We start from the raw sequence: 57,671 nt of genomic DNA on the forward strand, positions 1-57,671 counted from the left end.
AGCTGATCAAGAAAAAGAGGAGGAAGAGGAAGAAGAAGATTGTTATGATACTGCTGCTAAGATTATTTTAGGACTTTAATAAATGCGGCTTCGTTGCAGGGGAGGTAGCCGCAAACCTCAGAATTTTCGTGCGCCGTAGCAACATAATTGGGTTTTAATGATTATGTGTGAAGCTAGATTAGAGATGGTGGTGTGCCCACTGTATTCGGTCAGGAGCTGATTACAAAACACCCTCAAGCTGCTGTTGTAAAGAGCAACGGTGGTGAGCGTTGAGGGGAAAGTCCAAGGCAATCCTGGAGTATGACAAACTCCTTCTTAGCATTTATACCCTCAAGTATTTACAAGACAGAAAACTACAGCGCGATATCCATCGTTGAGAGAATCGTGTGGAATCGTATCATCAATTACGCGTAGCCATTGTAACAGCGTATGGGAAAAAACAATTATCTGGCAAAGGAGTGTATGAAATTGAGATCAGCAACCAGTGTGGCCGACTTATTGCCAATGCTATTATTCACTATAATTCTGCAATATTACCTAGCTCAAGCAGAAATATGAAGCTGAAGGCGATGAAAAGGCGGTGTCTATGTTAAAGAAAATATCCCCTATAGCTTGGCGGCACATTCATTTTCAAGGACACTCATATTTACGGATGATATAATCATCAATCTTGATGAGATAATCGGAAAGGTTCTTTGGCGGAGGTTAAGAAAAAGCAAGGTGACCAAAAAATGCCCGTAAAATTCTGGGGTTTGCGGCTAGAGCCCCTATTAGAAGATTGTTATTTTTTTAGGAACATTCCATACTTGAATTACTACGATCTTTAGCAGAGGTTTCCTCGTCAGCAGGACTAAGGTCAACATTTTGCTTATTCTCTTTGCTTCTCATTGCATCAAGCTGATCTTTCATTTTTGATTGCAACGCCTTTCGTGAAGTAAGCTCCCACCCCGAATTAAATGTCGCCCAACCTCGGGATGTTAGATCAGATTGTATGTCTATTTTTCCCCCAGACACCGCAGATAATACAGCTGAAATTGCATCCACGACTGTGCCAGCAAATACCTTCATTAACCCTCCCAAAACTTTGAGGTCTGGGTAGTTTATGGCAAGTTCTTTATTCAGTTTTTCGTATCGGTCCAGGTTTGGTGCCTGAGTATGAGGGCTAATGGCCATTGACGTAGTCATTACAGCGGTTTCCAATAATAGACGTTTACCACTAACGCCTAGGGCTCTTTGTTTTTCTATTTCTATTAAAACCTGATTTCCTTGCGTAAGTGCTGCTAATTTAGAAGCGCTCTCTACTTGTTCGGAATTGTTTATTAGGTCTTGGAGGTGTTTTTCAATTTCTTCCTTACCCTCTTTTATTCGTTGATCTAATAATTTTTCGACCCGTTGATGAGGACAATTAAAGTCTCTCCATTCGATGAGCCAGGCTTTTTGGGAATCATCTTTTAGTTGTTGATAGTTTGCATTAACATAAGCGTCAACAGAGTTCCAGATTAGCTTTATATGATGATTCATACCTCGACCTTTAACCATTGTGGGTGCGGCATGTAATGCTTCTTCGAACTCTTCTCGACTCATTGGGATTTTTATAACTCCATTTTCCTGCTCTTTTGGTGTTAATTCAAATGATTTAACGAGGTTATAATAAGCAGAGGCTACTCCACCTCGGTCAATTGCGTCTTTACAACTGAAGTTAATACTTTTGGGGTTTAATGAATCAATAATATGATTTGTCAGTTGATATTTTATAAAATGAAACCAGACTGCTTGTCGTTCCGCTTCGGTCAATTCATCTTTATTTGAATATCCCAATGCCTCGAAGCTCTCATCCAGTAGTCTTTTTAGAATTTTAGCCTCAGTTTCTGGTGAATACCTGGCTCCATCCTTAAATATTTTTCTACGAATTCGTTCACTAATGTGAAAGTCTTTTACTTCCATTAGCCCAGGAGGAGTGTGGTCTGGGCTTGCAAGCAAGCTCTTCGCCTGGGCATCGGTAAGATGTATTGGGTCGGTTTTTTGCTTGTTTATATCATTTAGATTCTTCTCAAATTGAGGAAAGTTATCAATTGGTACTTCGTCAGGTTCACCATTTGAATTAATATAGAAGAGCTTGGTGGGACTGTTGTCATCCTTGCAATATATATAGCTCCCTTTATATTGAGAAATATCATCAGGTAATTTATCTCTCAAATGGACATCATACCCTTTAGATTCCTGGGCGATCCGTAAAAAATCTTCTCTTACATTTTTAGCATTATATTTGGTTGTAGTATCTGCATACGCATGTTGACTCATCAATCCCTTGTCCGCAGGAAGCGTAATAACAGCAACATTTTTATGGCCTATTTGTTGAACTCCATCTTCTTTTGTGTGTAGTTCAAGTGCCTCTAATTGTTCGGTTAACGCTTTTTCCTTTGACCCTTCAAGACCTTTTCTATCACGACCCAAAAGATTAAAATAAATATGAGTTATTCTATCTTCGTCTATCTCTTCAACATCGTCATTGTCTCTTTGTTCTACAATGTTACCAAGTCCGATTTCTTCCTGAGTCTGCTTTTTGGCATTCAAGCGTTCCGCTCGTTGTTGTTTTGCTAGCTCTACTCTTTCTTGCTCTCTTTCGGCTTCAATTTTTAAAAACCGTTCGAATAAAGGACTTACACGAGCTTCACCTTGGTGACGTTGTCCCTGTGTACCAAACCGGTATTCAATAGGACCATTAACATTGGAGCGGTAATGTCTTATTGTGGACAAGCTAGTCCCATGTTGTGGTTTATAGTCCTTAGACATCATGGCAGTAAATCGACCTACTGCTGAGCCCTCATATGCTGGTGATGAGGATTTTTGATTGATTGGAGTTTCTTTATCGCTTACATGATGTGAAATGGATTTTTCAATGCCTGATGAACTTGGATTCTGTTGCAGAGTGATTTCTCTAATATTCTCAAAAGTATCCTTCAAAATATGATTATCATTAGCATAAAGGGAAAGAATGAATTCATCTAATGCACGAGTCTCTTCTTTAAGTCGTTCGGCTTTTTGATCCATCATCTCTTTTAAAGTGATTCTCTTAGCATTCTCGTTAGGATTCATTGCCCCAATATCTTTTATAGAGGGTAAAACCCCTAAAGTCGAAATGTATAGCCTCTGCACTTGAGGAGACATAAATGCGACGTTAGATTGTCTAATTGTTTGATGAAGCCCAATTATCTCGTAGTCTATAATCAACCTAATCTTGATGTTGTCGTAAATAGAGTCAATATTTTCTTCTAGATGAGCTAAGAACTGGGTGTATAAATCAGCATATGGAAAGGAAGGATCGTATGGAATGTGACCTCCATTTTCAGTTATTAACGTTTCAACTTGGGTGGTTGTAAGATTAAATTTATCCGATCCCTGTGTATTAATTTGTGTGAGATTTTGATCAAATTGATTAAAATCATCAATTTTTACTTCTTGAGTTGCCCCATTGGATTGAATGTAATACAGCTTTTTACTGTCGTTATTATTACAATATATATAACTTCCTTTATATTTTGACAGATCTTTAGGGAGTTGTGACATCAAACGGAATTCAGGTTCTTGTAAAGATGATATTCCCTTAACAATAGACTCTGGTAGTAAATTTAAATCAAGAACTGCTCGAGGTAACTTCACGTTCCTCAAATAGCTAAAGCAGTTCTTGTTATGTAGTTTATCACTGGTTATTGATTTAATTTTTTGTTTTGAACCAGACATAATATTCTCGAATGGTAAATATAAAACTTCATACTTATAGTCTAGCTCTAATTTATTAAATGAGTATTAACTTTTAAATATTTATGTTGTTATTTTTAAAAGGATAAAAAAATGTTGCTTCATGCTTGTTATAAAACATATTGGTGAGAAAAGAGTTAGGTATTTTTTGAAATTGTCTTATTGTAGCTAACTCAATTTTACCTTGTAGTTTTATAGTAAAAATCAGTTGCTTAGCATTTCCAGACTCTATCCATTTCATGATGAGTGCATAAGCTCGCTCAGGATAACAGGCGACATCAGACAAAACCCAATCATAACTATGTTCCAACTGCATTGGATCTATAGCGAAAGCACTTTGTTGTAAGTAGTTAATGCGCGGTAATTTGGCAATTTTAGGGTCTAATAACGCTTTATCAACAGCGGTTACGGAAGTACCGAGAGATTGCATGACATAAGTCCATCCTCCTGGAGAAGCGCCTAAGTCCAGAACTTCATCATCGGGTTTTGGGTATTTACCTAAAAGAGTAAGTGCCTCCCAAAGTTTTAAGTAAGCTCGATTGGGTGGATTTAGTTTATCTTCAATAAAATAGCATGCTCCATTGGGCCATTTTTTCTGTCGTTTTGTGCTATAAATCAAAGTATTTTTATCTAATAAGCAAAATGCACCTATTGATGGAATTTCATCTTCAATTGGAAACTGGCGCAGAAGTGGTGGAGTCTGACGTAATTGTTCTTCAATTAATCGAGAGCGCCTTACATGAGAAACAGGATGTAAGTGCCAAAATTTTCCCGCTTGACGAAGAATTTTCACAGCCTCTGATATGGATTGAAAAGTTACTGTTTGTGGTTCTAACCAAATATCCTTAGCAAAGCATACATCCATTTTTTTATGAGGAGAAAAAACCAAATCCTCTATAATATGGGTAACTTCACCTAATTCTTTAGAAAGCAAGGTAATAAATTCGGGTTTAGCAACATAAACAGCAGCAATTTTATCCATAATTTGAGTTTAAAATTAGGTTTAAAAGTACGTTATATTATCATCATGCCCCTATAAGAAACGAGTCTTGGCAGATAAAAAATACTTGCTCAACCACGACAATGATATTTACGCCTGATTTGTAATATACTGAATGAGGTTATAGAAATTTTATATGGACTAAAGGGAATTAAAATGGAAAAGCAAACCGTTCTTATTACAGGCGCTCTTAGCGGAATTGGTAAAGCAACCGCTTTTGCCTTTGCTCAGGAAGGTGCAAATATCGTAATTTCTGGGCGTAAGCAAGAAGTAGGGGATTCTTTGGCAAAAGACCTGCGTGCTCTTGGCGTGGATGTCCTATTCATTCGAGCCGATGTTCGTTATGATGATGAAGTGAAAGAGCTTGTAGATGGTACAGTAAAACGTTTTGGTCGTTTGGATGTTGCAGTCAACAATGCAGGGGTCGAAGGAATAGTAGCACCGTTTGCTGAGCAAACGATTGAAAATTATCATTCTATCTTTGATACAAATGTATTTGGTGTCTTTTTATGTATTAAGCATGAGCTCAAAATCATGATACCTCAAGGATCTGGATGTATCGTTAATCTTTCATCAATTGCTGGTCAAAAAGCGGTTCCAGGAGGGGCAGTTTATTGTGCCTCAAAACATGCCGTTGAAGGGTTTACAAAAGTCGCAGCACTTGAAGCCGCAGCTGCTAATGTTCGCGTCAATGCAATTGCTCCAGGCCCGATTAGTACGGATATGTTCGAGCGTTTCGTGGGCACCGAAGAAAACAAAACAGCTTTTCTGGAAAGTGTACCTCTAAAACGAGCCGGTCTTCCTGAAGAGATAGCGCAAACCATTGTTTTTCTAGCCTCAGATAAAGCTCCCTATATAACGGGTAAAGTGATTGGAGTAGATGGGGGTATCGCCTAAACATGTAATGGAGTCTTTCTGGCATCCGCTCATGTTGGTTAACGTGCTACTATAGGCATTTCCCTAATTCTCATTATTAATGAATGGGTTTTAAAAAAGGGCGATCTATTTTAGAGCGATTTGATGAAAAAGACATACTGTCTTTTTCATCAAATATTATTTTATTTCACATAAACAGTGCTTGCTGCTGGACCATCGTTACTTTTTGCTTCAACAAAACTAACCCTTTCTCCAACTTCTAACTTACTGAAATCATAATCGATTACACTTTTACTGGTAAAACGAAGCCTCCTACCATCTATAGTTTCAATAAAACCATAATCAGCTATTGGCGCGATTTCACGAACCAGCCCTACAGTGGGTAGTTCGTGGTGTTTTATTTCACCACGTTGCTTATGAACGTATTTTTTTAGTTGCCTTGTCATAGCAAGAAATTTATCTCTTATTGCAACATAGACATCTTCATGCGCGTGATTTTCTGCAAGATCTCTATTTACTACTAGTTCCGCATTTGGGACAACAAGATCAATACGCACATGAAAAATTTTTCCTTTATTGTGATGTCGATGCGTTTCCACGCTGACATTACAACTGATAATACCGTCAAAATACTTCCCTAATTTTTCAGCATGCTTGCGTACATTACTCTCAATGGATTTTGAGTGCTTTAGATTATTGAATATTATTTGTATAGGAAAATATGCTGAATTGTTCATCGTTTGCTCCTTATATCAATACATCAATATCGTTTTATTTAAAGCTAGTTTCTTTTGTTTTGCTTCTTTTTTTTGTTGAAGTTTGACTACATCAACCACCTTGACCATTGTCTCCGCGAGAATTTCAATAAAATCATCTAGAGTAATTATGCCTACAAGCATTTTGTTATTATTGACAACCGGTAAACGGCGGATTTTTTTTGAATGCATGATTTCAAGAGCATCAAAGAGGCTGTCATTTTCAAAGACGCAACTAAAAGGTTCTGTGACAATATCTCGGATTAACAATGAGTCAGGTTTAACACCTGCGGCCATAACCTCAACAACCAAATCACGATCAGTAACAATACCTATGGGCATCTTCTGATTTTCTTGTTCCTCAAGTAAAACTAAGTCTCCAACATGATGGGATCGCATCAGCTCTGCAGCGTTTTTTACTGATTCATAGCCATTGATTACAACTACATCCCGGTTACAGTATTCGCCAACTCTCATAAGGGGTCTCCCAAAATAATAGTTGTTTTAGTTTTTTGCTTGGTAAGCAAAGTACTATTCGAGATAGAAACGCTTCATATTCACTACGTCGAACAACGAACTGATCGCAGGGAAACGAAAGTCATATAATTTTATTAACTGTTTTTAGTATAGTATATAAAACTTGGGTTCGGGTTAACTCGACTGCGTTAACCCCTGATTTTATACTGAGATAGAAGAGGTATAGGATGTTTTTTTGAACAAATGACAACGAAATAAAGAAAGATTTATAAGTAAAAACAATATAGCTAAACCAAAAGATAAAAACAGACCCTTTTTTAATGAAATAAGAATAAATAAAACTAAAATGGACCGTATTATTTCAAAAAATAGTTTTTTTTGTTTGCCGTTGGCAATTGAACCAAGTGTATAAAGGGTGAATAAAATAAATGCTCCAATAAGCCACGAACTCAATGAGTTTAAAGTGAAGATAAATGAGAGGTGAGCATAGAGAGCTATTACAAGGCCTATGTTTATTAACATGTATAATTTGGGAGATTCGCTATTTTTCTGATTCACTATCCGTTTGGAGATATTTTGATTTTGCTGCTGCAAACGATGAATTACCCATTCTGGAGGCATAAAAAAAGCTTTAATAAGATCCAGCTTACTCTTCAGATTTTTTCCATAATATAATACATCTTTAATAACTTTAACATTGGCATAAAACGGATTCCAGGTTTCCAGGGGCTCAGTTATTCCATATTCTACCGAAGCCCTTTCTGGTTCAAAGGTTCCAAAAAACTTGTCCCATATAATTAAACTTCCCGCAAAATTTTTGTCTATATATTGGGGATTTATGCCATGATGCACTCTATGATGAGACGGTGTATTAAAAATCTTTTCAAGCCATCCCATCTGGTTAATGGATTGGGTGTGAATCCAAAATTGATAGATAGTATTACTTGAAGCAACCAAAACAAACATCCAAGTTGGGAAGCCAATTAGAGCGAGAGGCAAATAAAAAACCCAGGATGTTAGTGTTTGAAAATAGCCCTGTCTTAGTGCGACTGATAAATTATAATTTTCACTTTGATGATGAACCGAGTGTCCTATCCAAAGAAAATTACATCGATGACTTGCTCGATGGTACCAATAATAACAAAAATCAACACCAAACCAGAGCAAGAGCCAAGAAATAATAAGATGAGGATTTATATGAAACAAAGCAAAATGCTCATATAAATAATAATAACCAAAAATTATTAAACCTCTTACTGGTAGCGCAGCAATTTCCTCGAGTATGCCAGCACTCAAATTATTAATGGAATCATTGAATTGATATAGACCCGATTTTTTGTAATAAGAAATGCTCCACTCGATTCCAATTAAAATTAAGAATATAGGGGCAGCAAATACTGTTAAATTAATATCCATATCAATCCTTTTACTTGAGGGGAGTCAAGATAGAAATATTTTTATTTTCTTCTAATTGTACTCTGCTTGTAAATGCTGATATTAATATTTGCCTGGTTTTATGCAACAACATGATTTTAAATAATGGCTAAGACCAGAACAAAAACTGTGAATTTCAGATTAAGTATTGCTATATGGATAGAGGCGTAGGTTTCCCTTAGCCATATCAAAAGTGGTAATTAAATAAGTACTTCATTGGAAATGTGTGATTTTAAGAAATGCATATATTCGGCTTCATAGCCGATACTTGCTGGCAAATGAGCAACAGAGCTAATGGCATACTTAATAGGTGTTTCTGAAGAATCGTTATCGAATGTTCGATTATTAATAAAACAATAATCGATTCCAAAGTTTTTTGCGCCATAGCCATCACTAATAATCGAATCACCTACCATTAACATTGAGTCTTTCTCAATCACTTGTTTGCGCTTGCTCATAATCTCTTGAAGGGCAATATTAAAAATTTCTATGTTAGGTTTCGCTACACCAACTTCATCAGAAACTATATAGCAATCAAACCAATTACTTAACTGGAGTCGTTGCTTTTTTTCTCCTTGTACCTCGACAAACCCATTAGTAATAATACCTAGAATATGTCCTTTTTGATGTAGGAACTCGATAGCAGTTCTCACGTTGGGTAGCCAATGTGCATGAACATAAAGATTGATATCATAAGCATCTGCAATCACTTCTACAGGTGTAGAACAAGAGAGTTTTTGATTTAACTGTACAAATCGTAATAATCTTACATCGCTTGGCATGAGTGCATGTTCTTTGGTTCCAACTTGACTCCAAAGACACGCATTAATTTCTTTATAAAGACGCTCAAAAAGTGTGTACTCAACTGTTGAGTAGAATTGCTTATAGATATCTATCAATCCCATACGTTGGGAATAGGCAAAATCTATTAGTGTGTCATCTAAATCAAATAAAATAACTTGATAAGGCATCTATGAACCCTGATTATTCATCTACATCCAAAAATGTAAGTACCAATTCACTATACTTTGGCCCCAGAATAAAGAAATCAATCCACTTATACATAAAAAAGGACCAAATGGAATTGCTGTATCTTTGGATTTACCTTGTAAACGTAAATACATTAAACCAATAATTGTACCACTAATTGAAGATAGAAGGAGAATTAACGGTAAAAATACCCAACCAAACCAAGCTCCAAATGCTGCAAATAATTTAAAATCTCCATGCCCCATGCCTATCTTCCCCGTAAACAAATAAAATATTTTAATAAATATCCACAATCCCATATAAGCTCCCGCAGCACTGAGTACGGCTTGAGGTAAGGGTGTAAATAGATTTTCAGTATTTGCAATAAGACCTATCCATAATAAGCTTAAAGTTAGACTGTCGGGTAAAATTTGATGATCTAAATCGATAAAAATTAAACAAATTAATATCCAAATAGCAATCAATACAAAAATTAATTGTAAGGTAAAGCCGAAATGCCAACTTGCATATAACGAAAGGAGCAGGGTACCTAATTCAATTAAAGGATAGCGAATAGAGATGGGACTTTTACATTGATAACAACGTCCACGTAAAAATATGTAGCTTAAAATCGGGACATTTTGCCACGCTTTAACCATGGCTTTGCATGATGGGCAAAAAGATCTTGGAAAAAATAAATTAATCGATTGCTGCTCATCTTCCTTGCCCCCAACCAGTTCATTATATTGTTGTTTCCACTCTCGCTCCAACATTATAGGCAAACGGTAAATAATCACGTTCAGCAAACTACCCACCGCAAGGGAAAATAGAGCAATTACAACGTACATAAACCAAGTATGATTATTAATAAGGTCATATATCATTAACTGATCCTGCTGCTGGAATATCTAGGTGCAGCGAAGCTAAACCTAGATTTTAGGTCATAAATTACCCGGAATTTGCTTCGCTGCACCCGGGTTATTAAATGTTTTATATTGCAGATCCGAGTTTAAATATGGGTAGGTACATTGCAACAACAAGTCCTCCTACCAAGACACCTAAAACACACATAATAATAGGCTCTAATAAACTGCTCAGTGAGTCGACAGCATTATCAACATCTTCTTCATAAAAATCAGCCACCTTACTTAACATTTTTTCTAGAGCACCTGATTCCTCACCAATGGCTACCATTTGGATTACCATATTGGGAAATAATTGCGTATTTTCCATGGCTTTATTCATTTGTTGCCCAGTGGATACCTCTTCCCTAATATTATCAGTAGCTTTAGCAAAAATGATATTTCCTGTGGCTCCTGCTACAGATTTAAGGGCTTCAACTAAAGGCAACCCAGCTGCGAAAGTAATCGATAAAGTTCTTGCAAAACGAGCAATCGCCGCCTTTTCAATAATAGGACCAATAACCGGTATTTTGAGCAGCGTTCTATCTACATTTTGCGCGAATTGAGGTGAGTGTTTTTCCGCATAGATAAATGCATAAATCCCACCGCCTAAAACTCCAAAAATTAAATACCAATAGGATTGAAACACTTTGGACATACTTACTACAGCTTGTGTCATTGCGGGTAAGTCCGCACCAAATCCTTTAAATAATGCCTCAAATTGTGGTACCACGAAAATAAGTAGTCCCGCCGTAACAAGAAAAGCAACAACCAATACAGCGAGTGGATATGTTAATGCCTTTTTAATTTTCTTCTTTATGGTTTCTATTTTTTCTTTATAGGTTGCAACCTTATCGAGCATGATATCAAGCGATCCAGATTTCTCACCGGCCTCCACCAAATTGCAAAATAATTCGTTAAAATGTGCTGGAAATTTTTGAAGTGATTCGGAGAGCGTTAATCCTGTTTCAACATCTCGTTTTATCGTTTCAATTAATTCTTTAAATCGTTTATTGGATTGTCCTTTTGCCACAATATCAAAGGATTGAACTAGAGGGATTCCTGATTCTATCATTGTGGCTAATTGGCGACTAAATACGGTGATATCTCCAGATTTTATTTTTTTATTTTTTAAACTGAAAAAAGGCGGGCGTTTCTTGGCAATTTTATGAACAACAATTCCTTGTCTTCGTAATTCCACTTTGGCTAAAGCAACGCTTCGAGCCTCAATGTCACCGTTGATTTGTTGAGCGGCCTTATTAACTCCAGTGTAATGAAAAGTTAAAGTCGTATTGGCATTTTTTTTCATTTTTTGCCCAGTTAATCAACGGTTACCCGATTGACTTCCTCAATAGTTGTAATGCCTAGCTTTATCTTTTCAAGTCCCGATTGATAAACCGTAATCATTCCTTCTTCCTGTGCAATTTTTAATATTTCCAATGAGTTTCCTCCGGCCATGATGATCTGGCCAAGTTTTTTAGTCATAGGTAGCACCTCAAATAATCCTATTCTTCCACGATATCCGCTGGTACACCTAGCGCATCCTCCGGCTTTATATAACTTAATTCCCTCTAAATCAGATTCTTTAAAACCTAACTCTAACAAACTGGGTTTGTTGAAGTCATCTCTTAAGACTTTACAATGTTCGCATAATTTTCGAGCTAAACGTTGAGCAATAATAAGTGTTACGGAGCTGGCCACATTAAATGTTGCGATTCCCATATTAACTAATCGATTTAGTGTTTCTGCGGCACTATTCGTATGTAATGTAGAGAGTACCAAATGTCCTGTTTGAGCTGCTTTAACTGCAATTTCAGCCGTTTCCAAATCGCGTATCTCACCCACCATGATGATATCCGGGTCTTGACGTAAAAAAGAACGTAACGCATTAGAAAAAGTTAATCCCGCTTTGGGATTAATATTAACCTGATTTATTCCTGTTACTTTTATTTCCACAGGATCTTCAGCCGTGGAAATATTGACTTCTTTCGTGTTAAGAATATTTAATGCGGTATACAACGTTACGGTTTTACCACTACCTGTTGGCCCAGTTACAAGGATCATTCCTTGAGGTCGTTCAATGGAATGTTTAAAATATTCTTTTTGAATAGGACTAAAACCTAATGCCTCGATACCTAATTTTGCAGACCCAGGGTCTAAGATCCGCATAACAACTTTTTCACCTGAGGTAGTAGGGCAGGTGCTTACGCGAAAATCAATGGATCTGGTTTTAGATATCTTCATTTTAAAACCACCATCCTGAGGAATTCGTCGTTCTGAAATATCCAAACAAGACATGATTTTTATGCGCGCAGTAATTCGTGTAGCTAAGCTTCCAGGAGGGGTCGCAATTTCGTGTAAAATACCGTCTTGTCGATAGCGTATTCGATATTCCTTTTCATAGGGCTCAAAATGAATGTCAGAGGCACCTTGTTTGATGGCATCAAGGAGTATTTTGTTAACAAATTTAACTATAGGTGCATCCTCTGTTATCGAAGTAACAACCGCGGTATCATGATCTTCTTCTTCATTAATAATAATTCCATCGAATTCAGTCGTATCGCCAACAAATTCGGATAAGCCCTCAGTTTCCTTAACAGTGAGTAAATGATCAATTAATGTGCTGAGCTTGTCTGCTTCAACTATAATTGCGTGTGTGTTAAGTCCTGTATGAAACTGGATCTCCTTTAGAGAGGCTTGTTTGCTTGGATCCTCTGTTGCAAGATATAAGTTATTCCCTCGACAAAATAGAGGGACCATTGAATGTCGACGAATTAACTTTTCATTTACCAGATTCGTAGGAATGGAGTCGATGTCTATGCAGTCAAGATCCAGCATAGGAGCACCAAAATTATGTGCTGCTGTGAGTGCAATTTGTGTGGCTGATAAAATGTTATTTTTGACAAGGTATTGAACTAAAGATATTTTTTCTGCAGAAGCATTTTTACAGAACTCAATAGCTTGTGGTTTATCCAAAAGCTTTTCAAGGACAAACAATTGTCCTATTCCATGTAATTTGAATTCATCGCTTCCTAACATAAGTTCCGATCAGTTTATAATAATATTAAATATAGTTAATTCATTTAATAAAATCACGTGTTCCATTGATATTCGTGTTGTTCATATATTATCTATTAGATAAAAACGAATGGCGAAGAAAATCGCGAAATGTTTCTTTTGTCCATATTTAATGGGTTACGAGGCAATATTTAAACTCAAAAAATGGATTGTATGTATATGAAACTCGTTGTATTGTAGTTTAATTCAGGATTAACTATTTTAAAAGGCATTATTTTGTTGATCGAACGGCAACTTAAACAATATCGCGCCCTGAATAAATGGTTTAAATCGCCTCTGGGGCTTTTTGCTGCTCATGAATTTTTAGTAAATATTGAACATGAAAGTGACTACTCACATGGCGAGACATTACTACAATTGGGAAATTGTGGTGATAATATATGGCTTAAAAAATTTAATTATATCCATAAATGGATTGCATCACCTTTTTATTTAGCCAATAAAGTCCAAATTGAATGTGCTTTAAATCAACTTCCACTCGACCGCAATAGTGTTGACTGTATTATTGTTCCACTCACACTCGAACCCTTCGCTAATAGTTTTAGTTTAATTGATGAAATCGATCGTGTCCTTAAGCCAATGGGTTTTGTTATTTTATTAAGTATTAATCCTTGGAGTCTGTGGGGTGGGGCAATGAAAACTGGGTTTCTCCACTGTTACAGCGACCAAAAAGTAAAAATGCGTACTCCGTTTAATTTAAATCGAATTTTCTTACAAAGAGGTTATAGACAATACTCCCTGAGAAATTTTTGCTATATTCCTCCAGTGAATAACTCATCATTAATTAAAAAATTTACTTTTTTTGATGAAATAGGCAAGATGCTTTGGCCTTTTCCTTCCGGTTTTTACTGCTATATTGCGCAAAAGTATCAAGTTATAGAACCTGAATTACAAGTAAATCCAGCTGAATCGGCAATGAAAAATTACCAAGTTCCACTGCAGCCGGTTATTTTTTCTTCTCAGAACCATAATCTTTATCCTTCTGATAAAATACCAAATGATATCGATTACTAATCCTTAGGTTTAAATATCATATCAAATGGACTAGGTGCTTTCATTTCGGTTAATGAAGGCGATGCTGCTTCAATGGTAGCAGATGTTTGAACTCGTTGAGTAACTGCTTTATCAAATGTTGTTAATCCATCCATCAACGTATTTTGATTTGGACTGCCAAATTGCTCTTGAGTAATGTCTTCTTTTATTGTTTGCTCTATCGTTTTTGTACTTCCTTCATATAGTTGACCATTGCCTGCTGAAAATACATAGTCGTCCTTAGGTATAAAAGCAATATCATGTACGAATTCGGCGCTAATAGGGGACAACCCACCACAACAAAACTGTTGACACTTTACAGCTTCGTCTTCATAAAATTTTTTCCTCTGCTGTTCATTACGAAAAGAAAGAATGGGAGGAAACTCCATGAGTAACATCTCTCGTTGTTTTTTAATTGACTCATTGTTTTCCGTATCAAGACATTCAGATCTAAAGTCATTAATTAAAGGTGACTCTTGTTTGCCGGGTACCAGATTTTGAAAATAAATCATTTTATCTAATTGGAGGGGAGCTTGTGCCATAATAATCCTTCCTAACTAAATCTCACTTATTTATAACATTAACTGCTATTAATATAGCCACTCTTAATAGTTTAAAGATTAGCAGTTATGTAGAGAAATGCGAGTTATAGCAGATATACGTTAATTTAAATTGAATAGAGTACCTTTGTTTTTGTATAATTTGCTTTGCCATAAAAACAGGTTAATTTTATGAATAAAAAAACGATATTCAGAATCACTTTTGCTAATCAAGAAGCAATTTATGAGGTTTATGCGCGCTCTGTTAAAGAAAGTGAGATGTTTGGGTTTCTAGAGGTCGAAGAATTGGTGTTTGGTGAACAAACAGCATTAGTTGTTGACCCTTCGGAAGAGCGATTAAAACTTGAGTTCAATGGTGTAAAACGCACATTTATTCCAATGCATTCAATTTATCGTATCGATGAAGTTACAAAACAAGGGACAGCCAAAGTAAAAGATAATCCAGGCTATGGAAGTAAAGTTAGCCCATTTCCTGGAACAGGAAAAATAAAAGATTAAATAAATGTATCCCTATAACCTGCTCTGTCCCGAGGACTCAGAATGACTATTCCAGATAAAATAAAAGAAGTTTACGAAAAATCATCTTGCTTATTTACTACTAATGAAGTTGAAGCAGCACTTGATCGAATGGCAATTAATATACATAAGGAATTGCAAGATCAAAATCCAGTTCTTGTCTGTGTTATGGTTGGCGGATTAGTCCTTTTAGGTAATTTACTTCCACGATTGGATTTTCCATTAGAAGTAGATTATGTTCATGCAACCCGCTATCGAGGTGAGACCCGAGGTGGAGATATTGTTTGGAAAGTGAAACCGTCAACTAATTTGCAAGGCAGAACTGTTCTTGTTGTTGATGATATTCTTGATGGTGGTATTACTCTGGCAGCAATTATCGAAGAAATAAAATCCTTGGGAGCGGAACAAGTTTATAGCGCCGTTTTAGTGGATAAGTATCGAAAACGGGTTCCAAATGGATTGCAAAAAGCCGATTTTGTAGGCTTACAAGTAGAAGATCATTATATATTTGGCTATGGTATGGATTACAATGAGTACCTTAGAAATGCACCTGGTATTTTTGTAGTACATCCTGATCATGAATAACCAAAATCTTAGCTTTGATGAGTACTTACACTAAAAGGACTTCAGCAAGCAAGGAGGCTAAAATGCGTTCTGTGGTGGTTACAGGTGTTTCATCCGGAATTGGATATGGCATAGCTAAGAAACTGATTGCTCATGGCATAAGAGTTTTTGGAAGTGTGCGTAATGAAAAAGATGCGCAACGTGTATCAGCTGAACTTGGTGCGCTTTGCGTTCCTCTTATTTTTGACATAACGGATCAAAATGCGGTTCGAAATGCGGCCCAACAAGTACGTGAGCAATTACAAGACGAAATGCTCTGGGGATTGATCAATAATGCAGGAATTGCTGTTGTTGGGCCATTAATGGAAACACCTATCGAAGAGTTTCGTCGTCAATTTGAGGTAAACGTTATTGGACAAATTCAAGTAACCCAGGCTTTTATCTCTTTACTAGGTGCTGACAAAACGCTGAAAGGAAAGCCTGGAAAAATCATTAACATAGGTTCTGTATCGGGTAAAATATGTAAACCATTTTTCGGCCCTTATTCTATTTCAAAACATGGCGTAGAAGCATTTTCAGATACATTAAGAATTGAATTGATGATTTATGGTATCGATGTCGTGCTCATCGGACCAGGAATGATAAATACTGAGATTTGGCATAAGAATGAAGATCAAGTTAGTGATGATAAACTACGTCAATCAATTTATGCTAAACCTTTACTTAAATTTAAGAATTATATTTATCATAAGGTTGAACAATCCGCTTTACCCGCAAAAAAGGTTGGGGAGCTTGTATATCGAATTTTATCTAATCCTAATCCCAAACCGCGTTATACTTTAGTCCCACATCTCTTCTCCGACTGGATAATGCCAAGACTGTTATCTAAGCGTTTTTTAGATAAAAAAATAGCAACAGCACTAGGTTTTTTTAAAGAATAATCCAATAATAATTGGCATTATTTTATTGTGTTTAATAACTTTCTATCTATCACGTTAGGGGCTGGCATTTGAATGTGATTTAATGCGTGATTCTGAATTGAATTTGTTGGGTCGAATGACCCAACCTACTCAACCCCCTAAGACTAATTAACTGATATCCTTATCATTAAATTAATATTTAGATGAACCTTTTTAAAGAAGGATTGTCAATATCTACAGCCTCTAATGCATCTTTGGCTTGTTTTGCTGGATTTTTAGATACTTGAGCAACGCTACTGGCAGTTTTCATGCCAAGATTGCTTCCTATTTTTTCTGCTAATTCATAAGGGAGTTCAGTTTTGTGCGCAAACAATCCTCTAACAGATGCTCTAGCATAGGATTGTTGAACTGCTAACAAACTCTCTTTTATCTCGGGTAAAGACTGTTTTTGGAGACTTGCATTTGTCGGAAATAAATCACGTAAAGTGGCTAAGTTCTCTGTTGTTAGGATCAAGTCAATTCGGGATTTATCTGTAAGATAAGCAAATAATTTTTTTGTGTTTATGGAATTATCGCTGATTAAGTCCTTTAAAACACTTAAATCTGAAATATTTAAAGGAGTATCATATTTTTCTATGGATTTGATATTTTCTTTAATAAGACGGAAAGTGCTTTCAAATAATTCCTCTTTTTCAGAGGGAGCTACTTCTGAGGGTAGATTTATTTTGCATGTATAACCAATAGGAATAGGGCAGCTACTGAAATCATCTATAACATTTATTATATCCACTAGAAGAACCGCTGGTTCAAATTCAACCTTTGCACAAGACATGATATTTCCTCACTAACTAAGTTTATACAGCGCAAAATAATGCAAAATTAATACCGAATGTACATATTTTACACGGCATGATATGGTAAGGGAATACAGTCATTTAGAAACCGCACTTTTCCAAAAACGAAAGAAATCATCTGAGAGATTTAGGTTTCTATAAGTTCCTTTTCGCCTCAAGGTCACCCTTGAGACGCGTTTAATAACCTGTTTAGTTAATTACAAGAATATGTTTTTTCAACATCCTTGACAAGTGTTGTTGACTCCACCTTGGAAAAAGGTTCAAAAAACATTTGCTGGATAGGAAGGGGAGGATCAAGCTTCCTCTTATCTAAGCCCTTTTTTGACATGTTTTTCACATCAGCAGTTATAGCATGAGTGTTAATAAACTCTAATTGGTTTACCATCAATTTTTGCCTTTTTAGATCAAATTTATCCCAGCTATTAAATTTTTCTGTTAAATTGGCAGCTAAAGTTGGATTGATTTTCTCTACTTGCAAAATGGCATTAGCGACTAATTGATAGCCTTCTCCTGATAGAGTATGAAACCCGTACGGATTTTTAATAAAAGTTCCTAAAAGAGCAATGACCTTATTGGGATTAGATAAATCGAACGCAGGATGAAGCATTAATTGTTCTACTGATCGTACTACACTCCCAGAATGAGCTGCTGCTTGTATATTAAACCAATAATTAACCGCACTGGGATCATGTTGCCAGTACTCATAAAACGATTTCAATAGCCTATCTGATTCGCTGCTATTAGTATTCAATAATAAACTGAGAGCAGAAATGCAGTTTGTCATGTTTTTACCCAACGAATTATTGAATTGTTCAATTAATGATTGCTCTTCGTTTTCAGAGTGTATAGAGAGTAAATATGAATGACATACGTGCTTTAAGCGGTTGGAACCGGCAGAGGAGATATCAAATGATTTAAAAGGAGAGTTGGGAACTACACGGAACATTCCTATAGTTTTTTGCATTCGTAATATATCTTCCTCTAACTCTTTTGCAAGCTGACTTTGAATCAATTGACGTGCTTCAGCTATTTTTCCAAAATCCTGATTTTGCATGTTGGAAAATAAGTCTTCTTCTGAAGGGATAGATATTAGTTGAGCCAGTAACCAATAGTTCAAGGAACTATTATTCTCACGGAGTATATATCGATAGGCGCTGAAAAACTCCGGAGTAAATGTAAGGGGCTTTCCGGAGCAATAATCACTGACCATCTGAGTAAGGAGTTTATTTGCTGCTTCGCAACGATTATATATATTGGTATCATGTTGCATGAGGCGAAGCAATTGTTCTGAACTGTATGTGAAATCGAGAATTACAGGAGCAGAAAAACTACGCAATAAAGATGGAGTAGGGTGCGAGTCAATATTGTCAAAATGAAAGTCCATTTCAGGTTTATCAACCAGTATCATGGTGTCGCTTTGAATTTCCTGACCTGTATTATCCAGTAATCCAACAACAATTGGGATTGGTCGTTCTTTTCCATCTTTAGTTTTAAATTTTAAGGTGTATCGTTTTTTATCTGCATCATATTCTTCGGTAACGGCTACTTGGGGAATGCCTGATGCAGTAAACCAAGATAGGAAAGAAGAGATATCTTTCCCTGTTGATTTACTTAATGATCCCAATACATCTTCTAAGGTTACTGCTCCACCATCATTGTCTTTAAGGAATTGGGACATTGCTTTATAAAAAGCTTTTTCACCTAAGAACAGCATCATCATACGAAAAATATCGGCACTCTTTTCATAAGCTGCGGGTGTATAAAGGCTTCTAACATTCGTGTAAGTATCTTGTCGCGGAGCACGCTCATCAAAGTTTTTTCCGTCCAACATCCGAATTAAATCAGTACCAAACAAACGTTCACGAAACATCGCTGCTCTAAAAGTAGTTAATCCTTCTTTAAAGGGTAAATTAAACCACTCACGAATAGTCACCCGATCGCCTGACCAATAATGATAATATTCATGGGCGGCAACCTCTAATACCCGTAGAAAATCAGCATCAGTACGTGCTTCAGGTGTAGCAAATAAATTTGCCGTATTAAATAAATTTAACCCTGTTGGTTCTGATGCCCCAGATGCATACTTATCCACACCGGCCACCATATGCTGTGGTAATTCGCATTCTAAATCAAAGACTTCCTCTTCCCAGCGTATTGCTTCTTTTAAAACTTCTTTAGCAAAATCACACTTTGCCGTAGCTTCCGGAGGGACATAAAATTCGATTGGTAATTCACGACCAGAACGTGTTTTAAAATAAGTGACCGATTTCTGTAGTTTCCCTGCAACTAATGCAAAAAGATAACTAGGCTTAGGAACTTTGTCCAACCAGGTTACAGAGTGTAGTCCTTCATCTAGATCCTTTTGCTCTATGAGCGAACCATTAGAAAGCAGCACAGGATAGTCTTTTTTCTTAGCGATAATTGTTGTTTTGTATGTAGCTAAATTATCAGGCCGGTCATGACAATAAAGGACACGACGAAGTCCTTCAGTTTCTGCTTTTACAAGAATGGTTCCTTCTGTTTCATATAAACCAAATAGATCTGTATTTTCACCCAAACGAGTTGTCGTTTCGAGTGTAAAGGAGCGTCCTTGTGGAACACTTTTGATAATCAGAGAGTCTTTTGTTATTTCGTATTCTTCTTCAGATAGTTTTTTACCATCGAGCAAGATGGAGTCCAAAATCATATTTTGACCGTCCAACTCTAAATCTACGGCATAAGATGTAGAGTTTGGGTTTGGCTCAATGGTCAATAGGGCTGTTGATTGTACCGGTTTTTTAGAAAGATCCAGCGTCAAATCTACGTGTTTTACTAGATAGTCAAGAATCTTATACTCACTTAACCTAAATATTCCAGAATGATTCTTCATGAAAACTCCCTAATTCATGTCAGATTAAGAAGCAACAATATAAGATCAAAATGTTTATTTCAACTGAAATGATGGCTAGAATGTCATTTCATAATGATGTTCTTTTTTAAATTCTGAGTTTTCTTTATTGTCTAATATGGAACTTAGCTCATGATGCAATGGTGTCGTTGCATGATTAAAGGGATTATCTTCAGCATTCCAAATAGGAAAAGCAGTCATATCATTAAAATAGCAAAGCTTGGGTTCAGCAATGTTCATGGGGAATTTCGTTTTTTCGATAATTACATTAAGTTTGTCTGTAATTTCCTCATGTAGCTCCTCAGAGCCTTCTTTAGATATTGTTTTATTCGGTCGTGAGTATGCGAGCGTAATATGAAAAACTCTTGGTATCGTTTTTTCGATATTCAAAGCCTCTGCTATTTCCTTAATTTGCTCTTCATGTTCTTTGGATAATGTTAAAGTAAGCGAAATACAACGATCGATATTTACCACCATCTTTTCAATTGAAGGATGAAAAGGGGTGTCCTCTAAAGTTTGTTTTATTTTTTTATAATGAGGCAATTTATTAATAATGAATCGATTCCATGCATCGCCTATTTGTTGTTCTGTTTCTAAACTCATTGTAGTCATGTGATAGCTAGAAGCAGGAAGTGGATTAAAATAATGCATAATCAGTGGATTATTATTTAAAACTTTAAAAATGGCCTCACAAAATTCCCGATGTTCAGGATAGCAGGAAGAAACGACTGTAACGCCAGGAAATGGAGCATATTCACCATATTCATTAACTTTACTTAACTGCTTCTGCAACTCATTTTTATTTTTTAATGTGAACATTTTTATAAACTTAGAATATAAATTGCTCAAAGGATATCATGAATTAAGATTGATGCAAAAAGAGGGGATAATATTTAATCTATAATGACTATATGTGAAGGATAATTAGAGCTATTTGCCGTGATCAATAGGGATACCAGGCACAGAGAGTTAATATGAAATCAAACAAAGTAGAAGAGCCCCAAGAATTAGAACAAAAAAGACTTGATGCACTCCAATCATTGAACATTTTGGATACACTTCCAGAGGAAAGTTATGAACGACTAGTCCGTCTGGCGATTGATTTATTCAACATCCCAATTTGTTATATCGCATTTCTAGATGAAGAAAGACAATGGTTTAAAGCGCGATATGGTTTAAATGAATCAGAAACACCCAGATGCATTTCGTTTTGTAATGTGACCATTAAAAAAAGTGAACCACTAATTATTAACGATGCGCTTCTTGATGAGCGATTTGTCAATAGCCCTTTGGTACAACAAGCGCCCTATATTCGTTTTTATGCTGGTGTTCCTTTGACCGATCCTCTGGGATATAATGTAGGGACTTTTTGTTTAGCTGATACTTCTCCAAAAGAGTTTAACTCAAAACAACGAGAGCTTTTATTAAATTTAGCGAATATCGCTAAAGATGAGTTAACGCTACGTAAAACGAATTTTTTATTACAAAAAATAAAGAATCAACTCGAAGTGCGTAATAAATTAATTCGTAAAGTATTTAGTTTTTATATGTCCGATGAAGTAGTTAATACAATACTCAAATCGCCTCATCAAAAACTAGGTGGATATGAAAATAAAATAACCATCATGTTTAGTGATTTGAGAAATTTTACACCACTATCTGAATCCATTCCTGCTGAAATGCTAGTTTCTCTTTTAAATACCTATTTCAGCAAAATGGTACCGGTTATAGAAAAACATCAAGGGATCGTTGATGCATTTATTGGTGATGCAATTATGGTAATTTTTGGAGCACCATATTCTTCAGGCAATGATTCTCATCGTGCAATAGCTTGCGCTTTAGAAATGCAAAAAATGTTAACAAAACTAAATCACGCCAATAGTAAGATTAATTTACCCCAACTAGAGATGGGGATAGGGATCAATACTGGTGTTGCCATAGTAGGAAATGTAGGTTCTAAAAAACGGATGCAATACAGTGCAATAGGGTCAGCAGTTAACTTGTCATCGCGAATTCAAGATCTAAGTCTTGGTGGACAAATATTGATTTCTGAATCCACGTACAACGAAGTTGCACAGGATATTGAGGTAAATGGACATCTTCGAGTAAAAGTGAAGGGAATTCACTCGCCAATAACTATTTATGATGTATCTGGTTTAAAATTGCAGAATCAAAAAACTAAAAAGCAAAAGAAATAATCATCGTTAAAGTGGTTTTCAGGTAAAATACTGAAAACCGCGCATCATCTTTTGCTCAATTTTAAATTTTAGGGGTTTTACTACTTAGCTCATCTGACAAACCATTGGGAGTAATAACCCAAGGCTTTACTTTAGATTGTTTGATGGGTAATCCACCTTTATTCAAGATTTCGCTCACAAGTGAAGTGCAATTATGTACTTCATGATTGTTGGTTTGTTTTTCAGTCACCCTTCGACGCATTTCTATATCAATTGGATCTTGTGTGATAAACGCCGAAGTGTTCAAACTTAAGTTTGTAGCCTGAATTCCAGACAAAGAGTTCCCGAGTTACGGCTTACGCCTTCGCCCAGGATAACTCGGGAGTAAATGATTCTTACTAATAAATTTAGCGCCAGGATTTAGACACTTTCATTAATGTGTTTTACTCTGAACGAGCATTTTATTAGTTAATGCAATCGCCAAGGCTGAAACAAGTAAGGTTAAATGAATAATTACTTGCCACATTACTGAGTAATTACTGAGCTTATTCGGATCAATAAACGTTCTTAACAAGTGGATTGATGAGATGCCGATTAATGAAAGAGCAAGCTTTATTTTCATTGCTCCCGCATCAAGATGATCCAGCCACTCTGGTTGATCTGGATGTGAGTCGAGAGTGAGATGAGAAACAAAGGTTTCATATCCGCCCATAACAACCATAATTAGAAGATTTGCAATCATTACTACGTCGATTAAATCTAATACACCCAGCATAATGAGGGTATCATCATAGCTATTAAGATGAATTACTAATTCAAATAGCTCATGAACAAAACGATAAACATAAGCTGCCAGTATTAATATAAGTCCTAAATAAAGAGGAAGTTGCAACCATCTTCCCATAAAAATAAACTTGCTAATACTTTTCTTTAAATTATTCATAAAAATTACACCATTTACATATTAAAATTTTTTTTATTACTCGGTGAACAATAGCGCTGAATCTAAAACAGATCCACTAAAAAATGCCTAATCTGCTAGATTTTTGTATTTATTATTTTGACTGTATGTCTTCTATTTTACAAAACGACCTTATGACGAGAGGTAAGACAGCCAATAAATGTCCATATATAATAAATGAACCCCGGGTTTCGCTTCGCGACACCCGGGCTACAATTTTCGTAATGTATATTTCAAGAATTTATGGTTTCTCTGTAATTGTAATCACCGAAGATATACCTTGGGCTTTCGTATTTGGATTATACATTGCTTCAGCATAGGCAGGTGGAACAATATATTTACCTATATTTACAGCTTTGATTTTATAAACAATTTCTTTAGCAGCAGATTCAACTCCACCAAAGAAATTTACTCTGTCTTCACGGACATCAGCATAATCCATGGCATTATTATTTCTTACAGAGTCATTTACCACTTCAAATCCGCCAGGTAAAAGGTCTTCAATTGCGATATTGGATAAATAATCATTATCAAGTGCACGAATTTGAATATGTACTTCAATTTCGCTTCCAAGAGTTGTTGAGTTAATCACATTTCCTTTCGCATCTTTATATTCTCGGAAAATTTCTAAACCTTGTTTTAATGGTGTCTTTGGAATGACTTTGTTAAAACCTGATTGCATGAGCTGATAGAAAAATGTTTTCTTATCAGGATTGTTAAAGCGAATTTTTTGGACATCGGATTCAATATCAATTTTTTGATAGTTCGAATTAGCAGCTGGTACATTAACCTCTTTATTATTTGCCATGATTTTTGTCATGGATAAAGCAGAGGACTGCTCATTTGATAAAGCGGGATGATATGCACCTAAAGCCAAGCTCGTAAATCCAGATAAAACCGTATTGATTTCATCATTATTGATCGCTTGAATTAAACGCTTTAGCAATTCATCGCCAACTTGTGGTAACAAGTTGGGGAAATGTTTTGCTACAAGATATAAATACTGGGCATCAGCAATTGCACTGCTGTAAAAATCAGTTATATAAGCTTGATTATTTTGTGGCTTGTACAAACCAATCAATTGATTTGCTTCATCATGGCTTTGGAGCAATTGATATGAAGCAGCAATATAGGCTGACGTAATATCTGTTTGCCACACTTTTGTCTGATCTTTTTCCAGATATAATTGCAAGTTAGCAAGATAGTTGGTTGTTACTATTTCATTACGCGTTAAAATGTATATAGCATAAGCCTGAATTCTTGCTGCATCCATATCGGTTACATTTTGACTTACCAAGGTCTTAAGATAGTTAATGCCATTGTAGAACAGGTCACTAGGGATATTAAATCCTTGGGCTTTTGCTTCAGTTAGGAAGTGCATTGCATAAACTGATGCAAAATCATTACCTTGATTGTCACCCAGACCTGGCCAATAACTAAATCCGCCACTAGACATTTGCCGTTGGCTTAGCATTTGAATTGCAGCGTTTACTTTTTCATCAACTTCTTTTAATTCAAAACCAAAGCCAGCTTGATTATTCATCGCTAATAAGGGTATGGCTTTGCTTGTTAATTGCTCTGTACAACCATAAGGATAATTATCCAAGTAACGTTGCAAACCAAATACTAAAATCATGGGACTAGTAGAAGCAGTTGCGTTTGCTTTGCGATATTCCGGATACAATGTCTGCATCACATCCAAAGTTCTTTGTGCGTCTGTTGATTTACCACTATTAATGAATGTACTAAGGGGTGTAGCTGGTCTAACACTGAGGGTCGCACTCATTGTACTGGATTTATCACCCATGCTTGCTTTAAAGCTCAACTTAGCGGCACCTAAAAGTGATTTGGCCTTTAATTTAAAATGAACAGTTTCCTCATGGCCCTCAGCAATTTCTAGTGTTTGTGTTGATGAGCCAATCACTTCAATTTCAGGCGAAGCAATCAAATCTACATTAATAAGGGCGTGTTCTCCAGAACCCTTAACATTATTTGCAATTGAGGAAGAGATTTCAAACTCATCACCTGGTGCAACAAAGGTTGGGGCGTTTGGATTAATAATAAAATCTCCGCGAATTTCGGCAGAGGTTTCTTGAGCACCGACTGAATCAGATGACACAGCTACAGCCATAACCCGTAATGTTCCATTAAAGTAGTCGGGAACTTGATACACTACTTGATGAGTACTTGAATCAGTATCAATAATCCCAGACCAATAAGCTACAGGGAGATCAGTTTTTCGTTTGAAAGGATTTAGGCGGCTTGCCATGCCTTCTTCACCATTGTCACCACCCACAGCGGAAAGCTCTCGGTCCTGAATGAATTTAGGCATGATTTGATCCACTGTTTGTTGGGTCAAAACTTCAAGAGCATGCTTTTGGAAGAAAAATGATAAAGGATCCGGAGTCTCATAGTGTGCTACTTGCAAAATGCCTTCATCAACAGCAAACACAATAATTTTTCCTGGCTTATCGGTATGATAATTAATAGTAAATGGTTCACCAGGACGTGCGACTTTGGCGGTTTGTAAATCAATTTTTACTTCATGAGCCTCATGATTGACTGTGAAAGGGACAACACTATAGCTTAACGGACTAATGAAGATTTCAGGCGAGCTCCAATCACGTATAAAAGCAACATTGATGTATCCATCACCTTGGAAATCAGCAGGGATGTGAATAGTTTGCACCGAGTTGGTAGTATCTGTTTTAAACCATTGAGCCGCAAAAACCTTGTCACGCTCTATAGTAATCAAACCGGAACCAGTATAGGGAGCGGTGATTTGTATCTCAATATCCTCATTGGCTTGATACTCAGTTTTATTGAGTTTAATTGATAATTCGGCATTTTTAGCTAAAGGCTGTTGACTGGCACCTACAACACTGAATTTTAACTGATTAAGTATCGTATTATCTTTTCCAAGGACACTTAAAGAGAAATCGCCAATTTGTTGTGTAGGTAAAGCGTAATCAGTTCCTTGAGCAGCGATATTAAATGGGGTAGTACTCACTACTGTCGATTGAATAACTGACTGATATTGGTAAGTACCATCAGCCTTTTTAACTAAAGTTGTAACGGGGTGTAACGAAACCAGTTGTATCTTTAAATCTTTAATTTCTTCTTTATTCAACTCAGGATTGATTGCAATATAATTAACACTTCTGGTGCTATTTTGCTTAATAAAAGATAAATCACCATCCGGTTTATATCCAACAAAGTAGGGCAGAGGACTGATCAAGGTTTTAGTCTGGCTTGTAACGCTACGACCACCTTCCGCCTCAAAACCTTCAGCAAAAAATGTTAATTGATAGGTCGCTTTTTCAAAGCGGTCAAGATTTAAATCAAATTCAGCTTCACCTTTGTTGTTTGTTATCACATCGTTTAATGTTTCAGTGAACACCTTTGGTGGTTTTTTGGGATCCAGCAAAGGGTCAATAAAGATGAAATCGGGATATTTATCAAATTCAACTTTTTGAGGTACTAATAAAATTTTACCGCTGATTTTTCGGTCAGTAGCGGGGGCACCATATAAATTCCAAAGATTTACCTCTCCTTTTAGTCCAGTTGGAGAACTCCATCCTGAAGATGGTTTTGGCGAAAGACTGGTAGTAATGCGCATTCTGTCCGGTAAAAATTCAGAAACACGAATACTTGTTGAACCAAGTAGGTTTTGTGGGTATCCATCTTTAACCAGATACAAATTAACCATGTACTGGCCTGTGGGTGAACTGGCATTTGTTGTAAAATCAAGATCCATGTACCCTAGGTCATTAAGGGTAATTTTTTCATCTTTAATCGTTGTTCCTCTGGCATCTACTACAGTTGCTTGTAGTGGTAACCCTCCAGGTTGAGGCTGAGCGTAAGCTTGCTTGACTATCATACCAATATGAACTGTATCTCCTGGTCTATAGATCCCTCTATCGGAGAAAAGATAAGCGCTTAGGCTATGTAACTCTTGGTTGTTCGTATATAGACCACCAATATCAAATTTAGAGAAATTTAATTGTCTATTGGCATTGTTGAATGGAATAAATGACACATCATTATTCAATTGAGCCAAATACACAGTAGGCTCTCTATCATCGACAAAGTCTTTTAAAAGTGGGAAATTCACTCGACCTTGTACATCACTGACGCGTGATAAAATAGGCAAGCCATTTTTTCCTAAAACCGTTACCGTTGCATTAGCAACTGGCGTTCCTTGCGTTATGGAATTAACAAAAACGTCATGGCTACCATCTTGGTTGTCCTTTACCAACAATGCCATATCAGTAATCAAAATCATGCGACTTGCTTTTACGTCTAAGGCACTTTTATTTGTAGTATCCCACCCGGTGGCTTGTAATAAAAATAATCCCTGTGGACCCAGGGTATTCGTATCCATTGTTAAATACTTGCTGAAATCAAGAGCGGTATACTGTTGCTTCGCTAAATCTGAAATATCAAACTCTTGAATTTCTGAGGAGATTTGACTGATGTTTTGTTGATTAAATGTAGGATTAATAAAATATGGATTGTTAAAATCACCCTGGGTTTGAGTGACTAATTGGTTAATATTTTCAGGCAATACCCGTGCAAAATCAAACTTCACCGCAGGAACACCACGAATCAATACAGAAAGTTTTTTCTCACCACTTAAAGCAAGCAGTGACCCCTTATGCAAGAAACTGATTTCTTTAGGTATTGCAGGAACAGGGATGATCGCTGCGTACTCAGTTCCTAAGGTAAAATTACCAAAACTACGCATTCCTTTATCTACTTGGATATATATATATCGAGGCGTATCTGCTTTAAACTTAAAACTATGCAAAGTGGAATAGTTTTGTTCTGTAGGAATCTCTTCCTTTGCTAAAGGCGTGGCTAGAGAAAGAACCGCTTTGGTCACTTCTCCTGGATTTTGCCATTGATAATTCTCTTTAGCAGCTTCAGCAACTGTTGCTGGCCGATCTTTAGGTAATAAATAGACATGTACTGATTTATTAAACTCATTCTCATTGACACCTAGGGAGGTTTCAACATTCAGTACTTGCTCAGGTCTATCTTTATCGTTACGAATAATAGATGCCGAAGCAGAAAGAACTTTAAGAAAATCTTGGGCACTAGGGATCAGGAGGTTTTGCGATAAATCATTTTTCAAATGAGCAGAATCAGTTGATGAAGTAACATTTTTGTCTAAAGTTAAGCGTAAAAAGCGAGCTACATTGTTTATTTGTATCGTATCTGAATGGAGATATGCTATCCGTTTATTTTTATCATAAGTAAAGGTGATCTGAAGTTTTTCGCCCGTAGAACCTGATTTGGTTTGATACACTAGTGAAGTGTTTTTCTCCAAATTTTTAGGATTAACTGGAAAATTAAATTCTACAGTAGCTACGGCATTTCTTATTTCAGCATGTACTGGATCTTGATACAGTTTAAATTCAGTGATTTTTCCATCAAAAGGATGAGTAGAAAATGAATATTCATGGCGTTCCATATTGGCATTGGAAGCAAAAAAGTTTGGGGCAAAACGGATTGTAAATTTTTGTCCTGCAGGCCAATCTTGGGAAGGTGTAAAAACTAATTGACTGTCGCTATTCCACGTCCATGTCCCAGGCATTTGGGGCGTCATTTCAATGCCTTCAATTACCGTTTTCCCAACCTGGCTAAGCGGTGCGACCGATTGATTAATAAATCCGTTATTTTTTATGCCAAAATCAATAATCAAGTTATTAGCGATTAATTGGTCTTCCGTATTGGGTGTGATGTCTGGAACTGTAATTTGCGCAGTGGTATAAATAGGTTTTGGCAAATTTTTATACCAATGTATTGAATAGCCCGCAATGATTAAAACGAGCACGACTAAAATGCTACTTCCCCAAAACATTTTTGGAGATGATTTAGATTTATAGCACAGGTACTTCATCCACGGTGGGCTACGCCAATTTAATTTGCCAAACACAGATGAGAATGCATTTAGTAATATAGATAGCGGATTTTTATTCATCATTTATTCCAAGTGGTGAATTGTGCTGAAAAATTTTTGCATATATTTTATTCTATTTAGGGCATAATAGCGACTATGAACAAAATATTTAAAAAACTTAGCATAATATTTGTTATGCTATTTGTCAGCGTCTATTTGGTATTATTTTTCTTGCCAAAACCTTCTTTGCTAGAAGACGTGAGTTTTTCTAAGGCAGTATATGATGACCATCATAATTTATTGAGACTGACGTTAAGTAAAGATGAGAAATATCGCTTATTCACGCCATTATCACAAATATCCAACCAATTGATTGAAGCAACCTTATTACAAGAAGATCAATATTTTTATTGGCATTATGGCGTTAATCCCTGGGCTACATTGAAAGCAGTATGGCAGACGTATGGTGCACAATCACGCAGAATTGGAGCTTCAACCATTACCATGCAAGTAGCTCGGATGCGTTATGGTATGAATTCAAAAAAAATATCAGGAAAATTACTGCAGATCATTCGTGCAATTCAAATTGAAATGCATTACAGCAAAAAGGAAATTTTAGAAGCTTATTTAAATTTGGCGCCTTATGGTGGCAATGTTGAAGGAGTAGGGGCAGCAAGTTTGGTCTATTTTGGAACTTCTGTAAATCAAGTTACTTTGCCACAATCATTAACTTTAAGCATTATCCCGCAGAATCCAGGTAAAAGAACACCTAATAACAAAGAATTAAAAAAAATTAGAGAACATTTATTAGGTCGATGGTTAAATAAACACCCAGAAGACCTTAATAAAAAAGGCATGTTTGCTTTACCATTGGTAATGCAAAATACACACATGCTTCCTTTTACCGCCCCACATTTTGTAAATGAAATTTTATACGATTCATCAATCAAACGCCAAGGCATTGATACTACTTTAGATTATCGTGCCCAAATAATTATCGAGCGTATTACACATAATTATCTCGCCAGAAAAAGAGGCATTGGTGTAAATAATGCAGCGGTTTTACTCATAGACACCCGCGATATGGGTATTAAAGGTATGTTGGGTTCAGCTGATTTTTTTAATCTGGGTATTAGCGGACAAATTAATGGTACGGAAACGAAACGCTCGCCTGGATCCACGCTAAAGCCGTTTATCTATGGGTTGGCTTTAGATCAAGGCTTAATTCACCCTGATACTGTTTTAAAAGATGTTCCGCATAGTTTTAATGGTTACAACCCAGAAAACTTTGATTATGATTTTATGGGCCCGATTAAAGCAAAGGATGCTTTAGTTTTGAGTCGTAATATCCCCGCAATTTATCTTGCCAACCAATTAACCAATCCAACATTGCATCAACTATTGGAAAAAGCTCAAATCAGTCAATTACGTTCGGAATCTTATTATGGTCTGTCACTGAGTTTGGGTGGAGTCGAATTAACGATGAAAGAACTCGTGAGTCTATATGCCATGTTAGCAAACGATGGACTTTGGTATCCAATTCGCACATTTAAAAACGAAGTGAAACCCAAAGGGGTTCGTTTGCTTAGCCCGGAAGCAAGCTATCTAGTATTAGATATGCTTACAAATACTCCTCGTTTGGATGATGTTTCCACAAGTTGGTCGCGTTTGCCGATTTCTTGGAAAACTGGAACTTCCTCAGGTTATCGCGATGCATGGACGGTAGGAGTATTTGGTCCTTATGTATTAGCAGTATGGGTGGGAAATTTTGACAATAAGGCAAACCCAGCATTTATTGGTAAAGACATAGCTGCTCCCTTATTTTTCGAATTAGTTGATGCATTAAAACACGAACGGGGCCCTATATATGCCCTAGAAAAACATCCAGAACAAATGAATCTGAAAAAAGTAGAAGTTTGCAAAGCCTCCGGGATGCTTCCAACTCGTTATTGTACAGATACGGAATGGGGCTGGTTTATCCCCGGAAAATCCCCAATTAAAACAGATACCATTTATCGAGAAGTTGCTATTAATAGCAAAACAGGTTTGCGAACTTGTCATATTGATGAAAATACGCGCTTTGAAATTTTTGAATTTTGGCCCTCTGACTTATTGAGTATTTTTAAACGAGCTGGAATACAAAGACATATTCCGCCGTTTTTTGAGCCTGATTGTAACTTATCTGGGAACTCTGGTATTAATCCACACATTACATCCCCACAAAACGGTATCAGCTATATTATTCGCGCAGATTCCCAGCAAAACAATACTATTCCTCTTACTGCAGTGACTGATGCCGGTATCGCTAATGTATATTGGTTTATTAATGAAACATTTATTGCAAAAACAAAAGCAGGTGAGTCTTATTTATGGAAGGCAAAACCAGGAAAATTTGTTGTCAGAATAGTAGATGATCATGGTCTATCTGATGCACGTGATATTAATGTGCAATTGGATAGTTAAATTAAATTATACATGATGTAGCGCGAGTGCCGCCCACTGCGCCCCGGCTGATTGAGAACTACCGGTGCTAAGGAAAACATTCGTGAATAAAATAAACACTCGTCATTGGTTACCTTTTTACAGCCCTGGTCTTATGGAGCGGGCAGAAGCATTTTCTTTTTTTATTGCGATGATGATATGGCCTCATGCTTTTAATTTTCTTGTTTGTCTATTTACTTTTCTGGTGACCATAACTGCGATAATTCGTCTCGTTCAATTTTATAATCAACACCAAACAACAATAGAAAAATAATTGATAAGAAATCAAATGAATTAAAAGGTCAGGGCGCTTATGCGACCTAACCTTTAATAGATTACCAAACCTCCGCAAAAGGGCGGACTTCTACCTCAAATGACCAAGTAGATGGAGCTTGTTGCGTTAACCAAAGTACCGTCCCGGCTACATCCTGTGGTTTCACAAAGAATCCATCAGGTTTACCTGGCATATATTCTCTAGTTTTTGGTAAATCCACGATCCCATCAATAATAACTAGGGCGACGTGAATGCCCATGGGACCTAAGTATTTAGCCATTGATTCTGCAAGACTTCGTTGGGCTGCTTTTGCTGGAGCAAATACCGCACTTTTAATACCTCCTCGCTTTGAGGCTGTCGCACCAATGATAATTAGTTTTCCCTTACCATTTTGCTTCATCCCAGGAATTACACATTGACTTACAAGCATTAATCCTAATGCATTAACACGCCAACTTGCTTCAAAATCTTTAGGTCCAACTTCTTCTATATTACCCCAAACACCAGAGCCAGCATTATAGATAACAACATCTATTGAGCCCAAATCCTGTTGAATTTGTGTAAACGTTCTTTGTATCGAATCATTCTGACTAACATCACACTCATAGGCATGTGCATTACCTAGTTCCTTTACAAGTTCATTAGAAAAGGTTTTTGAACGAGCGAGCAATGCCAAATAATATCCTTCTTTAGAGAAACGAGAGGCAAACGCAGCACCATTTCCAGGCCCAACTCCAACAATTACGCATACTTTTTTTCCCATATGTGCCTCCGTGTGAAAATATTAGCTTCCTAGTTTGTTCCTATTTGTCTTGAAATATCAAATGAATTAATTAGAAACCTACAATAAAAATCTATTTTTAGTTAAGATTGCATTTCTTTAATCAAAGAATATCAATAATGGGACAGATATGTCGTTTTTTACACCACAAGATCTCCTTCCTTTAGCGGAAAGTAATTTAGGTTTAAGACTCACTGAAAATACAAGTGAGGTTAAATTCGGGGGTAATGGGGATGCAATACCGTTGTCTCATCTTGGTGGGGCTAAAAACATTATAGAATTTATAACCTTGGCCTTTCTCCCTGAACCACCGAAAGCTCGAATGGAGGCCATCTATAACCGATACAAAGAGATTAATATTCGCCCCAGTGACTGCATGCCGCGATTGATACTACATTATGCCGCGAAGCATAACATTAGTGATGCTAGGGAACGGTTATCTTATAAAACATATGATGCGATCTCAGCTTTTTATTTCAAATTCGAGCTCATGTCAATCGAATCTGAAGCAAGAAAGCTCCTTTCTTTTTATACTACTACATCGATGCCCACTCTGGAGTTTGTTCTAAACGAATGTCCTTACTTAGCCAAAGAATTAGCTCATAATTTTAATGAGAAATTTCTGCTCCGCTTAAAGATAAATTGGGGCGCATATGCAACGAGCGATGACATGGACTATCTGTTTTTATCAAACAATTCCCGCATCCGAAATTATGAAAATGGTTATGATTTTAATAAATATCCATTGGGAAAAGTAGGGCGTCATCATTTTGATTCATCAGATGTTGTAAAGCAGGTGATGTTTTTAGGTGGTAATAATCGTACTCCTGAAGCTGAGAAGAAGTTAGAGCAAACTATTTTTAACTCTATAAAAGGAATTATGAAAAATAATTTATATGCATCATTAGAGCAGCTAAATCAAAATATCGAAACTAAACTATTACAACACACTGATTATCCTAGCAATTTTAAAAAGGCGTGCAATGAAATGGTTGGTCTCGTGATGAAATTGCAAGATAATGAACAACTTTCATTTCAAGAGTCAATTGACTTAATGAATAGGACGGAACAGTTAATTGATAATCCAGCAGAATATAAGACTTTTCTTACTGCAGCGAAAAACTATCGTATGGTTGCTGGAGGAGAATTATCAGCATATATGATGTTGATTGCAGGCTGGGCCGCTAAAATTATGACAATGAACAATATTGGTGATGCTTATATTAGGCTTGCAACAGAAAAACTCGAGTTAATTTCAACTTCGCAAGAACTCGCTCGAGCGAGCCAATTCAATTCAACTAATTTATAAGATTGGAGGTTTGTTATTTCGTTTGGATCGAGATTAATGACGAGTAGAGCCTCCTCTGATTTAACGAGTAAAATGTTAGCCAGGAAGCTTGATTAAAATAGAAAATTAAATTTTGAAAAAGCATTTACACATGAAAATAAATTGCACATAATTGCTTCTTTTTTTTCAATTACAACATGAAACGATTTTTTAAAAAACCTAAAAAACAAATTTCTTTTGAAGAATATATGCGAGATACTTTGCTTATAGCAAAGCGAATTGTGTCGGATAATGGTAAACAACGATATAGCAGTGCTCAATTTGAAATTGCACTTGTCTCTTTTGCTGATCTGGTAACATTAAAACAAGAAATGGATGATGACATTGAGGTAAAATTTCCTAAACTAGAATGTGATTGGACTCCTGGCTTTGACTGGCTTGATCTCGCGGTACATTATGGTGATCCTGATGCCATCGCATATTTTAAGGATAATATGCAAAGAAAGGACTTTTCTGCCGCCTATCAATACTTTAAAACCTACGTTCGTCCAGATTGCGATTTAGAATTATATGAAGATAAAGGTAAGTCATATGAATGGTAGAATGAATTATCTACAATTTTCGATACGTCCCATTGTTAAAAACTAGATAAGCATCACCACGATAAGAGAGCACTTCATCATAAGGAAAGAGCTCTCTTATCGCTGCATCATTAAGATTGGTTCCAAGCCATTCAATTGAATGTACTTCTGCTGAATCAAATCCAGAGTGAATATTTTTTAAGTTCAATGTAAACCCCTGATTAAAAGAGGTAGAGAGTTTATGAATTAAAGGTATTATCTCAGTTATAGTAAATTTATTGTAATTAAAAACCAACTTAATATGGGAAATTGCATGCGTATGAGTCGGAATAAAAACGGCAACACTTTCCTGATTCAGTTGGTTTGCTAAAATGGACGCGATAAGAAAAGTTTCTTTTCGAGACAATTTCTGTAAGGGCGATACATAAAAAATCTCTGCGTTTTCAGCTGTAAACTGTTGTGTTTGTTTCATCGTATAAGTACCAAGGGCATTTTTAAATTCGCCTAATTCCATATGCTGTTTTTGTAATATTCGAATGGCACTTCTTTTAAGTTGATGTTGCTCTTTGCCTACTAAACGCTGATATGCTTTTTCAAGATCCAGTATTTGATTGTTGTTTGAATAGAAAAATTGAATGCTATTAGTGGCGCTAAAACCTGTGAGATTATAAGTAAAAATACAGATTGCAATGAATAGACTCAATAATTTATTCGACATCGAAAATCTCCTTAGTGTTCCTATAATGAGAAAATATTAGCCTATATTTGAAAATTGATAGCGCTATTAAAGATCTGAAGTGAAAGATGACCAAGGTCGTACCTTTAGGGCCAATGCAGAACGAGCGACTCTCAGCAATGAATTTCATGGAACTTTGCGTTACAATTCGTGGCGTTTACTGATTTTAGCGGAAAATCAAGGATCGGGTTGAGCAAAATGACGTAAATAAAACATTAGATAATGAACTGGCATTAATTACTCATTACTATTATGAAGAAGAGAGTACTGACCTCTCTTTAGGAAATTCAAAATTGTCTTTATTTGTAACAGGGCGAATGCCTATAGAGCTTCTGGTCGGCCCTGTCTATGAGTATCAATCAAAATCATTTAATCAAACCAGTTAATTACTTTAATTGCACTGTATTTTGAGCATCATGGATTCCAAGGTTAATCCCGGACCAAATGCACAACTAAAAATATGTTTTGCCACATCCTGGGTATTTAATTTATCCCAAATATTCTTTAAAACGAATAAAACTGTTGCTGAAGACATATTCCCATAATTTCTTAATATGTCATATGAGTATTGATTGTCTTGAGTGGAAATTTTTAATGCTTTTTCACATGCTTGCAGAATTTTAATTCCGCCTGGATGAATTGCGTAATAATCGATATCAGCGAAAGAAAAATTAGATTGTTTTAATAGTTTTTCAGTAAACAGAAAAATTCCTGATTTAATTGCTTCCGGTACATACGAACTGAGTATAATATCAAATCCATAATCAGTGATAGTCCATGCCATGTCCTGGTTTGTTTGCGGAACTAAATCACAATAAAATGACTCAATACTCAAAGATTTGTTTGAATCAGCTTTCCCCTGAATCAAGACTGCTGCGGCTCCATCAGCAAAAATTGCATTTGAAACAATATTCTCTATATTAAAGGTATTTTGAAAGTGTATTGTACAAAGTTCAACACAAACTAAGAGTACATTGGCATTAGGTTCAGTTTGACAAAATGCATTTGCTACTTTTAAACCATTAAATGCTCCATAACAACCCATAAAGTTAATCGCAGTACGTTTTACAGATGAAGATAAATCTAGTTTTTGTATAATTTCAATGTCAATTCCAGGAGCATACATGCCAGTACAGCTGACTGTAATTAAATGAGTAATTTCTTTTCTATCAAACTCAATGCTATTTAAACAATTCTCAATTGAAACTATAGCTAGCTTAAGCGCATTATCCTTATACAGATTCATTCGCTGTAAGGTTGATGGGAAACTCTCTTTCGGAGTATTAGGAAAAAATTCAAACTGACCTGGCTGCTTACAATAATCGGTTAACACACTATATCTGGTCTCAATTCCTGAGGATTTATAAATTTTTTTTAGCACTTTTTTTTGTACTTCATCAAGGTGAAATCCTACTGAAATAAGATCCGCAATCTCATCTTGTGTGCGTTTAAATGGTGGATTTGCTACTCCAATTGCAGTAATTTTTGATGACATTTTTTCCCTTTTTTAAAAACAATTCCCTCAATAAAAGCGAGTAACTTCCATCTTATAGGTTTATTTATAGCACTTATTGCAATATTTAAATATAAGATGCAGAATTAAAATTTACTTCTTTTAAAATGAAATGGCCCATTTAAAGGTACGCTCAAAGGAAAAGGAAATCATTGATCTCGGTCAGGATTTTTATACCCCTCAAGAATACGTCCAATCGTTAAAAAAATTATTTAAAATCAATAAATTGATGGGGATGTTTAAAAATACGGTCAGGTTATTGCAACAATTTCCTTCAAATTCTATATTGACCGATGTGGGATGTGGAGGGGGCTTATTTTTACTTAATCTTGCGAAATATTTCCCTAAAATGCGTCTGATAGGATTAGACATCTCTCAAGATGCTATTAAACTTGCAGAGGAAGAATTACAGGAGTGGCAACAAAAAAGTGGAGCTACTCAAATTGAGTTTCAAATCCAAACAAAACCAGAACTCGAAATCAATACACACGTAGATATCATTTTACTTAATTTGGTATGCCATCATCTAAATGACGAAGAATTAGTCTCTCTCTTGATAAAAGCAAATGATACAGCCTGTAAAGCGGTGATAATTAATGATCTACATCGTAATTTTATTGCTTATTCTCTTTATAAATTCATCAGTCCTGTATTATTTCGAAACCGACTTATCACCCATGATGGTCTATTATCGATTCAAAAAAGTTTTACTCGAACAGAGTTGGATTTTTTTTTGCAACAAGCAGGTATTAAAAATTATCAAATCAAATGGCACTTCCCATTTTGGTGGAGTATTCTTATTCTGAAATAATTAATGGATTAAAATTTATGACTCTGGATGTGCTTATCATTGGAGGAGGGCCTTCTGGTGCAACTACTGCATTATTACTTGCCCAAGCAGGATGGTCTGTAGGGCTGATCGAAAAGAAACAATTTCCTCGAAGAAAGGTTTGTGGTGAGTTTATATCGGTTACAAGCTTACCTCTCCTCCAAAAACTTGGTTTGGAGGAGTTCTATTTGACACATTGCGGTCCAGAAATAGAAAAGATTGGTTTATTTACTGATGATGTTATATTGACTGCAAATATGCCTTCTGGAGAAGCATCAAAAAATCTATGGGGACGAGCACTAGAGCGAGAATATCTAGATACAGAGCTCATAAATAAAGCTAAACTTGAAGGAGTGCGTGTTTGGCAACCTTGTGAAGCGCTCTCTGTACAACGGTCCAAAGATGGATCGTTTATTTGCTCCATAAGAGAAAATGATCAAACAACAGAGATAATGGCTTCTCTAGTGGTTATAGCTAATGGATCATGGGAAAAAAGAATTGATGAACAAGAGAATAAAATACATCAGCCTTCTGATCTGCTGGCATTTAAAGCACATTTTAGAAACTCCAGCTTGCCGGTAAATTTAATGCCACTTCTTGCTTTTCCAGGTGGATACGGAGGAATTGTTCATAGTAGTATGCAAAAAGTCACACTTTCTTGTTGCATTCGACGAAATGTTTTGCATGATTTGCGTTTGCAAAATCCAGGTGCGCAAGCAGGAGAAACAGTTTATCAATATATATTAAATCAATGTCGCGGGGCTAGGGAAGTTCTTAGCGAGGCACAGCGTGATGGAAAATGGCTGGCAGCAGGCCCGATTAAACCTGGTATTCGGAGGTGCTATCAGAATGGTCTTTTTTTTGCGGGCAATATTGCGGGGGAAGCTCATCCCATTGTTGCAGAGGGTATTAGCATGGCCATGCAATCCGCATGGTTACTTGCACACTGTTTCATTCACTTTAAACTCAACATTCGAAAGGAGCAGCATTTGGATGATGCCGGGGCATTTTATACGAAGCAATGGCACAAATACTTTAGTCATCGCATCCATGCCGCCTCGTTTTTCGCACAATTAGCGATGATGAAACCTTGGGCCAGATCGTTATTGCTGCCCATCATCAAACAATTCCCTTCAGTTTTAACCTTGGGGGCAAGATTCAGTGGAAAAATACAGCAGATTGTACCAATCAATGAAAACTAAAAGAGTGCCCACAGTACAAACACTTTAAGCAAGCTTTTACTAAGTTATTCTTTTCTTCACTAGTTTAGGTAACAATTGCCAAACAAATAAATTTGTCCACAAAATAACCATTCTTATAAATTTATGATAAACTTCCCATCCCTTTGATTTAAATAGAGTTCTTATGTTTGAAATATATAAAAATAATCAGTTCGTAATGTACTATGAAAACCAAAACAACAGCTCTGGGCCTACACATTTACTCAATGTAAAAAACTTAGCAACGAACAAGATCACGGCGATGTGGGTGGATCCAACTTACACAAGCACGGATGCAAAACTTCTGGAAAAAATTATACGTCTACAAGCATTAAAAGAAACGCTTACCCAAGATAAATATGAACATGAAGTGGCTTGTTTTATAGAAAAACTCATAGAAAATGGAGGTTATACTTGTCTTGAGATTTCTAGTTTAATGAATGAGGCATTAAAACATCATAAAAACCCTCAGCAGTTGTTTGAAACAATTAATAACATAGATGTTTCCTACGTTCGTCATGAAGATCTTCACATGTTCCATAATGTCGAAGAAATGAGAACGGCAGTTGCAGGATTTATTAAAACGCTTACCGAATTCATTTGTAATCTTTTGTCTATACCGTCTGAAAAAACCCTCACGTCAACATTGTTAAAATTTAATATTTATCAAAATCCTATTGAGGAAAACTTAACAAAAAAACAAGATGAGAATCTAAAAGAAGAACAAGACGAACAGCTAGCCGAAGAGCGAGATGAAACAACTATAAAACCTTAAGTCATATCATCCAGGAAGAGGTGAGAATAATTAAAGCCTGATTATCACATTAGGTCTGATTATTTTGATAATCAGACCTAATGTATAAAGTGTAGGGGCGGATTCAACTCGCTAATGCAACAACGTTAATCACTGTTCTTAATTCGATAAAATTTACATTCTATACCATGCCCAATTCCATCTTTATAGTAATGCATTCCACATTTTTCCATCACACGGTGGGAGGCTTTGTGTTCTATGGGAGCAAAAGCAATAATAAAATCGGTTTTAATATTTTTTTTACTCCAATTCAGAAGGCCTTTTAAAGCTTCTGAAGCATAATTCATTCCCCAAAATTTTCTTGCAATGAGATATCCAACTTCAATTTCTCCAGTCTCTATAGGACCAAAACCACAGCGTCCAATAAACTCCTTAGATTCTTTATCAAAAATCACAAAACAAGGAAGTCCAAATTCCTTATAAAAGCCTATAAATTGCTTCATTCTTTGTTTTGTTTGTTCTTTAGTTTGAATGCCATCAGGAAAATATTTTCTAACGTCTGGATCTAAATTTAATTCAGCCAAAAGGTCTAAATCATCTTCATTAATCAATCGCAATATTGTGCGTTGAGTCTCAATTTCTAGCATCATATTATTATATTGCCTCTCATTAATAACTCTTGTAGTAAAGCAGTAAGGATTTTACCCATTTTAACTGATTTATTTATATACAAAAGTTATATTAAGGAGTTGAATTCGCCTCAACTGACTTATTTTTCTACATGAACAACTATCTCTTTAATTATTTCATCGAAGTAATGGGGATTTAATGCATGTCCCATGTCATTTAATAAAACCAGTTTGCTTTTTTTAATATTCTTAGTAAGAGCTTCAGCATGATCTACAGGAAATATAGGATCTTCTTTGCCGTGAATTATTAAACACGGTACGGAAATATCTTTAGTAACGCTTAAATTGGGTTCATTACTAGCCATTTGCGCTTTTGTATGGTTTCCTAAATTTGCAAATTTCAGGTCTTTTGCCTCAGGATTTTTTGACTCGCGCTCCATTGATCTTTCTACTAGCTTAAACCAGTAAATTTCATCAAACGGTGCTTTAGTACCGTTTGCTAGTCGCCAATTTTCTACAATTTGTTTTATCTTATCTACATTGGTTTGGGCTGGAGTTTTATTAATTTCGATGACCTTATTAATAAATTCCGTAGATGGCGGAGATAAAACGGAATGAGAAGTTGAAATTCCTTTGAAGGCATTATTTTTGACTGATAAGTCCGGTGACGTCATCATTAAAGTTATGGTTAACACTCGAGCTCGATGATACATCGCGAGCAACTGCGCAATAGCACCTCCCATCGATAATCCCACAAAATGTGATTTTTTTATTCCTAGTTCATCCATTAAACCCAGTAAATCATTAGTTAGATCAGTTAAATTGTAGGGCCTTTGGATGTAATCTATGCAACTCGATAATCCCGTATCACGATAATCAAAACGGATAATAAAATGTTTGCTGTCTGCTAATTTATGACAGAACGTATCATCCCACATGATTCCTTGAGCACTATTTCCCATTAAAAGGATAATAGCAGGATCAGTTTTATTGCCGAATGTTTGGTAACAAATTTTGATATCATTTATAGTTGTAAATTGGTTATTCATGAGCACCTACGCATTATTATCGCCCCTAGAGCTGTATAACCTAAAGTTTTTCTTGGCCTATTATTGAGCTTATCCGTAATTATAACAAGATCATCATCACTGATATTAATAAAATCAGAGCCTTTTTTTAGTTATTGACGAACTAACCATTATTATTCTCATTAAGACCTCGCTGCCAAGAAGCCTATGGGTACGCAAATCAAAAATCAGCAGTAACTTTTTTAAGAACTGCTTTCTTAGAAAATCTATCAACGATAGTGACAATTGCGCGCTTATGCTTCTACTAACCGTCTGATTTATAGATACAAGAATTATGGTTGAATTTGTTAATTGATTTAAAGTTTAATGGCTGCTTTGATTGCGTCCAAACATTCTTCATTCAATTGATCAGTTGATAACTCATTACTGCCAGGAACTTTGTTTTTTACTGCAAATGCAGTTAAATATTTCAAACTTTGAGGAGTATAAGTAATCTGTTGCTTAATTTGATGAGGAAGTTTGCTTACAGCATCATCGTCTAAGTGCCTTGATTTTATCAATGTGGCAGTTATATCCGCTAAACTTGATAATCTTGGTTTGGCAAAAGTAGTTCGACGTCTTAATTCCCATTCAGGATGACCTGCGTGTTCTAACAAATAATTCAATTGTTTAATTCGTTCATTGGCTTCATTAACTGAGTTCGCTTCTTTAATTTTGATAACAAAAAGATCATATTTTTTCTTTAGTAACAAAAGAGTCTTGTTACCAAAAGGAACTTTGGCTTCAAATAAAAGGTATTGTAAAATAGCTGCAGACGGTCTTCGGCTATCAAGCGCCACATCCAAGACAGAATTATTCTCACCGTCCTCTCTTAATAAATCGTTCGAGTTACCAAATTGCAGCAAACATTTTAAAGCTTCTAAGTGCCCGCAATAAGCAGCTAAATGAAAAGCTGTTGCTTGCTTGTTAGGTTCTCTTCGATATAAATCTTCAGGATTCTCTCTCAAATGCTTTCTGATAGCTTCAGAATTACCGCGTAATGCAAGTTGGATAATTCTTGGTAGCTCAATAGTTTTTGGGGAACTTTCTTGCATGCCTAATCTCCTTAATAAGGCTGCAATTCTAACATAAAATTTCCGCAAAAGATCGATACTTGCTCAATAAGCTCTTTTTTATTACGGTATTTTTTGGGGTTTTACTGCTGATTCAGCTTTCTTATCAGATTCTACCGCCTCCTCTTTTTCTGGGGTCTTAAAGAGCCCTTTTTTCATGGAGCCTGCTAGGGAACTCGAGTTTTTTGTTTGATGCGCTTTTTCGTTTTCGGATAGAGCACTTGAATCTTTGTGTGCCTTAGGTTCCTCTGATTCTTCATTTTGAGTTATATCATAGGCGTCAGATTCTTGTGCTAAGAATTCATAATATTCTGTACTTTTAAGCTCATCAACTTTTTCACGTTCATCTCTACTTTGAACTGACTCTTCATCGTCCGACAGCTCAAGCTCTGTCACCCCTTCTTCAATTATTTTTAAATTATCATTAACCAGTTGTGTAACGTCTTCTTGACGGGTTTGATCAGCTTCTTCTTTACGTGACAGTTCATCAGTTTTTGGAAAATATTTATTATAATCTTTTTTACTCACAGCTTCTGGAAAATCTATTTCTATTAAATTGCTTCCATCAGAACCTATCACTAAATTTTCAGGCTTTCCTTCATATAAACGTACAAATCTAAAATTTCTTGCCGTGATTTCAGGTGTTCCTGCTAAAATACCGTAAGATTTTTGATTTGCCAGAAAATTGTCTAACTCCTCATCAAAAACTGGGAGTGTATTTTCAGTAATTTGACAAACTATTTGCGCGGGTGCCTTATAAAAAGAGGATTGGGTATACGCTTCCAAACTCGGATACATTTTTTGGAATTTTATTGCTTCAGTGTGACTATGAAACAAGACACCCCGAGTTATCTCTGCCCCTTTAACTTCCTCGTCATCTGTTACCAGCCATAATTTTACAAAAGGTGATGCCAAATCCGCAGCAGCATCTTTCTGAAACCTTTGAGTGGTGCGATCAATTGGTTCATAAAATTCGCATTCATTATATTTGCCACTATAGCCTATTCCGTTATGAACCTCTTTTAAAATATGTAAGCTCATATACGTTAAGCCAATAGAATTCTCCTGTAAACCTTTACTAAATCCAGCTCCCGCAATAGTAAGTATAGGAACTGCTTTCAGCACTTTTTTTGTGCTTTCAATAAAATCATTCTTTGTCAGATCTCTGAATCTTTGCCGTCTGGTATTTTCAGTCAGCCATTCATTTGTACGATAAATTTCCAAAATTTTCATAACAACCAGCCTGCAATAATAAATTGCTCTCTTTGACTTAGATGAAATTATAGCACAACAATTGAACAGTCTGACCAACTAACCCTGGTACACAGAGAACAATGAGTAGAAATTTAAAGCACAATTATTGAATTAAAATTGAAAAAATATTCATTATTGGATATATAATGAAAGCAGGAACCATCATATAAATAAGTTATTGCTGATTTAAGAGGCACAACTTCACTAACACCATTTTAGAAATAGATATCCTATGATTAAGCCCCCCTTTCAAGAACAACAAATCATTGAGATTCTGAATGTTTACTTTGGAATTTCTATTTATTCGGCACAACTCATCCAGGGGGGAGCTGATATGAATTCGTTTGGATATAAAGCGGATTCACCAACCCAATCTTATTTCGTAAAGCTGAAATGTGGGAAGTTCGATGAAATGAATTTGTCTATCATTTGTCTCTTGCAGGATTCCGGAGTAAAAGAAATTATAGTACCTCTCCCAACACTTGATGCAAAACTTTTTCAAAAAATAGACCATGTTAAAATAATTGTGTATCCATTTATTCAAGCACCGAATGGGTTCGCAAGAAACTTGACCAAAAAACATTGGTACCAGTTTGGAAAAGTATTAAGACAAATTCATGATACCTCGCTCCCTTCCTGGATTAAACAGCAATTAAGAAAAGAAATGTATTCATCTCAATGGCGCGATATCGTCAGATCCTTCTATAGTAAAATGAGCTTGGAGCCTTCCGATAATAAGATTACTACGGACTTTAAGTCTTTTTTTAATCAGCATATTTATCCAATTCAGCAATTAGTGGATTCTTCAGAAGTACTCTCTAAGAAAATTAACCCCGATATAGATGAGTACGTATTGTGCCATTCTGATATCCATGCAGGTAATGTATTGGTGGTTAATGAGGAAGCGATTTATATTATTGATTGGGATGAGCCAATTCTAGCCCCTAAAGAACGTGATTTGATGTTTATTGGAGGTGGCGTTGGTAATGTATGGAATGCGCCTCACGAAGTCCCTTTTTTTTATGAAGGTTATGGTTGCACAATCGTTGATAAAACAATCTTATCTTATTATAGGCAGGAACGAATTATCGAGGATATTGCAGTGTATGGGCAAGACCTGCTTTCACGTACTCAAAATGATCAGTCCAGACTTGAGAGTTTTAAATATTTTAAAGAGATGTTTAATCCCAATAACGTTGTTGAAATAGCTCTTACTACAGAGCAATATTGATAGCCTATCTTTTTTATTATTAAACGCAACAAGTGATTCTCTTTTTAAATTTAATATGACCTTTTCAAATCATTTGTGAGATCTTATTTAAAATCGCTGTAAATTAAATTCTATAACAATATGCTGTGATTTCTCAGTCTCTTAATATCAAACCCTCTATATTCATTTATTATTGTCCTTATTAAACAAGCTTTGAAATTTATCATTTAGACAATAAACAGTTCTTAGCTTGATAATGCAGTTTAATGAACTGTAAATTTTTCTACATAAAGATGGAACTGAGTACTTGAAAAACAAAGAGTTTAATATAAGATACAATATTACAGTTTTTTTAACTACTTGATTTTCAATCAGGTTTTTTGATTAATAAATAGTACAGGATGTAAATAAAGAAGGTATAAAAAGGTATGATTCAAGTAAATGTTTGGCTCTCTACCACCCAGATTTTAGGCAGACGGATTAAAAATCGCTTTTTTGGTCCTTTATTAGCTTCTGAGGATAAAGGTGAGAATATTGGACATGCTAATTTTGTCATGGAGCTTAATGAACGTTCTCCTGGATATGCAAAGTTAGACGACAACTCATCTCCATTATTCGCAAAGAAAAGTCTCTGTTATGTACCTGAAGCCACTAGAGGTGCATCAGGTATGTATTATAGACGTAAAGCCCTTCGAAGCATTCAAGTTACTCATAGTTTCTGGCCTGAAGAAAGACCCTCTTCAGGAGAGTTAGTTCGTGATTTTTTCAATCTCTTACACCTGGCTCCGAAAGCTAAAGGAATAAAACCAGAGATATCGGATCATGATTCTGATATGAAAAGAGAAGAAAGTAATAACCGAACTTTTTCTATCCGACACCCGGCCCTTAGCTCGGCGCAAAAAAAAATCGATGATGCAAAAAAAAACAATCTTGATGACACAATTAGGGTTTGGAATATCGATGGGGCTCTAGACAAGAAAAAAAGTGCCGTAGAAAAACTCAATCAATTAACCATTAAACAACAAACTTTGTTTGCTTCACACAATCAACTGCTTGAAAACTCTCAAGTGGAGCTAGGTCTATTAAAGAAAAAAAAGGATGAAATAAAAGCTGAAATATTAAAAAATACTAGAAAAACCCTTTTCCCTACCAAGATATTAAATTATTTAAATAAAATTTCTACACCGGATGCAAAGATATTTGCTGAAATATCGCGAATAACTCATGAGTTAAATGGTTTACAAAAGGAAAATGAAACACTCAATCAAGCATTTATTACTCTTGAAAAAAATATTGCTCAAACCGAAATTAATTACCAAGCACAATTAAATCAAAATCAAGAAGAGCTAGATAAGACAGCTAAGGAAATTATTGTTCTTGAGCGGAAAATTCAAGCGATCAATGAGCGAATAAATGGCATGGATGAAAATGCAGTAGAACTATTAAAAGTAAATGTTAGAGATCGAGCAGACTATCTTTCGCGAGAAGAGAATTTGGTGCTAAGTTCTAATAAAACAGAAGGCAAACATCCCGAATACTCCATCCAACTACCAACCAGTGATAGCGGTTTACGCTATCATATTAATGAGTTAGCAGTTATAAATGCAATGACAAAAGAGAGCAACGAAAGTTATTGTTTTATACAAAATAACTGTGCGAAAAGTGTCAAACGTTGTCTTTTGGCTGGCATACAACATTTAAAAGCAGACCTGAAAAAAAATGGAGTACCCGATAGTTTTTTCAAAGCACATGCTCTTGAAACAACAAATGGCGTTTATAAGTGGGCTCGCTCATTGGAGCGTGAGCTGAACAAGTTGAATTGCCGACCTAAAAAGGAAATTGAAGTAGAAACAACATCGCTTAGTATACGCTAAAAATAAGTTTTTCGGCTGTAACACACATAATGCATTTTAACTAATGCATTATGACACAGCCATTATTTTCAAGTTCAAATAACCAATTTGGGCATTCTAAATGTTTGTTACATCTCAAATCTAATTTTTCTAATTTATTCAGTTTGAGTAGACCGATAGGAAGTGCTTTTAAATTATTATTTCTTAAGTCTAAATAGAGAAGCTCAGACAAAGCCCCTATCTCATCTACAAGGACACTTAAATTATTATTCCGAAAATTTAAAATCTTTAACTTTGACAAAGCGCCTATACTTTCAGGAATGATTTCGATGAGATTATCAGAACAATCAAGAATTCTTAACTCTCTTAAATTACCAATTTCATGAGGAAGAGTTTTCACTCGGTTTTTCATTAAGTGAATCTCTCTAAGCTGTTCGCAATGGCCTATTGAATAAGGTATTTCATTAATTAAATTATTATAAACCCGCAACTCAATTAGATGATGTAACGCACCAATGTCCACCGGTAGTTGCTTTATTTCATTCCCGGAAAAATTTAAATATTGTAATTGATGTAATTTGGTAACCACTTCAGGAACAGATAAAAACTCATTATCGGCCATGTATAAATACTTAGTTAATGGAGTTTCATGCAGACTTTCTGGTAAAGCTGATAGTTTATTTCCATTCATGTCTAAAATATGCAGATTTTCCAATTGGCCAATTTCTTTGGATATGGACGTAATTTTATTTGCTGATGCATTTAAATGACGCAATGATTTTATTGACCATAACTCACTCGGTAATTCTTTGAGTTGATTATTATAAAAACTGATACTTTCTAAAAAGTTTAATTTACTCAAACCTTCAGGGAAATATTGCAAATTTTTATTATCCAAATTTAATTTTTTATTAAAAAGATTATCTCTAAGCATGCTTCAACCTAATTGTAATACAGTCTTTAAATCAATTTTTTTCTCAAGATGTAGCTGGTATAACCTATAAAATTATCTGGCAAAGTGGCAATTACTTGATACCCCAGTTTCTCATAGAAGCCTTTCGCTTGAAACTCTGCCGTATCGAGTTGGATCATAGTGCAATTATTTGTTTTTGCGAAAGTATCTAGCGTCGCAAATAGAGAGCGCCCTACTCCTTTACGGCGATATTGTTCATGGATCCAAACAGTAAACACCCTACATAAGCTACCAAAAACATCTCCTTTAATACCGCCAAGAATTTCAGACGAATCATTTTGCGCATAGATAATAAAAGGTTTTGCTTCATACTTGCCAATGATGGATTCATTAAATTTTTTTAGATTTTCATTGATGATTTTAGAAATCGCTTCATTTTCTTTAAATTCAGTAATAATGTTTATTAAATCATCCATTCTCGCTCCTACGTAATTAAGTCTGATTTTATAAAGATTTAATCATATAAACTAAATTTCAAGTATATCTTTCAGGATTAAGATTAGCTAATGAAGATTCCTAATGTCATTGCAAGCACCAATGATTAAGATATACGGTTAAAAAAGTGTTTTTGTGGCTCTAGTTTTTTGTATAAATCGTATCATTCTGAAGTATGACACTTCTGTGGTTGGCAATGTGAAATGTCAACAGGCCCTAGTACTTATTTGAATATTTGTATAAGGTTGGCTCTGAAAAGCCAGCCAAATCACAAATTTGCTTAATACTATGTTGTTTTCCTTGATAAAGTTGAATGACTATTTTTGTCTTATCAATTGATAGTTTTTTAGGCCTGCCGCCATTTCTACCTCTTGCTGCTTGCAAACCAGCATAAGTACGTTCTCGAATAAGGTTGCGCTCAAACTCTGCCAATGCACCAAAAATATGAAAAACCAATTTTCCGGACCTTGAGACTCATGCAGACTTTTTAGTCCAATTTTTTTCTCATCATGTTTAAGGTCTAAATTTTGATCATCTGCAGAAGCTCGTGCATATCCGATTATGAATAAAGCAGACGTATAATAACTTTTTCAGAATAATTCTCTAATTTAAGATCCTTAAAGAATACGACAATCGTTCTATTTCGTTTTTTTATTCGACTTAAGGATGAATGATGAGGTACAGGATCTTTCAAAGCTAGCCCAGAAAAACCATCGATAACAAATTCAGTAAGTTTTTAACAAAAGAAAAATCAATCTGCAGATTCACTTTTCATAAAAATGATGGGAAGGTATTAGTTCTTCAAATCCGATAGAGTTCTATTGGTTAGTATTCTTTGCATACAAATAACATAACTTATTGAAAGTATGTAATTAGATCATTGTTGACAGTTTGAGAAAATTTTTTCATCTTTGCAACAGACTGGACCGTTTTTTGAGACTCTATCTTTTCTGCATTGCACAGACAACTTTAATGAGGAGTTCTAAGGCGAAAATTAAGTTCTATCGTGGAATACAAAATTCAATCCTTGACCTCATTTAAAGCAACATTAATTTTACACAGCTATTCCTTTTTGGAAACAAGCTATTCCTAACATTCTTTGTATTGCGATTTACTATTGCATATAATGGTCAATATAAATACTAAAAACTAAGGCTGAGGTAATGAAATGAGTAAACAAAAACAAATTAGAGAAGGTGGGAAAATATTTGCTCTTGGCCTTTTAGCTTGCAGTTTTAGTACAAGCGCTATAACGAAGGTTATGAGTCGATTTCCAGAAGACCATGAGAGCGAAATTAATCATTATCCAACCGAAAAGATTGTAGGATTCATAGAAAAAGTTCAAGAATATGCTTTAAAACAAGAAGCTGAGGGATATACTGGGTTACTTGTTACCACCGATGATTGGGGATTTTCCAAAACCAGCCTAGTAGGCGATTGGGCTGACCACCCCTATGCTCTTCGATTTCCAGCCAGCGCAGCCTTTAACTATGTGTTTGAAACTGATAGGCTCTATGTGGGTTACGGCCATGAAAGCCCTTTACACTATAAAGCCTGTGAAGAAACCTTAGATCAGTTAGATGAGATAACCGGCCTATCATTGCCTAAAGCAGAAGATTATATCAATCAATTACCGCTGTCCCAAAAAGAGAAAGATAAATATATTGGAGAGTTACGCGAGGCATTAGGGGATGTTAAAACTAATTTTGAGATATACAAAGAACTGGCTTCAATAGAGTATGAGAATGGTACCAAGCTTTGGCAATATCAGTCTCCATGTAAACTGGCTGAAAAATGTATTTCGCGCGTAACCAAGAAGGCTAAGGCAGAGGCAGAGAAATTTCCTCTTTTAGATAAAGCCCTTAAAGATTTAGCCAGCGCAGCAGACAAAGAAAGCAACTCTCCTATAAAAAAATGGGCTGAAGAGGGGCAGAAAATGTTAGAGCGCTATCTTGGAGACCAAGAGTATAGCTTTGAGTCGTTCGAAAAAGACTTTGATGACCATTGCCGAAAACGAGAAATCAAGGATAATGTCCCTTCAACGCTAACTCGTTATGTTAGTAAAGCACTAAACGCTTTTGAGCTAATCCTTTCTCTTTTTGGTAAAAGTGGCTTAGCGCCTAGTTTCTTTAGAAATAAAGATCCATTGTCTCTTTTAGATACTTTTGACGCTAAAGATAGCCTAAAAGAACAACGCTTACCGACCCCTTCTTTTCATTCTAGCAAAACGAAAATAAAAATTCTTGCGATCCCCAGCGACGAGAGAAGTAATAATATACGGGCTGTTTATAATTTACTGGATAATCCCCTCATGAAGAATCAAGATGGCTCTGTTCCAAAAATTATTGAAGCAATAAAAGAACTGGTAGGAGACATTAATCCTGAATCCGAGGAAGAAATATACGATACTATTCTTAGAATCAGGGAAAAAATCAGCAAAAATGAAGATAATGAGTTAAACCCACATGCTTTAGCTGTTATAAATGCCTTTAATCAATCCAGTGCAAATACTTTTAGAGACATTCGTAAGTCATTGTCTGATGATCCCCTAAGATGTGCCATCCTGGATAGTCAATCGGAAAGTAGGTTGAATTTATAAACATTTTAGATAGCAAGTAATCGGCGTTAAGAGCTACTAACCGGTACAAGTACCTCTGATGAGGCCCGCCGTTACGATTCGAATAAATATTGTCTCCCTCCTTTTCATGATTGCTCTTATAGAAGAAGCAAAACTAAAGCCTGGTCAAGCACTCAATGAAATGCACCTTTTATCAGAACTTCGAATTGAAGCATTACTATTGAGTGCCAAACATGGCTTACGGCGTGCACATCTAGAAAATTGGTGCTCTTTAAATTCTTCTAGAGAACTTAGTGTAATTGATGCAGTCCAATTAGTTGAATTAATTGAAATTCAACATGTAGGCCAGAAAAAGCCGTTCATACCCTAACCTTAAAATAGCCTGATAAGTTTTGCATGGAATTCATTACCAAGTTTATGAAGTAAAGCGATTGGCACTAAATGGTGATGGATCGGCGACCAAATCCCCTTCCGTTATCATTTCTGCAAGCAAACGCCCCGTCACAGGGCCAAGGGTCAAACCGTGATGAGCATGTCCGAATGCAAACCAAAGCCCTTTATGCCGTGGGGCTTGACCGATAATTGGAAGCATATCGGGTGTACAGGGTCTGCATCCCATCCAGGGTGTTTCATCAAGTCGCGTTGTAATTGGGAAAAGAGTACGTGCTATGGGTTCTACCAAATCGAGTTGCACTGGAGTTTTTTGAGAATCACGTGACGCAAACTCCGCTCCTGTAGTGAGACGAATTCCCCGACTCATGGGTGCTAACAAATAGCCTTTTTCAGCATCAAGTATTGGATGATTAAGTTGTGCATCTTGCCTCATAGCATAATGCATATGATATCCGCGTTTTACTGCGAGGGGTAAATGATATCCGAGTCGAGAACATAAAGTATCTGACCATGGTCCTAAAGCAACCACTGCGGTGTCGGCTTTGATCGGTCCCTGCTCTGTTTTGACCTTCCACTTATCAGATAATGTGAATGCATCACCGAAAAAAAAGCGTCCACCAAGATGTTCAAAGTAATGTGCATAGGCTTCAACCAAGGCACCAGGATCGTTCACCGCCTCCGAATCTATATAACGAAAACCTCCTTGCAGTGATTTATCAAGATTAGGCTCTATTTGCGCTAACGAAGCTGAATCCAAATGCTCAAATCGGATTCCATATTCAGTTTTGCATTGTTCAACAAAGCGCATTTCAGCATCTTGTTTTTTTGCAGTTCGAAACACCTTTATCCATCCACATGAACGAAATAAATGGTTCACTCCTGCTGCCTCAGCTAAAAAATGATGCTCCGTGACGCTATGTTGGATCAGTGTTGCATAGGAACGGGCAATCTCTGCATGGCGTAATGAGTGAGAATTGACCCAGTATTTCCATAGAAAAGGTGCAAGTTTTAGAAGCGATTTAGGGTGATATCTAACATCGGGAGAGCAGTTCAAAGCATATTTAAGCAAGGAGGTCATCTCTCTTGGGAATGCATAAGGATACACTCCTTCGCGTTGAATCAATCCGGCATTTCCAAAAGAAGTCTCACTTCCTGGAGATTTCAAATCGACCAATGCCACAGAACGCCCTCGCATTTGCAAATGAATTGCAACCGATACTCCTACAACTCCACTGCCAAGGACAACGGCATCAAATTTCATAAATAGATACTCCGCTTACTGAAGGAAATGCAATAAATGACTATTATTATGCTTGTTTGACGAGCTTACAACCTATTAATTGGAAAAATTAAGTAAGAAATAGTCAGTTTTTTCAATTAGGTACGGCACAGCTCCTTTCTGAAAACGCTCTATGAAAGTACGATCACTAGATAGGTTAAATATAAAACTCCATTCAAAAATAAAACCTTAATTTTAATTCCGTGAGTTGAAATATTAAATCTTAGCCATGCTGTTGCAATATAGGTTACAAGTATGCCTGTAAGCACTATTCTAGATGGCTCCCAAGGTGTTAATAGTATTCCTAAAGCAGGAAGTAACGTACCCTGAAAAACCATTGCGCCGGTTATATTGCCAAAAGCAAGAGTATCTTGACCTTTTCTTACCCAAATTACGCTATTCACTTTTTCTGGTAATTCTGTTGCTATGGGAATAACTAGTAATGATAAAAGCAAAACGGGTATTCCAAGAGAGTTTGCCGCCTGCTGTATTCCGTGGATGAATCCTTTTGCACTCAATACCAATAACAATAAACCAAAAATCAATTGGATTAAAATTGATGTAAGGTTGGTTTTAAAACCTAGTTTAGCGATTAATAATGGTTCGTTTGTGATTACCGCATGACCATCTTCCACCAAAGCTTTAGAAGCCCTGAAGGTAAGCATCAAGTAAATAAAATAGAGAATAACAAGAATAATGCAAAATAAAATACGCATATAGTTTGGTTCTAAGGGTAGAAACATCGCTAAGGCTGCAAATGTAAATGCGATTAAGAAAAAAGTCATATCACGTTCAAAACCAGTGGCTTCTGGTGATATATATCCATTAAAGCCTCGTTTTTTAATGACTGAACACGTCATAATAAAAGTTGATAGGGTTGATAACATTAATGGAGCACCTAAAATTGCCCCTACACTAATTTCTTCATTAACGTGTCGATCAGCCGTTCCTGCAATTATTGCTAGAATTGGCACGGTAGTTTCTGGAAGTGCGGTAGATATAGCAGCGAATATTGAGCCAGTAACTCCTGTTGAAATATCTATTTTTTCACCAAAATACTCAAGCGCGTTAGAAAATAATTGCGCCGAGATTAAGATGAGGAGCAGCATAACCAATAGTTCAAACCACATATACATATAATATCCCTCATAAGTGTACGCAATGATTCATCCATCAGTACTTTTCAGATGTATATTAAAGATCATTTAGTAAAAGCTCAAAATTCTAATGTCCAACATAGTTCAGAGTGACTAAAATACAAGGCCCTTCTGCTATAATATTGATTTTATGATCTTTACAATTTTTAATGGCTGATTCACTTTCAGCCCCAGGTTGCATCCAAATATTTTTAATTCCTTTTTTAATTGCTTCATCAACAATTTTCTCAGTGATAATTGGTGGCGTTATAATAGAAATACTTTTTACCTCATCGGGTAATTCACTCACTGAATGTACTACAGGCACCCCTTCAATTACATCTTCTTGAGGATTTACAGGATAAACCTTTTTATTGTTTTCAAGATAACAACGTAAAACTGTATTACCATATTTTGCCCGATTAGAAGAAGCCCCAATAACAGCAAAGGCTTTTGACTGAAAAAATGTTTCAATTTGGTGATTTATCATGGTTTCACTTGAATAGTTGGAATTCATTAAGTTTAGCAGTGAATATTAAGCCATAGTATTCCTTTCCCACAAATCATAATATTTTTCCAATTTCAATATCTCGCGGATCACTTTCATGATGGTCAGGATCATCAAATGGCATGTTAACGTATTGATGATGCAGATAAAAGTTGATCGCTTCAGGTGAAGATTGGATGTGGAGTTTAATAATTCCCGTATGTTGTAACCACTTTTCAATAAGATTTAAAAAATCACTACCTATACCTTTATTACGATATGCCTCATCAATAACAATAATTCTTAATGCGGCTCTTTGATTTGGCCACAGTTGGATGTGGGCGTAGCCAACTCGTATCGTTCCTTGGTAAAGAACAAAATGTATATGGTCCTTATGATCAAATGTCCAGGTATATGGATCTGAAACAGGCACTTTATCAAAGAAATATTTTTGACGGAAAGCACGTGCTAATTGCCATTCAAGGTGTGTTAAAGCTTTTACAATGCGAAGTTTAGTAAAACCCGCTTGAGCGTCAATATTGGTAATGAATTCCTCTTTTCCTAGACAATAAGCGGTAATATCATGTGGAAATTGTTTTGCCAAAGCTATTTTTAGAGTGGCATACGCATCACGATCATCCTGATGGGCTCTCATCCAATCTGTAAAACTCAAATGCCGTTCAATTTCTGAGTTGTTCTTTTCAAAAACATGTACATTATGAGTCCTTATTGTCACTCCTTTTTGAAAAAAACGACGAAATGGAATGCCATGCTCACCCATGGTTGAATATCCAATGTTTTCCATCGCTTTTGAAGCGTTATCTACCAGCAAAATATCTCGGACAACAGGCAGGATATCAATAATAGGTTTAGCACTTAATCCCGGCACCGACGTAGAGCCTATATGATGGATTGCTATGCAATTGTCCCCTAGTGTTTGCTTGATTTGAAATGCTTCTGCTGCAAAAAGTTCAGGCCATAATGGATTATAAGGAACAACTTCAACAATTTTTTTCATGATTTTGTTCTATCAGGAATCAAAACATTAAATCATACCTTAGAGACACATCACACTCAAATGGGAATCATACTTCTCTTTAGGCTAGCTAGAAGCTACTAGCTAGCCAATAAACAAGAAGTTGGTGTATCTGTAGTTAGATTTTTCTATTTTCAAAGAGCGTTTAACTTGCTAGAATTTTCCACAGGTTGTAACTCTTTTAAAAAATTAGATAACTCAGAGTACTCTGGTTGTTTTGCAAGCTGTATCATATCTTCAATATTAAATATTTGCTTTTGTACACACGCTGTAATAATGCTAGTACATCCAGTCTTTGCTAAGTGTAATAATATAGACGCAGGTGTTACTACATCGCTACTTCTATAGGTAGCAGGTAGTTTAGGGTTGACACTATGCATTAAATTATTTACTTCTTCACCTCGCGCAAAATTATCAAGATCATCTGTAGCGTAAAAAACAAACTCTGGTTTTATATCGCCTAGTGCCATCACTTCCATTTCATTTATTTTTGAAGCAGTTACGGACTCAGAAAGCATGTCAGTCATTTCTCGTATAAATGCAGGTATGCTAATTTTTTTATTAGGATTTACAGAAGAATAAATAAAGTTTTTTACATTATTCGCTCCATTTTGAGCAAACTCCAATGCTTTTTCAATACTTACTGTGCCACCAAAGCCCCCAAATTCTGTATTAAATGCTATATAAGATTTCAGATTATCTATAGGTAAGCCTTCCCTTCCACCGAAACCGTCTTTAATGACTGCTTCCGAAGTTTCTCCATGAACTCGATGCCAAACTACATCTGTTGCTGGTACATGAGTATCTGTTACTAATTTAAAATCGCTATAAGGACTACTAAAGGAAACTGAATTTTTTCTAAATCCGAAAAATGAAATATTTTTAAACATGATTTGATCTACTTCTTTTGAGTGTTACCTCCTGGAAAGAACTCCTCTTAAAGAATAGTCTACCTATAGTTTATTAAGCCTTGCTTAAATAATGCACACGTACGTATTTCTACGTGGTTTGAGTGTTTTTTGTGACGTTTAACTTTATTCTGGTTCATTACGTAAAATTTTCTCGACCCAATTTTTTAATTTAATATAGTGCGGCCCCTTCCAATAAACTTTTTTGCAGGATTGGCACTGTATAAAGGTCTGATAATATTTTTGTGTCAACTCAGGTATATCTTCGCTAATTTCAGTTTTATTTACGTTCTTTAGTAATCCATCACACACTAAGCAGCGAGTAAATGGATTGCATTCCTTTATTAACTGAAATTGCACCAGAACTTCTTCTACCTGTTTTTTAGGATCGGTATGGTGCATCCAGTGAACATTTCTTACGCTTTTCTAAAGGGATGAAATCATTTAATTCTTCATAAAATCGTAAACGTAAAGAGATCATATTTTGATTAAATTACTTAATTCCTTTAATTTATGGCACAAAAATTAGGATAAAGAAAAATCACATGTGAAAAATAAGAGACTCTGGACTGCTCAAAAAATTCTTATTTTACGCTTCCATCCTTTTGCTAATTAAACGTTAAAACTATTTCCATTTTAATGTCTTTAAATCTTTAGATTATTGAACATTTGATATATTATCAAACACCTTGTTTATTTGTTATTTTGAATAACGATTAATAGCGATATTTTTATATAACCAGAATATATAAGATTTATTATGCCTAAATTTAAAAAAGTAGATAACAGTAGTGATGGAAACTGTCTTTATTATTCCTATGGCATCTCACTGATGTATTATTTGCGTAAAAATGGAAATAGAGCAGCAGCAGAGAGCATTTTTGATCGATTGGGATTAGGCGCGGAAGAAAAGTCAAAACTTTTTTATTTATTAGGAAATGAAAAAAATAAACCATTTACCCCACTACACATCAAAAGAATTATTGAACCTATATTGGGTTCTTCCTTGAGATTGTATGCTGCAACTAGGACTCGAGAAAACTTTATGGATAATCCTAAAGGTTCATCGCTATATACAGCAGCCAATTACGGCATGATTTTTCTTTTCAAAAAAATGCTTAAAGAAAAAAATCACATCGCTCATATATTATTTGAAGCAGATAATTTTGATAATGAAAACTATAACAAAGCAGAAATATTTAAAGTCGAAAACATGCCTGCAGAAATGCACCGTTTTATGCAAAGTAAATTCGAAGAAATTATAAATATTTTTGATA

General features: G+C 35.8%; 51 protein-coding genes and 3 pseudogenes (1 of these 54 running past the window's edge). 20 read left to right on the top strand and 34 right to left on the bottom strand.

The features are described from left to right. Nucleotides 1–284: 284 nt before the first annotated feature. Nucleotides 285–640 (top strand): annotated as a pseudogene (locus tag ACWTEW_RS24615) (Tn3 family transposase); the annotation flags it as partial. A gap of 149 nt (nucleotides 641–789) precedes the next feature. Here ACWTEW_RS24615 and ACWTEW_RS24620 read toward each other — a convergent pair. Together ACWTEW_RS24620 and ACWTEW_RS24625 are read right to left on the bottom strand one after the other, a co-directional pair. Continuing rightward, complete coding sequence (locus ACWTEW_RS24620) at nucleotides 790–3,741, bottom strand: hypothetical protein (protein WP_454780735.1); 2,952 nt, start codon at nucleotides 3,739–3,741, stop codon at nucleotides 790–792. A 73-nt stretch (nucleotides 3,742–3,814) separates the two neighbouring features. Then, on the bottom strand, nucleotides 3,815–4,741 hold the full coding sequence (locus ACWTEW_RS24625; protein WP_454780736.1) for an SAM-dependent methyltransferase: 927 nt from the start codon (nucleotides 4,739–4,741) through the stop codon (nucleotides 3,815–3,817). A 174-nt stretch (nucleotides 4,742–4,915) separates the two neighbouring features. Between ACWTEW_RS24625 and ACWTEW_RS24630 the strand changes: the two genes are divergently transcribed. Then, nucleotides 4,916–5,656, top strand: a complete 741-nt coding sequence (locus tag ACWTEW_RS24630; protein ID WP_454780737.1) for an SDR family NAD(P)-dependent oxidoreductase — start codon at nucleotides 4,916–4,918, stop codon at nucleotides 5,654–5,656. Between the two features lie 161 nt (nucleotides 5,657–5,817). On the opposite strand, the gene ACWTEW_RS24635 is transcribed toward ACWTEW_RS24630, so the two are convergent. From ACWTEW_RS24635 to pilB, 7 genes are all read right to left on the bottom strand, one after another. Then, nucleotides 5,818–6,372, bottom strand: coding sequence for an HPF/RaiA family ribosome-associated protein (locus ACWTEW_RS24635; protein WP_454780738.1), 555 nt, complete (start codon nucleotides 6,370–6,372; stop codon nucleotides 5,818–5,820). Between the two features lie 15 nt (nucleotides 6,373–6,387). Further along, entirely contained in the window at nucleotides 6,388–6,867 is a 480-nt protein-coding gene (locus tag ACWTEW_RS24640; protein ID WP_454780739.1) for a CBS domain-containing protein, read from the bottom strand. Between the two features lie 201 nt (nucleotides 6,868–7,068). Then, nucleotides 7,069–8,283 (bottom strand): sterol desaturase family protein, encoded by a 1,215-nt coding sequence (locus tag ACWTEW_RS24645; RefSeq protein ID WP_454780740.1) that lies wholly within the window; start codon nucleotides 8,281–8,283, stop codon nucleotides 7,069–7,071. Between the two features lie 218 nt (nucleotides 8,284–8,501). Further along, nucleotides 8,502–9,272 carry an HAD family hydrolase gene (locus tag ACWTEW_RS24650; protein ID WP_454780741.1) on the bottom strand — a complete coding sequence of 257 codons (771 nt, stop codon included), beginning with the start codon at nucleotides 9,270–9,272 and terminating at the stop codon, nucleotides 8,502–8,504. 21 nt (nucleotides 9,273–9,293) lie between these two features. After that, nucleotides 9,294–10,154: a prepilin peptidase gene (locus tag ACWTEW_RS24655; protein ID WP_454780742.1), complete on the bottom strand. Its 861-nt coding sequence runs from the start codon at nucleotides 10,152–10,154 to the stop codon at nucleotides 9,294–9,296. A 106-nt stretch (nucleotides 10,155–10,260) separates the two neighbouring features. Next, nucleotides 10,261–11,481, bottom strand: coding sequence for a type II secretion system F family protein (locus tag ACWTEW_RS24660; protein WP_454780743.1), 1,221 nt, complete (start codon nucleotides 11,479–11,481; stop codon nucleotides 10,261–10,263). Between the two features lie 11 nt (nucleotides 11,482–11,492). Then, nucleotides 11,493–13,211, bottom strand: a complete 1,719-nt coding sequence (gene pilB / locus ACWTEW_RS24665; RefSeq protein WP_454780744.1) for a type IV-A pilus assembly ATPase PilB — start codon at nucleotides 13,209–13,211, stop codon at nucleotides 11,493–11,495. 255 nt (nucleotides 13,212–13,466) lie between these two features. On the opposite strand from pilB, the gene ACWTEW_RS24670 reads away from it, so the two are divergent. After that, complete coding sequence (locus ACWTEW_RS24670) at nucleotides 13,467–14,264, top strand: methyltransferase domain-containing protein (RefSeq protein WP_454780745.1); 798 nt, start codon at nucleotides 13,467–13,469, stop codon at nucleotides 14,262–14,264. Here ACWTEW_RS24670 and ACWTEW_RS24675 read toward each other — a convergent pair. Beyond that, a complete protein-coding gene (locus tag ACWTEW_RS24675; protein ID WP_454780746.1) occupies nucleotides 14,261–14,824 on the bottom strand; it encodes a hypothetical protein in 564 nt (187 codons plus the stop codon). The two genes, ACWTEW_RS24670 and ACWTEW_RS24675, sit on opposite strands and share 4 nt — an antisense overlap. A 189-nt stretch (nucleotides 14,825–15,013) precedes the next feature. Here ACWTEW_RS24675 and ACWTEW_RS24680 point away from each other — a divergent pair, with 189 nt between their 5' ends. The 3 genes from ACWTEW_RS24680 (at nucleotide 15,014) to ACWTEW_RS24690 (ending at nucleotide 16,863) form a co-directional block, all read left to right on the top strand. Continuing rightward, entirely contained in the window at nucleotides 15,014–15,340 is a 327-nt protein-coding gene (locus tag ACWTEW_RS24680; RefSeq protein WP_264456711.1) for a DUF1820 family protein, read from the top strand. A 42-nt stretch (nucleotides 15,341–15,382) separates the two neighbouring features. Beyond that, nucleotides 15,383–15,943, top strand: a complete 561-nt coding sequence (locus ACWTEW_RS24685) for a hypoxanthine-guanine phosphoribosyltransferase (protein ID WP_454780747.1) — start codon at nucleotides 15,383–15,385, stop codon at nucleotides 15,941–15,943. A gap of 62 nt (nucleotides 15,944–16,005) precedes the next feature. Beyond that, the gene (locus ACWTEW_RS24690) at nucleotides 16,006–16,863 is read left to right on the top strand and encodes an SDR family oxidoreductase (RefSeq protein ID WP_454780748.1); all 858 of its coding nucleotides are present in this window, start codon (nucleotides 16,006–16,008) and stop codon (nucleotides 16,861–16,863) included. Between the two features lie 178 nt (nucleotides 16,864–17,041). Here ACWTEW_RS24690 and ACWTEW_RS24695 read toward each other — a convergent pair whose 3' ends face one another. The 3 genes from ACWTEW_RS24695 to ACWTEW_RS24705 form a co-directional block, all read right to left on the bottom strand. Continuing rightward, complete coding sequence (locus tag ACWTEW_RS24695) at nucleotides 17,042–17,674, bottom strand: hypothetical protein (RefSeq protein WP_454780749.1); 633 nt, start codon at nucleotides 17,672–17,674, stop codon at nucleotides 17,042–17,044. Between the two features lie 215 nt (nucleotides 17,675–17,889). Then, complete coding sequence (gene pepN / locus ACWTEW_RS24700; protein WP_454780750.1) at nucleotides 17,890–20,565, bottom strand: aminopeptidase N; 2,676 nt, start codon at nucleotides 20,563–20,565, stop codon at nucleotides 17,890–17,892. 75 nt (nucleotides 20,566–20,640) lie between these two features. Continuing rightward, entirely contained in the window at nucleotides 20,641–21,402 is a 762-nt protein-coding gene (locus ACWTEW_RS24705; RefSeq protein ID WP_454780751.1) for a DUF1868 domain-containing protein, read from the bottom strand. A 155-nt stretch (nucleotides 21,403–21,557) separates the two neighbouring features. On the opposite strand from ACWTEW_RS24705, the gene ACWTEW_RS24710 reads away from it, so the two are divergent. Next, entirely contained in the window at nucleotides 21,558–22,781 is a 1,224-nt protein-coding gene (locus tag ACWTEW_RS24710; protein WP_454780752.1) for an adenylate/guanylate cyclase domain-containing protein, read from the top strand. Between the two features lie 61 nt (nucleotides 22,782–22,842). Here the strand turns inward: ACWTEW_RS24710 and ACWTEW_RS24715 are convergent, their stop codons facing one another. The 3 genes from ACWTEW_RS24715 to ACWTEW_RS24725 form a co-directional block, all read right to left on the bottom strand. Continuing rightward, complete coding sequence (locus ACWTEW_RS24715) at nucleotides 22,843–23,097, bottom strand: hypothetical protein (RefSeq protein ID WP_454780753.1); 255 nt, start codon at nucleotides 23,095–23,097, stop codon at nucleotides 22,843–22,845. A 96-nt stretch (nucleotides 23,098–23,193) separates the two neighbouring features. Next, entirely contained in the window at nucleotides 23,194–23,703 is a 510-nt protein-coding gene (locus ACWTEW_RS24720) for a TIGR00645 family protein (RefSeq protein ID WP_454780754.1), read from the bottom strand. A 259-nt stretch (nucleotides 23,704–23,962) separates the two neighbouring features. After that, nucleotides 23,963–29,707, bottom strand: coding sequence for an alpha-2-macroglobulin (locus ACWTEW_RS24725; RefSeq protein ID WP_454781269.1), 5,745 nt, complete (start codon nucleotides 29,705–29,707; stop codon nucleotides 23,963–23,965). Nucleotides 29,708–29,782: 75 nt separating this feature from the next. Between ACWTEW_RS24725 and pbpC the strand changes: the two genes are divergently transcribed. Next, nucleotides 29,783–32,089 carry a penicillin-binding protein 1C gene (gene pbpC, locus ACWTEW_RS24730; protein WP_454780755.1) on the top strand — a complete coding sequence of 769 codons (2,307 nt, stop codon included), beginning with the start codon at nucleotides 29,783–29,785 and terminating at the stop codon, nucleotides 32,087–32,089. Nucleotides 32,090–32,171: 82 nt separating this feature from the next. Then, nucleotides 32,172–32,381 (top strand): hypothetical protein, encoded by a 210-nt coding sequence (locus ACWTEW_RS24735; RefSeq protein WP_454780756.1) that lies wholly within the window; start codon nucleotides 32,172–32,174, stop codon nucleotides 32,379–32,381. Between the two features lie 61 nt (nucleotides 32,382–32,442). On the opposite strand, the gene ACWTEW_RS24740 is transcribed toward ACWTEW_RS24735, so the two are convergent. Beyond that, nucleotides 32,443–33,144 carry an SDR family NAD(P)-dependent oxidoreductase gene (locus tag ACWTEW_RS24740; RefSeq protein WP_454780757.1) on the bottom strand — a complete coding sequence of 234 codons (702 nt, stop codon included), beginning with the start codon at nucleotides 33,142–33,144 and terminating at the stop codon, nucleotides 32,443–32,445. A 148-nt stretch (nucleotides 33,145–33,292) separates the two neighbouring features. Between ACWTEW_RS24740 and ACWTEW_RS24745 the strand changes: the two genes are divergently transcribed. Both ACWTEW_RS24745 and ACWTEW_RS24750 read left to right on the top strand, forming a co-directional pair. Further along, entirely contained in the window at nucleotides 33,293–34,471 is a 1,179-nt protein-coding gene (locus ACWTEW_RS24745) for a hypothetical protein (protein WP_454780758.1), read from the top strand. Between the two features lie 176 nt (nucleotides 34,472–34,647). Continuing rightward, entirely contained in the window at nucleotides 34,648–35,052 is a 405-nt protein-coding gene (locus ACWTEW_RS24750; protein WP_454780759.1) for a hypothetical protein, read from the top strand. A 10-nt stretch (nucleotides 35,053–35,062) separates the two neighbouring features. Here the strand turns inward: ACWTEW_RS24750 and ACWTEW_RS24755 are convergent, their stop codons facing one another. Then, nucleotides 35,063–35,749: a hypothetical protein gene (locus ACWTEW_RS24755; protein WP_454780760.1), complete on the bottom strand. Its 687-nt coding sequence runs from the start codon at nucleotides 35,747–35,749 to the stop codon at nucleotides 35,063–35,065. A gap of 79 nt (nucleotides 35,750–35,828) precedes the next feature. On the opposite strand from ACWTEW_RS24755, the gene ACWTEW_RS24760 reads away from it, so the two are divergent. Beyond that, on the top strand, nucleotides 35,829–35,960 hold the full coding sequence (locus tag ACWTEW_RS24760; RefSeq protein ID WP_454780761.1) for a hypothetical protein: 132 nt from the start codon (nucleotides 35,829–35,831) through the stop codon (nucleotides 35,958–35,960). A 198-nt stretch (nucleotides 35,961–36,158) separates the two neighbouring features. Here the strand turns inward: ACWTEW_RS24760 and ACWTEW_RS24765 are convergent, their stop codons facing one another. After that, nucleotides 36,159–37,262, bottom strand: coding sequence for a type III polyketide synthase (locus tag ACWTEW_RS24765; RefSeq protein WP_454780762.1), 1,104 nt, complete (start codon nucleotides 37,260–37,262; stop codon nucleotides 36,159–36,161). A gap of 130 nt (nucleotides 37,263–37,392) precedes the next feature. Between ACWTEW_RS24765 and ACWTEW_RS24770 the strand changes: the two genes are divergently transcribed. The 3 genes from ACWTEW_RS24770 to ACWTEW_RS24780 all read left to right on the top strand — a co-directional run bounded on the left by ACWTEW_RS24770 (nucleotide 37,393) and on the right by ACWTEW_RS24780 (nucleotide 40,104). Next, a complete protein-coding gene (locus ACWTEW_RS24770; protein ID WP_454780763.1) occupies nucleotides 37,393–38,091 on the top strand; it encodes a methyltransferase in 699 nt (232 codons plus the stop codon). Nucleotides 38,092–38,108: 17 nt separating this feature from the next. Continuing rightward, nucleotides 38,109–39,311, top strand: coding sequence for an NAD(P)/FAD-dependent oxidoreductase (locus ACWTEW_RS24775; protein ID WP_454780764.1), 1,203 nt, complete (start codon nucleotides 38,109–38,111; stop codon nucleotides 39,309–39,311). 163 nt (nucleotides 39,312–39,474) lie between these two features. Then, on the top strand, nucleotides 39,475–40,104 hold the full coding sequence (locus ACWTEW_RS24780) for a hypothetical protein (protein WP_454780765.1): 630 nt from the start codon (nucleotides 39,475–39,477) through the stop codon (nucleotides 40,102–40,104). Between the two features lie 125 nt (nucleotides 40,105–40,229). On the opposite strand, the gene ACWTEW_RS24785 is transcribed toward ACWTEW_RS24780, so the two are convergent. The 5 genes and pseudogenes from ACWTEW_RS24785 to ACWTEW_RS24805 form a co-directional block, all read right to left on the bottom strand. Further along, nucleotides 40,230–40,733: a GNAT family N-acetyltransferase gene (locus tag ACWTEW_RS24785; RefSeq protein ID WP_454780766.1), complete on the bottom strand. Its 504-nt coding sequence runs from the start codon at nucleotides 40,731–40,733 to the stop codon at nucleotides 40,230–40,232. Nucleotides 40,734–40,852: 119 nt separating this feature from the next. Beyond that, nucleotides 40,853–41,761: an alpha/beta fold hydrolase gene (locus ACWTEW_RS24790; protein WP_454780767.1), complete on the bottom strand. Its 909-nt coding sequence runs from the start codon at nucleotides 41,759–41,761 to the stop codon at nucleotides 40,853–40,855. Beyond that, nucleotides 41,758–41,945: pseudogene (locus tag ACWTEW_RS24795) on the bottom strand (IS30 family transposase); the annotation flags it as partial. The gene ACWTEW_RS24790 and the pseudogene ACWTEW_RS24795, both read right to left, overlap by 4 nt. 151 nt (nucleotides 41,946–42,096) lie before the next feature. Beyond that, nucleotides 42,097–42,834: an ankyrin repeat domain-containing protein gene (locus tag ACWTEW_RS24800; protein WP_454780768.1), complete on the bottom strand. Its 738-nt coding sequence runs from the start codon at nucleotides 42,832–42,834 to the stop codon at nucleotides 42,097–42,099. An 81-nt stretch (nucleotides 42,835–42,915) separates the two neighbouring features. Next, nucleotides 42,916–44,085, bottom strand: a complete 1,170-nt coding sequence (locus ACWTEW_RS24805; RefSeq protein ID WP_454780769.1) for a hypothetical protein — start codon at nucleotides 44,083–44,085, stop codon at nucleotides 42,916–42,918. Nucleotides 44,086–44,338: 253 nt separating this feature from the next. Here ACWTEW_RS24805 and ACWTEW_RS24810 point away from each other — a divergent pair, with 253 nt between their 5' ends. Beyond that, nucleotides 44,339–45,337, top strand: a complete 999-nt coding sequence (locus tag ACWTEW_RS24810) for a phosphotransferase family protein (protein WP_454780770.1) — start codon at nucleotides 44,339–44,341, stop codon at nucleotides 45,335–45,337. A gap of 407 nt (nucleotides 45,338–45,744) precedes the next feature. Next, entirely contained in the window at nucleotides 45,745–47,190 is a 1,446-nt protein-coding gene (locus tag ACWTEW_RS24815; protein ID WP_454780771.1) for a hypothetical protein, read from the top strand. Nucleotides 47,191–47,230: 40 nt separating this feature from the next. Here ACWTEW_RS24815 and ACWTEW_RS24820 read toward each other — a convergent pair whose 3' ends face one another. The 4 genes and pseudogenes from ACWTEW_RS24820 to ACWTEW_RS24835 form a co-directional block, all read right to left on the bottom strand. Beyond that, nucleotides 47,231–48,067 (bottom strand): leucine-rich repeat domain-containing protein, encoded by an 837-nt coding sequence (locus tag ACWTEW_RS24820; protein ID WP_454780772.1) that lies wholly within the window; start codon nucleotides 48,065–48,067, stop codon nucleotides 47,231–47,233. Between the two features lie 62 nt (nucleotides 48,068–48,129). Then, nucleotides 48,130–48,558: a GNAT family N-acetyltransferase gene (locus tag ACWTEW_RS24825; protein WP_454780773.1), complete on the bottom strand. Its 429-nt coding sequence runs from the start codon at nucleotides 48,556–48,558 to the stop codon at nucleotides 48,130–48,132. A gap of 235 nt (nucleotides 48,559–48,793) precedes the next feature. Next, entirely contained in the window at nucleotides 48,794–49,033 is a 240-nt protein-coding gene (locus tag ACWTEW_RS24830) for a helix-turn-helix domain-containing protein (protein ID WP_454780774.1), read from the bottom strand. Between the two features lie 160 nt (nucleotides 49,034–49,193). Then, a pseudogene (locus ACWTEW_RS24835) lies at nucleotides 49,194–49,302 on the bottom strand (transposase); the annotation flags it as partial. A 443-nt stretch (nucleotides 49,303–49,745) separates the two neighbouring features. Between ACWTEW_RS24835 and ACWTEW_RS24840 the strand changes: the two are divergent. Then, on the top strand, nucleotides 49,746–51,176 hold the full coding sequence (locus tag ACWTEW_RS24840) for a hypothetical protein (protein ID WP_454780775.1): 1,431 nt from the start codon (nucleotides 49,746–49,748) through the stop codon (nucleotides 51,174–51,176). A 58-nt stretch (nucleotides 51,177–51,234) separates the two neighbouring features. Next, on the top strand, nucleotides 51,235–51,525 hold the full coding sequence (locus ACWTEW_RS24845) for a hypothetical protein (RefSeq protein ID WP_454780776.1): 291 nt from the start codon (nucleotides 51,235–51,237) through the stop codon (nucleotides 51,523–51,525). A gap of 45 nt (nucleotides 51,526–51,570) precedes the next feature. On the opposite strand, the gene ACWTEW_RS24850 is transcribed toward ACWTEW_RS24845, so the two are convergent. From ACWTEW_RS24850 to ACWTEW_RS24875, 6 genes are all read right to left on the bottom strand, one after another. Next, nucleotides 51,571–52,809, bottom strand: a complete 1,239-nt coding sequence (locus tag ACWTEW_RS24850) for an NAD(P)/FAD-dependent oxidoreductase (protein ID WP_454780777.1) — start codon at nucleotides 52,807–52,809, stop codon at nucleotides 51,571–51,573. A gap of 149 nt (nucleotides 52,810–52,958) precedes the next feature. After that, entirely contained in the window at nucleotides 52,959–53,963 is a 1,005-nt protein-coding gene (locus ACWTEW_RS24855; protein ID WP_454780778.1) for a sodium:calcium antiporter, read from the bottom strand. Between the two features lie 88 nt (nucleotides 53,964–54,051). Further along, entirely contained in the window at nucleotides 54,052–54,453 is a 402-nt protein-coding gene (locus tag ACWTEW_RS24860) for a CoA-binding protein (protein WP_454780779.1), read from the bottom strand. A 73-nt stretch (nucleotides 54,454–54,526) separates the two neighbouring features. Next, on the bottom strand, nucleotides 54,527–55,468 hold the full coding sequence (locus ACWTEW_RS24865) for a GNAT family N-acetyltransferase (RefSeq protein WP_454780780.1): 942 nt from the start codon (nucleotides 55,466–55,468) through the stop codon (nucleotides 54,527–54,529). Nucleotides 55,469–55,620: 152 nt separating this feature from the next. Beyond that, nucleotides 55,621–56,376, bottom strand: a complete 756-nt coding sequence (locus ACWTEW_RS24870; protein ID WP_454780781.1) for a hypothetical protein — start codon at nucleotides 56,374–56,376, stop codon at nucleotides 55,621–55,623. A gap of 144 nt (nucleotides 56,377–56,520) precedes the next feature. Next, a complete protein-coding gene (locus tag ACWTEW_RS24875) occupies nucleotides 56,521–56,796 on the bottom strand; it encodes a Mut7-C RNAse domain-containing protein (protein ID WP_454780782.1) in 276 nt (91 codons plus the stop codon). A 358-nt stretch (nucleotides 56,797–57,154) separates the two neighbouring features. On the opposite strand from ACWTEW_RS24875, the gene ACWTEW_RS24880 reads away from it, so the two are divergent. Beyond that, nucleotides 57,155–57,671, top strand: partial view of a hypothetical protein gene (locus ACWTEW_RS24880; RefSeq protein ID WP_454780783.1) — the start only. It continues 890 nt past the right edge of the window; the window shows 517 of its 1,407 coding nt (coding positions 1–517); the start codon lies at nucleotides 57,155–57,157; the stop codon falls past the right edge of the window.

This window comes from Legionella stuttgartensis (assembly GCF_977063405.2).

Coding starts and splice junctions, on each gene's coding strand:
- ACWTEW_RS24850 (WP_454780777.1), bottom strand. CDS start 52,809: ATGAAATTTGATGCCGTTGTCCTTGGCAGTGGAGTTGTAGGAGTATCG.
- ACWTEW_RS24870 (WP_454780781.1), bottom strand. CDS start 56,376: ATGTTTAAAAATATTTCATTTTTCGGATTTAGAAAAAATTCAGTTTCC.
- ACWTEW_RS24655 (WP_454780742.1), bottom strand. CDS start 10,154: ATGATATATGACCTTATTAATAATCATACTTGGTTTATGTACGTTGTA.
- ACWTEW_RS24640 (WP_454780739.1), bottom strand. CDS start 6,867: ATGAGAGTTGGCGAATACTGTAACCGGGATGTAGTTGTAATCAATGGC.
- ACWTEW_RS24710 (WP_454780752.1), top strand. CDS start 21,558: ATGAAATCAAACAAAGTAGAAGAGCCCCAAGAATTAGAACAAAAAAGA.
- ACWTEW_RS24680 (WP_264456711.1), top strand. CDS start 15,014: ATGAATAAAAAAACGATATTCAGAATCACTTTTGCTAATCAAGAAGCA.
- pilB (WP_454780744.1), bottom strand. CDS start 13,211: ATGTTAGGAAGCGATGAATTCAAATTACATGGAATAGGACAATTGTTT.
- ACWTEW_RS24750 (WP_454780759.1), top strand. CDS start 34,648: ATGAAACGATTTTTTAAAAAACCTAAAAAACAAATTTCTTTTGAAGAA.
- ACWTEW_RS24840 (WP_454780775.1), top strand. CDS start 49,746: ATGAGTAAACAAAAACAAATTAGAGAAGGTGGGAAAATATTTGCTCTT.
- ACWTEW_RS24740 (WP_454780757.1), bottom strand. CDS start 33,144: ATGGGAAAAAAAGTATGCGTAATTGTTGGAGTTGGGCCTGGAAATGGT.
- ACWTEW_RS24745 (WP_454780758.1), top strand. CDS start 33,293: ATGTCGTTTTTTACACCACAAGATCTCCTTCCTTTAGCGGAAAGTAAT.
- ACWTEW_RS24875 (WP_454780782.1), bottom strand. CDS start 56,796: ATGCACCATACCGATCCTAAAAAACAGGTAGAAGAAGTTCTGGTGCAA.
- ACWTEW_RS24720 (WP_454780754.1), bottom strand. CDS start 23,703: ATGAATAATTTAAAGAAAAGTATTAGCAAGTTTATTTTTATGGGAAGA.
- ACWTEW_RS24780 (WP_454780765.1), top strand. CDS start 39,475: ATGTTTGAAATATATAAAAATAATCAGTTCGTAATGTACTATGAAAAC.
- ACWTEW_RS24695 (WP_454780749.1), bottom strand. CDS start 17,674: ATGTCTTGTGCAAAGGTTGAATTTGAACCAGCGGTTCTTCTAGTGGAT.
- ACWTEW_RS24650 (WP_454780741.1), bottom strand. CDS start 9,272: ATGCCTTATCAAGTTATTTTATTTGATTTAGATGACACACTAATAGAT.
- ACWTEW_RS24860 (WP_454780779.1), bottom strand. CDS start 54,453: ATGATAAATCACCAAATTGAAACATTTTTTCAGTCAAAAGCCTTTGCT.
- ACWTEW_RS24690 (WP_454780748.1), top strand. CDS start 16,006: ATGCGTTCTGTGGTGGTTACAGGTGTTTCATCCGGAATTGGATATGGC.
- ACWTEW_RS24855 (WP_454780778.1), bottom strand. CDS start 53,963: ATGTATATGTGGTTTGAACTATTGGTTATGCTGCTCCTCATCTTAATC.
- ACWTEW_RS24785 (WP_454780766.1), bottom strand. CDS start 40,733: ATGATGCTAGAAATTGAGACTCAACGCACAATATTGCGATTGATTAAT.
- ACWTEW_RS24660 (WP_454780743.1), bottom strand. CDS start 11,481: ATGAAAAAAAATGCCAATACGACTTTAACTTTTCATTACACTGGAGTT.
- ACWTEW_RS24810 (WP_454780770.1), top strand. CDS start 44,339: ATGATTAAGCCCCCCTTTCAAGAACAACAAATCATTGAGATTCTGAAT.
- ACWTEW_RS24800 (WP_454780768.1), bottom strand. CDS start 42,834: ATGCAAGAAAGTTCCCCAAAAACTATTGAGCTACCAAGAATTATCCAA.
- ACWTEW_RS24865 (WP_454780780.1), bottom strand. CDS start 55,468: ATGAAAAAAATTGTTGAAGTTGTTCCTTATAATCCATTATGGCCTGAA.
- ACWTEW_RS24805 (WP_454780769.1), bottom strand. CDS start 44,085: ATGAAAATTTTGGAAATTTATCGTACAAATGAATGGCTGACTGAAAAT.
- ACWTEW_RS24630 (WP_454780737.1), top strand. CDS start 4,916: ATGGAAAAGCAAACCGTTCTTATTACAGGCGCTCTTAGCGGAATTGGT.
- ACWTEW_RS24845 (WP_454780776.1), top strand. CDS start 51,235: ATGAGGCCCGCCGTTACGATTCGAATAAATATTGTCTCCCTCCTTTTC.
- ACWTEW_RS24675 (WP_454780746.1), bottom strand. CDS start 14,824: ATGGCACAAGCTCCCCTCCAATTAGATAAAATGATTTATTTTCAAAAT.
- ACWTEW_RS24775 (WP_454780764.1), top strand. CDS start 38,109: ATGACTCTGGATGTGCTTATCATTGGAGGAGGGCCTTCTGGTGCAACT.
- ACWTEW_RS24705 (WP_454780751.1), bottom strand. CDS start 21,402: ATGTTCACATTAAAAAATAAAAATGAGTTGCAGAAGCAGTTAAGTAAA.
- ACWTEW_RS24755 (WP_454780760.1), bottom strand. CDS start 35,749: ATGTCGAATAAATTATTGAGTCTATTCATTGCAATCTGTATTTTTACT.
- ACWTEW_RS24825 (WP_454780773.1), bottom strand. CDS start 48,558: ATGGATGATTTAATAAACATTATTACTGAATTTAAAGAAAATGAAGCG.
- ACWTEW_RS24625 (WP_454780736.1), bottom strand. CDS start 4,741: ATGGATAAAATTGCTGCTGTTTATGTTGCTAAACCCGAATTTATTACC.
- ACWTEW_RS24765 (WP_454780762.1), bottom strand. CDS start 37,262: ATGTCATCAAAAATTACTGCAATTGGAGTAGCAAATCCACCATTTAAA.
- ACWTEW_RS24620 (WP_454780735.1), bottom strand. CDS start 3,741: ATGTCTGGTTCAAAACAAAAAATTAAATCAATAACCAGTGATAAACTA.
- ACWTEW_RS24645 (WP_454780740.1), bottom strand. CDS start 8,283: ATGGATATTAATTTAACAGTATTTGCTGCCCCTATATTCTTAATTTTA.
- ACWTEW_RS24685 (WP_454780747.1), top strand. CDS start 15,383: ATGACTATTCCAGATAAAATAAAAGAAGTTTACGAAAAATCATCTTGC.
- ACWTEW_RS24770 (WP_454780763.1), top strand. CDS start 37,393: ATGGCCCATTTAAAGGTACGCTCAAAGGAAAAGGAAATCATTGATCTC.
- pbpC (WP_454780755.1), top strand. CDS start 29,783: ATGAACAAAATATTTAAAAAACTTAGCATAATATTTGTTATGCTATTT.
- ACWTEW_RS24635 (WP_454780738.1), bottom strand. CDS start 6,372: ATGAACAATTCAGCATATTTTCCTATACAAATAATATTCAATAATCTA.
- pepN (WP_454780750.1), bottom strand. CDS start 20,565: ATGAAGAATCATTCTGGAATATTTAGGTTAAGTGAGTATAAGATTCTT.
- ACWTEW_RS24815 (WP_454780771.1), top strand. CDS start 45,745: ATGATTCAAGTAAATGTTTGGCTCTCTACCACCCAGATTTTAGGCAGA.
- ACWTEW_RS24725 (WP_454781269.1), bottom strand. CDS start 29,707: ATGAATAAAAATCCGCTATCTATATTACTAAATGCATTCTCATCTGTG.
- ACWTEW_RS24790 (WP_454780767.1), bottom strand. CDS start 41,761: ATGAATAACCAATTTACAACTATAAATGATATCAAAATTTGTTACCAA.